This window comes from Acinetobacter sp. WU_MDCI_Abxd143 (genome assembly GCF_025514195.1).
Taxonomy (GTDB): domain Bacteria; phylum Pseudomonadota; class Gammaproteobacteria; order Pseudomonadales; family Moraxellaceae; genus Acinetobacter; species Acinetobacter pittii_H.
Window position 1 is genome coordinate 57672 of sequence record NZ_JAHPTH010000005.1, and the last position, 57671, is coordinate 115342.

Below are 57671 nucleotides of genomic sequence, written 5' to 3' on the forward strand. Positions count from 1 at the left end.
AGGCCAAAGATTATTTCACTCGATTATTGTGCATTATGAAAATGATGTACCTGTTCAGGTCGAAGATCGTCTGGTTGATGCAGCGCTTATTCCAGATTATTTAGAACAAGATTTTAAAACCATTACTCCAAATGCTTACCTCATGGCAAAAGCACCCGTGACGGAAGGTGAACACATTGTTGAGGCCGTTTTAGCATCTCCTCAAGAGTGTAAGTGGTTGAAGATTACTAAAGCTGAGCCATGCTTACTCATTCGTCGCCGTACATGGTCAAATAAACAACTCATTTCAAGTGCGCGTTTGATCTATCCGGGTAGTCGTTATTATCTCGAAGGGAAATTTAACCCATGATTGAATTGATCAGGGCCGATCAATATACAAAAATGCTTTGGAAAAACGGCGCAGGCTTTACCTTAGAAATTGCTCGAAGCCAAGGTGAGGCTGATTTCGATTGGCGTATTTCGATGGCAGATGTGACCACTTCCGGACCATTTTCACTATTTCTCAGTAAGCAGCGCATTATTAGCGTACTTGATGGACAGGGCATGGTATTGCATGTCGATGATCTTCCTGCCAAAAAGCTGAACCAAGGTGATATTTTTGCATTTCATGGTGAAAGTCATGTCCAAAGTGAACTGGTTGACGGTGCAATTCGAGATTTAAATTTAATTTATGATCCTGCAAAGTTCCATGCCCGTTTTCAGTGGTTGAATGATGCGGCGGAGCAGACATTTATTAGCTCGGCAGACCTGATTTTTATTTTTAATCAGGGCGCTGAAACGGAAGTAAATGTTGATGATCATTCCTTTCAGATTGCTGCTACTGAGACTTTAAAAATTGAAAAAAATAGTGGGGTAACATCGGTTCATTTTACGCAAAATCAGCCAAACGGTTGTTACGTTATTGAGCTAATTCAACGTTAAAACTTAAGTGATTTGCTTCTTTGAGAGCACATGTCTAGTGAAAAGATATGTGCTTTTTTTATGCTAGATACAAAAATAAATTAATTTAATTCATTAGCTTATTCAATTTTTTCAAAAAAATATGAGTCACCCTCTTCACGCCAAAAAATATTTGTGTAGTATATGGATGTATATACAAGTTAATACATTACTATACAAATGCAGAAACAAGTGATGTTCTGCTGATGTAAGCTCAAAGGAAGGAGTCCGCCTGTGACAACAATGACAACAAAATTTCGTGATGTAGAAATTCGTGCGCCACGCGGCACTGAATTGACGGCTAAAAGTTGGTTAACTGAAGCTCCATTACGTATGTTGATGAATAACCTTGATCCGGACGTTGCGGAAAACCCGAAAGAGTTAGTTGTATACGGCGGTATTGGCCGTGCAGCACGAAACTGGGAATGTTTCGACAAAATTGTAGATACTTTAAAAAATCTTGAAACTGATGAAACGTTATTAGTTCAATCAGGTAAGCCAGTAGGCGTATTTAAAACTCATAAAGATGCTCCACGCGTTTTAATTGCAAACTCAAACCTTGTACCGCACTGGGCAAACTGGGAACACTTCAACGAGTTAGACGCAAAAGCTTTGGCGATGTATGGTCAAATGACAGCAGGTTCGTGGATCTACATTGGTAGCCAAGGTATTGTACAAGGTACTTACGAAACTTTCGTTGAGGCAGGCCGCCAACATTACAACGGTGATTTAAAAGGCCGTTGGGTTCTTACTGCTGGTTTAGGCGGTATGGGTGGCGCTCAGCCTTTAGCTGCAACACTTGCAGGTGCTTGTTCTTTAAATATTGAATGCCAACAAGCAAGTATCGATTTCCGTTTACGTACCCGTTATGTAGACGAACAAGCAACTGACTTAGACGATGCTTTAGCGCGTATTGACCGCTATACAAAAGAAGGTAAAGCAATTTCAATTGCGCTTCATGGTAACGCTGCTGAAATTTTACCTGAGCTTGTACGTCGTGGTGTACGTCCAGACATGGTGACTGACCAAACAAGTGCGCACGATCCCCTTAATGGCTACTTACCAGTAGGTTGGACTTGGGATGAATACCGTGCACGCGCGAAAACCGAACCAGAAGCTGTTGTAAAAGCTGCAAAACAGTCGATGGCGAAACACGTACAAGCAATGCTTGATTTCCAAAAAATGGGTGTCCCAACATTTGACTATGGCAATAACATCCGTCAAATGGCGAAAGATGAAGGCGTAGCAAACGCTTTTGATTTCCCTGGCTTCGTACCTGCATACATCCGTCCATTGTTCTGCCGTGGTATTGGTCCATTCCGTTGGGCTGCGCTTTCTGGTGACCCAGAAGACATTTATAAAACAGATGCCAAAGTTAAAGAGTTAATTCCTGATGATGAACATTTACATCACTGGTTAGACATGGCACGTGAACGTATTAGCTTCCAAGGTTTACCAGCGCGTATTTGCTGGGTTGGTCTAGGCTTACGTGCAAAACTTGGTTTGGCATTTAACGAAATGGTTCGTAGCGGTGAATTGTCTGCACCAGTTGTGATTGGTCGTGACCATTTAGACTCAGGTTCGGTTGCGAGTCCAAACCGTGAAACCGAAGCAATGCAAGACGGATCAGACGCAGTATCAGATTGGCCTTTATTAAACGCGTTGCTCAATACAGCAGGCGGCGCAACTTGGGTGTCTTTACATCACGGTGGTGGTGTAGGTATGGGCTTCTCTCAACACTCAGGCGTTGTGATTGTGTGTGATGGTACAGATGAAGCTGCTGCACGTATTGCTCGCGTACTGACCAATGACCCTGCAACAGGTGTTATGCGTCATGCCGATGCAGGTTATGAGATTGCGATTAACTGTGCGAAAGAGCAAGGCCTACACTTGCCAATGATCACGCAATAAAAATACACGGAAGAACTGGCGGTGCTTTTTGCAATTGTGAAAAGCACCGTCTCAGCAGAATATAGTGCAAAAAATTAGGAAGCCAACATGGAATTACTGATCCAACCGGGAAAACTAACCTTAGCCGATTTACGTCAAGCTTACCTCAACCCAATTAAAGTTAAATTAGATGAAAGTGCTTCATCTGCGATCAATGCAAGTGTGGCTTGTGTAGAGCAGATTGTAAATGAAGGGCGTACAGCTTACGGCATTAATACTGGTTTTGGTTTACTTGCTTCGACCAAGATTGCTCCTGAAGATTTAGAAAAATTACAGCGTTCATTAGTTCTCTCGCATGCGGCAGGTGTAGGTGAAGCACTTGATGATGCAATGGTTCGTTTAATTATTCTATTGAAAGCAAATAGCTTGGCGCGTGGTTTCTCTGGTATTCGCCGTAAAGTCATTGATGCTTTGTTGGCTTTAATTAATGCTGAGGTTTATCCGCATATTCCTCTTAAAGGTTCAGTAGGTGCATCAGGTGACTTAGCACCACTTGCACATATGTCCCTAATTTTATTGGGTGAGAGTAAAGCACGTTATAAAGGTGAATGGTTACCAGCAGTTGAAGCTTTAAAAATTGCAGGCTTAGAACCAATTTCTTTGGCTGCTAAAGAAGGTTTAGCACTTTTAAATGGTACACAGGTTTCGACTGCTTATGCTTTACGCGGCTTATTTGAAGCGGAAGATTTATTTGCTGCTGCGACAGTTTGTGGTGGTTTAAGTGTTGAAGCGATGCTGGGTTCACGCTCACCGTTCGATGCACGTATTCACGAAGTACGCGGTCAACGTGGTCAAATTGATGTTGCTGCGGCTTATCGCGATTTATTGACTGATTCGAGTGAAATTTCTCGTTCGCATGAAGAATGTGGCAAAGTTCAAGACCCGTATTCATTACGTTGCCAACCACAGGTGATGGGTGCATGTTTAACTCAAATCCGTCAGGCTGCTGAAGTATTAGAAATTGAAGCCAATGCCGTATCTGATAACCCGCTTGTGTTTGCTGAACAAGGTGACGTGATTTCTGGTGGTAACTTCCATGCAGAACCTGTTGCAATGGCGGCCGACAATTTAGCATTGGCAATTGCAGAAATTGGTTCACTGTCTGAACGTCGTATTTCGATGATGATGGACCGTCACATGTCACAACTTCCACCGTTCTTGGTAGCAAATGGTGGTGTTAACTCAGGCTTTATGATTGCTCAAGTTACCGCTGCTGCTCTTGCGAGTGACAACAAAGCGCTTGCACATCCGGCAAGTGTGGATAGCTTGCCAACTTCAGCTAACCAAGAAGACCATGTATCAATGGCTCCGAATGCGGGTAAACGTCTTTGGTATATGGCTGACAACGTCCGTGGCATTTTAGCTGTTGAATGGTTAGGCGCTTGTCAGGGGTTAGACTTCCGTGAAGGCCTAAAAAGCTCGCCTAAACTTGAACAAGCTCGTAAAATCTTGCGCGCTCAAGTGCCTTACTACAGTGAAGACCGTTTCTTTGCTCCTGATATTGAACAAGCAAGTGAATTACTCTCAAGCGGCTGCTTAAACGAGTTACTTATTCCAAAACTACTCCCTAGTTTATCTGAAGTGTGATTAATAAAACGGTCACATGGAGTGGCCGAATCTAACTAAATATCCTCAAGGATTGGAGATTATAATGTCACAAAGCTCCACATTACAGCGGGGGTTGAACACCCGCCACATTCGTTTCTTGGCATTAGGCTCAGCAATTGGAACTGGGCTTTTCTATGGTTCGGCAACTGCCATTAAAATGGCAGGGCCTTCAGTATTACTTGCGTATATCGTTGCAGGGATTGCAATTTATATCGTGATGCGTGCACTGGGTGAAATGGCAGTCCAAAATCCAGTTTCTGGTTCGTTTAGCCACTATGCTTCGCAGTACATTGGTCCTTTAGCGGGTTTCACCACAGGGTGGACTTATGTCTTTGAGATGATCATTGTTGCTTTAGCTGATGTCACTGCTTTTGGTATTTATATGGGGTTCTGGTATCCCGATGTGCCACGGTGGATCTGGATTCTATCGCTGATTATGTTCTTGGGGGCAATTAACCTGATTCACGTTAAAGTCTTTGGTGAACTCGAGTTTTGGCTTTCTATTGTCAAGGTGAGTGCCATTGTTGCCATGATTTTAGGTGGAATAGGCTTAATGTTCTATGGATTCCATGCTGACCATAGCAGTGTGGTACCGGGGATTCAAAATTTATGGATTTATGATGGCTTTATGCCACATGGGATTGCAGGCCTAGTGGCATGTTTATCTGTGGTTGTATTTGCTTTCGGTGGTATCGAAATTATTGGTATTACAGCAGGTGAATCACAAGATCCAAAAACCACGTTACCAAAAGCAATTAATGCAGTTCCAGTACGTATTTTACTTTTCTATGTACTGACCATTTTTGTACTGATGTCGATTTTTCCATGGAACCAGATCGGTAGCCAAGGTAGTCCTTTCGTACAGATTTTTGAGAATTTAGGCATTAAATCGGCGGCAACAATTTTAAATATTGTTGTTATTACAGCAGCAGTTTCAGCGATTAATAGTGATGTCTTTGGTGCAGGGCGTATGCTTTATGGCATGGCAAACCGTGGTCAAGCACCTCGAATTTTCCAAAAATTGTCACGTAATGGTGTGCCATGGATGACTGTTGTGGTTATGGCTGGTGTGCTATTAATTGGTGTAGTGCTGAACTATCTGATTCCTGAAAATGTATTCATGATCATTGCCTCAATTGCAACTTTCGCAACTGTTTGGGTGTGGCTCATGATCTTGCTTTCACAAGTCGCGATGCGCCGTAAGTTATCTACTACTGAAATTAAAGCACTTGATTTTCCTGTAATTGGCTGGCCGTATGCTCCTGCTTTTGCAATTGGTTTTATGGTGTTCATTTTAGTCATGATGGGTTATTTCCCAGACTCGCGTCCTGCAATTTATGTCGGAATCACATGGCTTGTTCTGTTAATGATTGCTTATCGTATTTGGGTAAAACCTCAGCAAAATTTGGGAAAGCAAAATAATTCAGTCCCGCAAAATATTGAGATAGAAAGCTAACAAATGAACTGCCCAATGGTTTAACGATTGGGCAGTTTCGAGGATAGGCTAATGAAAAAACTCTGGCAAAATTGCCACATTGCAACCATGCAAAATGGGCAATATTCCTACATTGAAGATGCTGCAATCGTTACAGATGGGCATCTCATTCAGTGGATTGGAAAACAACAAGAACTTCCTGCCGATACTTATTCAGAAACAGTTGATTTAAAAGGCGCTTGGGTAACTCCAGGGTTTATTGATTGTCATACACATAGTGTATTTGGTGGCAACCGTAGTGTTGAATTTGAAAAGCGTTTACAGGGCGTAAGTTACGCTGAAATTGCTGCAAGCGGTGGCGGTATTGCCAGCACAGTGCGTGCAACGCGTGAAGCAAGCGAAGAACAATTACTGAAATCAGCTCTTAAGCGTATTCGTTGTATGCAACAAGACGGTGTAACGACCATCGAGATTAAGTCTGGTTACGGACTGAATTACGAAAATGAACGCAAGATGCTGCGTGTGATTCGTCAAATTGGTGAAGCTTTACCAATGACGGTAAAAAGTACCTGCCTAGCTGCGCATGCTTTGCCGCCAGAATACAAAGACCAAAGCGATGCTTATATCGAGCATATCTGTACAGAAATGCTGCCTAAACTGCATGCTGAAGGTTTAGTCGATGCAGTTGATGCATTCTGTGAGCATTTAGCATTTTCACCTGCTCAAGTTGAACGTGTTTTTAAAACGGCACAATCATTAGGTCTACCCGTTAAGCTTCATGCTGAGCAGCTCTCATCGCTAGGTGGCTCAAGTTTGGCAGCACGTTATCATGCGTTGTCGGCTGACCATTTAGAGTACATGACTGAAGATGATGTTAAAGCCATGGCAGAGTCGGGCACGGTTGCAGTGTTATTACCGGGTGCCTTTTATTTATTGCGTGAAACACAATATCCACCGATTGAAAGTCTCATTAAACATGGCGTGCGTATCGCGCTGTCGAGTGATTTAAATCCGGGTACATCTCCAGCACTTTCTTTACGTTTAATGCTCAACATGGGCAGCACACTTTTTCGCTTAACGCCTGAGCAAGCATTAGCGGGTGTCACCATTCATGCTGCACAAGCGCTCGGTTTAGAGCAAACACACGGCAGTTTAGAGCAGGGTAAAGTCGCTGACTTTGTGGCTTGGGATATTGAGCATCCATCTGAAATAGTTTACTGGCTGGGCGGAGATTTGCCTAAGCGAGTCGTTCAGCATGGAAAAGAAGTTATTTTTTAGACGGTGGCACATGAATCACACATTTAAATGGCAAGGCCGACATGATGGCGAGGGTGAGGCACACCATCGTATCCACCATATCATGAACAAAAACCAACATGCTGAATTTGCCCTGATTGGCTTTAGTTCTGATGAAGGCGTGAAACGCAACAAAGGCCGAGTCGGCGCTGCCGATGCACCAGATGCAATCCGTACTCAACTTGCTAACTTACCTATTCATCGCCCAGTCAGTATTGTCGATTTGGGTACAGTGACCTGCGAATCTGAGAATTTAGAGCAAGCACAAACCGAGTTAGCTGAACAAGTCGCAAACAGCTTGCAAAATGGTTTAAAGCCGATTGTATTGGGCGGAGGACATGAAGTTGCATTTGGTAGCTTTAGTGGTCTGTTCCAATATATACAAGCCCACGCGCCAGATAAAAAAATAGGCATTATTAATTTCGATGCCCATTTCGATTTGCGTGAAGCAGAGCATGCTACCTCTGGAACACCTTTCTTACAGGCAGCTCGACTTTCAGAACAGCATCAAAAACAATTTAATTATTTATGTATTGGGGTCGCCAACCATGCCAATACTAAAATTTTATTTGATACAGCCGATGCTCTAAATTGTTCATATTTACGCGATCATGAGGTTAATATTTTTAACCTAAACAACGTGCTCGCGGCGGTTGATGCTTTTATTGAAAAAGTAGACTGCTTGTACGTTACGATTGATTTAGATGTCTTCGCTGCTGCGGTTGCACCGGGGGTCAGTGCGCCAGCTGTCAAAGGAATTGATTTGGCGACTTTTGAAGCGATTTTTAAGCATATTCAAGAGACTGGCAAAATCCAATTGTTAGATATTGCTGAGTGCAATCCAAAATTTGATTTAGACAATAGAACAGCAAAACTGGCTGCCTATATTGTTTATCAATATTTGTTTTCTTGAGAAACAATTTTTAATGTAGAAATTCAAAAGTGCACTGAGATTGCTCATGTGCACTTTTTTTTAAGTTCTTGGTCTATTAAAGTCAGATGTGGAATATAGATAGCAACTATAAATAATATAATTAAAAAGAAAATTAATTTATAAAATCATTTAGTTAAAAAAATACTCGATTTTTACACCATTTTATATGCTGCTTGGCACGTAATTTGTTTTGTCTTTATTTTAACCTTTGTTAAATATTTCTGGATAATTAAATGAAAAACAGAACCTTACAATTGGCTTGTATCAGTGTTTTATTTTGGATGTCTCATTCTTCTAATGCTACATCCCCCGAAATAAATACAAATAGCATCGAAAAATCACAATCTAAACCAAATAGTAATGTCTCTGTTCGGGTGAAAGCTTTAAACCAACTTTTACAGGAACAGTGGGAATATACTTTGAAAAATAGTCCTGAAACTGCAACCGTTTTAGGAGATTTACGCTACAACGATCGATGGACAGAGCTTTCAAAAAATCAGATCGAGAAAGATAAAAAAAGTACGCAAAATTTTTTAAAACGTTTTGAAGCGATTGATAGCACAGGATTTTCAGCAACTGATCAATTAAATAAAGATTTAATGATTTATCAGTTGAAAGAGACACTTAAAAATTATGATTTGAAATTGTATGAGATGCCTTTCAATCAAATGTGGGGACTACATTTACAATTTCCGGGATTTATTAGTTCGATTCCATTTGATAATGCTAAGCAATATCAAGACTATATTTCTCGTTTAAAACAAATTCCTCTTATTCTTGATCAAGGTATTCAGTTAGCGAAACAAGGCCAAAAAGATGGTTTGATGCCACCCAAATATTTAATTGAAAAGGTGGCAAAGCAGATTAATAGCATTGCAACTCCCGCAGGAAAGGACAGTGTTTTTGCCTCTCCATTAAAGCAATTTCCAAAAAATATTTCGAAAGCAGAACAAGAGCGTTTAAGCCGTGAAATACTACAGGCCATAGATCAGAATGTTAGGCCTGCTTATCAAAAACTTGGCACGTTTATTCAGAAAGATTACTTATCCCATGGACGACAACACGAGGGTATATGGAGCTTACCAAACGGTGACGAGCTCTATCGCTTTTATGTAGAAAACAATACGACAACCTCTGAAAGCCCTGAAAATATTCATCAGCTTGGGTTAAAAGAAGTTGCTCGTATAGAAGCGGAAATGCTGAAAATTGCTAAAGCACAAGGTTTCAATGACTTAAAAAGTTTCCAACAATCATTAAAAACAAATCCCGCTGTTTTCCCAAAATCTCGTGAAGAAATTTTAGAGATTTATCGGGGATATATTGCCCAAATGCAACCAGAGTTGCCGAAGCTGTTTGGTTTATTACCCAAAAATAAAGTCGAAGTTTTGCCTGTAGAGCAATATCGAGAAAAAGAAGCGGCAGGTGCGGAGTATCACCAAGGAACACCTGATGGTTCACGCCCCGGACAGGTATATGTAAATACTGGCGACTTCTCTGAACGTTCCAAAATATCAATGGAAGCAACCGCTTACCATGAGGCAATTCCCGGCCACCATATGCAGATTGATATTGCCCAAAATCTGCCAAATTTGCCGATGTTCCGAAAGCAGCCCAACCATACCGCTTATATTGAAGGATGGGCACTTTACGCAGAGCAATTGGGTAAAGACGTTGGTTTCTATAAAGACCCGCTTTCAGACTATGGAAGACTATCGAGTGAGTTGTTCCGTGCTTGCCGTCTAGTGGTGGACACTGGCGTACATTATAAAAAATGGACGCGGCAGCAAATGATTGATTTCATGAGAGAACACTCAGCTTTAGATGAACCTGATATTCAGGCAGAGGCAGACCGCTATATTGCTATTCCTGCCCAAGCATTAGCATATAAGATGGGACAACTGAAAATTTTAGAGCTACGAGAGCTCGCCAAACAGGAGCTTGGAGACCGTTTTGATATCAAAGCATTCCATGACATGATTTTAAATGCAGGAACATTGCCTTTAAATATACTCGATGCCCGTATTAAAAATTGGATAAAGGAGCAAAAAGCAGCAGCTTAAAATAAAATTCGAAATTTAGGTCAGGTCCTCGTTGGACCTGATTTAAAAACCGATAGAAAACAGAATATAATAATAAAAAATATATTTTCGAAACTAGAAATGGAAAAAAACCTAAAAGAATATCAGGCTATTATTTTTGATTTAGATGGCACTTTAGCCGACTCCTTTCATTTTTTTCTAAGCGTTTTAAATCAACTTTCCGCAAAGTATAAGTTTAAATCGGTAAGCCTTCACGAAGTCGATTACTACAAACAACTTACGCCTAGAGAAATTATGAAAGAGATGAATGTTTCTCGGTGGAAACTGCCTTGGATTGCGAAAGATTTTATTCGGTTAATGAAAGAAAGAGATGAAGAAATTCATTTGTTTGAGGGTATGCGGAACCACTTAATTGAACTGCATAAGCGGGGTTATACGCTCGCAATTATTACTTCAAACTCTAAAGAAAACTGTCAAAATGTACTGGGTAAAGAACTCTGTGAGCTTTTTAGCCATATTGATGGTGGCTCGTCTATATTTGGCAAAGCGAAGCGGATTAAGCATGTTCTCAACATTTTGGACGTAAGTAAAAACCAAGCAATTTATGTCGGCGACCAAACCACTGATGGCGAAGCTGCACATAAAGCAGGTATTGATTTTGCTGCGGTAGGTTGGGGTTATACATCGGCTGAAAAATTAAAAACTATTCAGCCCAAAGTCGTGCTCAACGACTTGGCAACTATGAAAGAATTTTTCTAAACACATGAAATACAGGATAAAGCATGAATAACAATAACAACCCGATTGGAATGATTGATTCTGGTTTAGGTGGGCTGTCTCTATTTAAGTACATTCGGCAGGCCCTTCCGAATGAAGACATTATCTATTTTGCTGACTCGAAATATGTCCCGTATGGAGACAGAGAAAGTGACTGGATTGTTTCAAGAACCACGCATTTAATCTCAAATCTTATAAATGAAGGGAAGTGCAAAGCGATTGTGGTTGCTTGTAACACCATGACGGCTGTAGCGATTGAAACAATCAGAGCACAAATTAGTGTGCCACTCATTGCCATAGAACCAGCGGTAAAACCAGCTGTGGCAATGACCATGAGCAAGCATATTGCGGTTTTGGCAACTGCCACTACGGTTAGGGGTAAAAACTTAAAAAGTTTAATTGAAACATATGCGCAAGATATTAAAGTCTCTTTAGTGCCGTGTATTGGCTTAGCTGAAAAAATTGAAACGGGCAAAGCGCATACCGCGGAAGTTAAGGATTATTTAAAAAATATTTTAGCGCCGTTGGTCGAGCAAAAAGTCGATACGATTATTTTAGGATGCACACACTATCCATTTGTCTCAGACACGATTCAGGAAATTGTAGGTCGTGATATCCAAATTATTGAGCCTTCGGAAGCTGTAACAGCGCAATTAATACGGCAGCTCAATCAATATCATTTAGGTTCTGAAAGTCCAAATGAGGGGAATCATATTATTTGGACCAGTTCAGATCCATTGGAAGTTGCGAATGTTAGTTTTTCTTTGTTAGGTACGCGATTACCCGTAAAAGCTATAGAAAAGTAAACTCTAGAAAAGATGATAAGAGGTATATGCTTATCATCTTATATTTATATAAACTGTTAAATTAGAATTAATGATTAATCTATTTTATTAACTAAATATATATAACCAAATTTTATATTTTAAATTTAATTAAAATTCGCAAATATAATAAAGATAATAATATTATTTAAACATTAGTTAAATTATTATATTTAAACTTTTTTTATTAAAATAAATTGACGTTCTTTATTATACCAATTATTATTTCGTTGCTGGCCTACATCGCCAGTCGGTTTTGACAGACCGTGTCTAGCGTGTCGGGTTATACTTTCTCAGTATTTCCCGTGTGGAACCTTTGTGCCCCCTTTTTCTCTATGGTAGGGCGGAAGGGGGACGCGTACGCGCGTGCTGATCGCTAGGCTCAGTCTGTCAACCCTCTTTCGTTCTGCCACCCTAATCAATTGACGGTGATTTGGTGGTAGGACTCCATTTTTAAGGAGTTGGCCATGCCATTATTCAAACTTATTTTCTCTCTCATTTAACTATTTTATTTATTTAAAATTTGGATTTTCTATGTCCTGATTTTTTAAATATATAAATTATTTTTATTTTATAATCTTAATTATTTTGTTTTCCTATTCTTGTGGGAGGATTAATTGTTATTTAAAAAATTATTTTAATATTTAAGCGAATAATATTTTTATTTTATTTAAAGATATAAATAATCATGAGAATAATATGAAACTTCATAAATTTATATTAGTTTTAAACCTTGTGGTCGGTGCTTACAGTATTACAAATGATGAAGCCAATGCTCAGCAGGAATTTAAAAGAATTTGTTTATCAGGTGAACACATGCAAGCCAGTTGCGATTGTATTTGCCAACAGCTCGCGCAAGTGTATTCACCTCAAATCATGCAACGTTTAAAACACACCAGTTTGCAAAGTCCTGTTCTCCCACAGGACTTTGCCCCTAACTTGTTTAGCAGCATTCAACGCTGCGACAAAAATGAAATGGGCTAAGTTCGCTTAGCTCTTTTATCTCTGTGTCGCAATGATCTCTCAAACTTTAAATCAGCGCAAAAGTAAAAGTCCATTGTGACTCAGGGGCCTAGGGGAGTTTTCTACTATCAAACTAAATTCTCTTACACGCAAAAGCGTCTGTGTAGCGATATGAACGCAATAAAAAAAGCCCGATAGGCAATTAATGCGTATCGGGCTTTCTAATATGAGTTATCAAAACTATGGCATGTGTGAGAGTAATAAAGTTTCATACTAGACTGAAACTTTAAATTCAAGTTAAACTACATTCACATTATATCAGTGACGTTTGAAAATCACTGTAAGCTTTTATTTTTTCAAGATCTTGAAGTAACTGATTTTTTCTTCTTAGTATTTCAGTTTTTAGTTCTGTAAAGTCTATAAGAGCTTGTTCAGAAGCTTTGATTTTATTTTCGTAAATATTTTGCTTTTCTTTTAATTGATTAGTCTTGAAATTAAGTTTTTTTGAATCACTTTTTACAGTAAAGTTTTTATTTAATAAGGAAAGCTAATATATGTCGGCTAAGAATATATCTAATGAAATTGTTGAGGAAAATGATTCATTGACTACCTTCATAAATAATTATATCTCAGAAAATGGTAAAGAGAATTTTTCTGAAACTATAAATAGTAAGCTTCAAGTTTCTAAAGATAGATATGATTTCATAGTTAAAATATTAACAAGAAATATCAAAGTAGATGAATTTTTAATGAATGATATTTTAAGATGTATTGTGAAAAAATTATGTGAATCACAAGGTATAGATTTTCCTAATACATTTAAACTTCCTGAAAATCATCTTTTCTCTAAAGCTTCCTTATACGAATATGATCCAGCTAAAAATGGTCAGAATATTTTAAAGCATGGCTTAGATTTTGGATCAGTTGTAAGCTATGGGGGGGCTGACTATGGTAGGTTAATTAGTTATACAAATTCAGAAATTGAAGATAGATTTGTAATATTTTCAAAATATTATGTTGATGATAAAAATAATATTTTTTTAAGTGATGATAAAAAGAATGAAGACTTCTTATGTATAGCTACAATTGCAACGAATGCAGATAGTGGGTTTAGATTTATCTCATCAAGAGCTCTTAAAGTTAAAAATGATAAGAAATTTCAGCTAGAGCTAAAAAATATAATTAAAGACCATAATCTAGATGATTCAATAATGATTGGTCTTCGGAATGGTGCATATCAGATATTGAGCGAATATTATAAGCTAAAGTAGATAGTTTCCAATCTACTTTAGCTAAATTAAGGTAAAATTTATTTATCTTACATATAATTCATTAATACCTGGTCTCGATGCATGATTACTTGCCCTTAAAATTAATTGATTAAGTAATTGCTCCCGAATCCTGTATTTGACTTCAAAAATAGAAGTTTTTTGTGAATGTAAGGTTAGTAAATATTTTAAATTAATAACTAGATAGAAAGGTTCCGTTTCTGCATCTGTAAAGAATAAAGGAGAATGCCATTCAAATTCATTCTTGCGTTTCACAAAATCTGTTCTTGATATTTTGTAGCCTAAATAGTACGGGATTAAACCTTCTTTCTGTTGTGCATAATCACATACAGCACCTAATCTAATAAAGATAGGTTCATAACTGGATGATTTTTCGGGTTTTATCCCAAAAACATCTGTTTTAATTTGTTCTATAGTTAACCCAAACAAATCACATGTCATTTCATTACACCAATAGATTGGTCTGAGTACAGCCCCCCAATCTAAAGGTGACATTTTTTCATGCCCAGTAACAGCAAGATGTAGCATTTTATTATATTTACCCACAGCTTTAGGATCTGTGATTTTGGAATCTGGAGTATTGACCTTGGTAATAGCATTTTCCCAGATTCCTTGATTAAAATTTTTATTATTCAATATTTTATCAGTTAGAATTGGTGCGGTTGAAATATTAAACGCTTGTTGGCGGTCTTTATTAACATGGCCATCACCTAGGGTAGAGCTAGTAATACAGCTTAATACTTTGTCTATTTCAGCTGGATAGTCGTTAAAAGTTCTCTTATCATTTGGCACTAAATTTAATAGTTCAATTAGAGTTTGATTTACAGCTTCTAAGACTCTTGATTCCCAATCAAAAAGTGCGGCTATTTGTGGGACAGAAGAAAAAAAGCTTTTAATTTCTTCTTTGAATGTTTCACGATTACTTTCTTTTATTGAGCTATTAGCATCAATATACATAGTTTTGGATAAAGATTTGATAAGTAAAGGTTTGCAATATTTTTTATTCGGATCTAAACGAGTTTCAATATATTCAATTAATTGATCACACTCTTGTGGATTATCCGTCCATAGAATCATTATAAAAGGGCCGTTATCACATGAAATAACTGTCTCTAAAATTCTGGTAATTTCAGCATAATGGGTACTTGATCCTAATGAACTATTACCAGATAAATTTAAATCTATAAATAAACCTCTCACGCCTTTGTAATAGTCTTGATGTAAATGAGAGGCATCTTCTTCATTATATTGGACCCCAATACATGAAGAACCAATAAGTTTAAATGTTTCAACAATAGGCTCTAGGTGTTCTTTTTTATCATCAAGTACAACAAAACGTGGAGGTGTTAACATTATTAATTTAACCCAAAAAATTAATCAAAAACTAAAGCCATAGCTGCACCATCAAACTCTTTTGGTACATCATCCTGATCATCAAGAATAACTAGACGCCCTTTATTTACTTCCATTGCAAGATTTACATAATATAAACCAATTCCCATTCCATTTGGTCTTCTGGTGAAGAATGGTTTTACTAACTGCTCTTGCTCATCTTGGAAACCTGGACCATTATCAGCAACAATAATTGCTGTTTTACCATAAAAGTCTCTACGTACGTCTATATAAATCTTTCTCTGACCTATAGTGTCTTCAGGCCAACGTGCTTGAAGCCAATATATTGAGTTATCAAATATATTATTTAAACAACCGATTAATATTTTAAATATATATTTTTGTTCAATATCAGGAATATTTTCCTCAAGGAATGGACAAACAAATTGAACCTTATGTGTTCTGAATCGAATTGAGGCAATATCTCTTGCACGACGAATCAAGTTTTTTAAACTCGCAGGCTTATTATCACCTTTTCTCAATAAGTCAGAGAAACTATCTAAAATTTTCACAAGTTCATAGGCATGATCTTTAATTAAAGTAATATCTTCACTATGCTCAATGGTTCGATATAAAGATCTAACACCATGTTCAACTTCATGGAAAACAATAGCTAATCCCATATTATTAAAACCTGACGTAAGCATTACTTCACGCATTTCATTATAATTTTTTTCAGTTTTCTCAATTAATGGTTCTAATTCATCAGTTAAATTATGCTTCTTCGCCAGTTTTCTGAGTTCAGTTAAAGGCTTTTCAATTTTTTTCTCTTCTATATTTTTACCTGTTTCGGTTATTTGTCTTATACGTTCTTTATCTTTTTGACGCTCTGTCTCAACAATAGATAATACACTTAATACAATTTGTTGGAATCGTTCGTACGTCTCATTTTCAATGAAACCTTCTCTATTGGTTTTCTCTTGTAAACCAAAGCTATCTTCCACACTAAGATCTAAAGATCCAACAATGATGTTCCGGCTAATATGCCTACCGGGTACATTGACTCTTCGCAAATCTAAACCAAGCCAATCGTCACCAGGCTCACCATAGTTATAAACACGTATATTATCTCGATATACCCGAATACCGCCATTTTCATTTAGAAAGCTTTCGACAAGCTGTTGCTCTCCAAACTTAGATATAACTAGTTTATCGCGATCATAGATAAAAAATTCACCACTTATATCACCAATTCCATGTAAATCTTCAGGCTCCACTACAACTTTGTTTTTTTTCAAATTTGATGGTAATAAAAGCCTCTCATTTTCAAATAATTCTTGGCGAGGTTCTACTTTAATTCCAGGAACACCAATAAAATTATAATTTAAAGATAGTAAACCATTGACGATTGAAAATGAGATATGCCAAGGCGCTCTCTCCTTTAATTTATCAATATCTGAAACACCTTCGGTCCAGTCTGGATGTCCTTTAACTTCAAGTAATGTTTCAAACTTGTCACTTCGTTTTTCATTAAAAGGTGTAGATATCGAAGTAATTTGGCGTAAAAGTTTTCTTACATCACCTCTAGACCAATTTTGTTCTCTCAAGTTACTTATAGTAATTTGAGTGCCTGTATTTTCTCCTATGAAGATAATTGGGCTTCTCGTAACTACTTCTACTCGAGTATCTTCCAAAAAAGGTTTATCAATTAAATCTTGCCAATTAATATGAAGAACACACTCATCAGAATCTTTAGCCCTAGTGACGAGTTGAATTTCATTTCCTAATTTATGTACTGCGAATCTACCTAAACCTTTCTCACCTAAAGGTAAACGACCAGCTTTGGTTCGTCTTTTTTCTTTTTTCTGTTGTTCCTTATGATCGTGAGCAGGGACAAGCCAAATATTCTTAATAATATCAGCTGACATTCCTTCACCATTATCTTCGACAATGATTTTTGCATTCTTTGTATTAATTTTATCTAAAGTGATTAATACAGTATCAGCATCAGCATCATAAGCATTTTTCACAAGCTCAAAAATTGCTAAACGAGAAGAGCCGATCAACTGATCACCGAGCATTTGTAATAGACGTGCTCGTGGGCGAAATGCTAAATCTTCTGAAGTAATGTAATTTTCAGTCATTCCCAATCCTTTAATAATTTTTCTGCAATTTTTTGTGCAAGTAAAACAGGTACTGCATTACCAATTTGTTTGAAGGCACTTGTACGTGCTGGTTTTCCTGAAACATTTTCAAAATAATAATCATCAGGAAAACTTTGAATTCTTGCTGCTTCTCTAGGCGTCAATGAACGATTCTGATCTATATCAGGATGGATATAATGATGTCCATCTTTTGAGATATGCGCAACAACAGTATGGCAGGCAGTTAAATCGCCAGCAACTACTTTAAAACGATCAACAAAAGAATTACGCCCTTTATGACTTTTTAGGTGTTCAGGTAAATCGTCATAATGAAGACGCCTTTTTTCATTATTCCATAAATTAACCGCGTGCTTATAAATTTCTAAATCTTGCTCAGAGTGTGGACGTGCCTCGTGCCAAGTTAAAGGAAGATCATTTGATATCTGAGCATCTTGTAACCATTGTGATGGTTTAGAGATCGGTTCTAATGGGGAAGGTTTACCTCCACCAGCATTTATTTTAGGAAGATCTTTAAGTAGATCCCAGACGGTTGCTTCAGGAGTCCATTTTTCAATTTCAGGGTAAAAAGACTTTTTACCACGATGTCCGCGTTTACCTACCAAAATTATTCGTTTACGGTTCTGAAGAACACCGTATTCATTTGCAGATAAGACTTTATACTCAATTGAATAACCGGTTTCGATAAATAAACTTTTCATTTTATCGAAATAAAGTTCGTCGTTTGGATCTTTAGCGGTCAACAGCCCAAGTACATTTTCGAAAACAAAATATTTAGGTTTATATTTTTTTAGAAATTCTGCATAGTATTTATATAGATGATTACGAGGATCATCATCCATATTCCCTCGAGCTCGACCAATGAGTGAGTAAGCTTGGCAAGGTGGACCACCAATAATTAGATCTAGTTTTGCGTTATTTAATTGGCTATCAACTTTCTTAAAAATTGTTTTAAGAGTATCTGGGCCAATGAATTCATTGATGACTGAATCTATTTCGTTGGGGGGGACAGCACCATAAAGTTCTTGACGTGTTATTTCATTTTTTAAATATTTTGAATAGATATTTATTGCATTATTATTTTTAAGCCAATGAAATGCTTGTCGTGTTTTAAGCGTGAAACAAGCTGAAGCATCTGCTTCGACATGGGCGACTGGTTTGAAGCCAGCTCGAATAAATCCCTCAGATAAGCCTCCAGCGCCAGCAAATAAATCCAGAAATTTTAAAGGGCTAGACATACATCATCAAAAAGCAAATAAATAAATGCCAGGATACCAGGAAATATTAAAATTAGCAAAAATTTAGCTAGAAGAATTTATTAAAATGCTTGCTAAATGTAGCATCCTTCCCTTTATCTCTTACTCTGATATTTCCTGATTCCTAGTATTCATTCGAGGATGGTTCAAGGTACTATTTTATAGCAAATATTTTTAAAAATTCCTTTCGACCATATTAAACACTGAGTGACTACAGGTTCTGGGAATTTAGCTCGATTAGTAGTATTCCACTGATTTCTATCTTTAAGCGATAAAACACGAGTGGAAGTGGTTCCTTATTATCAGAAGTATCAACCTCTAAGATCACAATATTTTGATTATAAAGTTGGAAATTAACTTTGGCCAAACTTCCATGAATGCCATCAGTTTTTTATTTTAGATTTGTTTTATATGAACCCTTTGAATCAGGCAATAAAAAAGCCCGATAGGCAATTAATGCATATCGGGCTTAATCAATCAGTTATTAAAGCAGGTGATGCCTTAATAATGATCTTTTTTGAATTACTCTACAGTTACTGACTTCGCCAAGTTACGTGGTTGGTCAACGTCTGTACCACGTAATACAGCAACGTGATAAGACAACAACTGAACTGGTACGCTATAAACGATTGGAGCTAGCCATTCGTTTACTGCTGGAATATGCACAACGTGTTGACGGTCTTTTTCATTGATTCCGCTATTTTCGTCAGCGAAAACAAATAACTCACCACCACGTGCCTGAACTTCTTCCATATTTGATTTGAGCTTATCAAGCATTTCATCATTTGGAGCAAGAATGACGATCGGCATTTCACTATCAACAAGTGCTAATGGACCGTGTTTTAACTCACCAGCTGCATAGCCTTCTGCATGAATATATGAAATTTCTTTTAGCTTTAATGCGCCTTCCAACGCGATTGGATAATTCGTACCACGGCCTAAGAATAAGCAGTGATTTTTTTCAACGAATAATTCAGACAAACGCAAAATTTCTGGGTCATTTTTGAGGGTATCAAGAATAACTTTCGGGCTGTGCCATAACTCACGTGTAATTTCTTCAAGCAGAGCAGGGCTAATACGTTGTTTCACTTGACCAATTTTCAAGATCAACAACATAAGCGCAGCAAGCTGAGTTGTAAACGCTTTAGTTGAAGCAACACCAATTTCAGGACCAGCAAGCGTCAATAAGTGATGATCAGTTTCACGAACCATTGAAGACGTAGCAACGTTACAGATGGTTAAAGTCTGAATGTCGATATTGTTTGCTTTCGCACGCTTTTGAGTTTCACGTAGTGCAGCTAAAGTATCGGCAGTTTCACCTGACTGTGAAATACAAATATAAAGTGTATTTTCAACAATTACAGGGGTGCGATAGCGGAATTCACTTGCGATTTCAACTTGGCAAGGCACACCAATAAGTTGCTCAAACCAATATTTCGCAATCATTCCTGAGTGGTAACTTGTACCACAAGCAATGATTTGTACGCTTTGAATTTTGTTGAAATCTGCATCAGCATTTTTCAAGAAATCATCGCGTAAGCTGTTGCCATCAAGCGCTTGAGAAATTGTTTGCTTGATTGCTTCTGGTTGCTCATAAATTTCTTTGAGCATGTAGTGCTTGTATTCACCTTTTGATGCACTACTTACAGTTGCATCAAGCTCTCGCACTGGACGCTCAACGCGTTCGCCATTTGCAAATACTTCAATTGAAGTACGGGTAAGACGGGCAATATCACCTTCTTCAAGGTACATAAAACGATTAGTTACAGGCAAAAGTGCAAGTTGGTCTGAACTAATAAAGTTTTCACCAATACCTACACCAATCACGAGTGGTGAACCTTCACGTACAGTAATCAGTTCATCTGGATAATCGCTATGGATAATACCTAACGCGTAAGCACCTTTAAGTTGAGGTACAACAGTTTCAACAGCTTCTAGAAGGCTATCTGTACTTTTTAATGCTTCAGCAACTAAGTGTGCAACAACTTCAGTATCTGTTTGAGAAGTAAAAACGTAACCTAAAGCTTGAAGGTCATCTTTTAGTTCTTGATAGTTTTCAATGATACCGTTATGTACAACAGCAACCTTACCAGACATATGCGGGTGAGCATTGTTTTCAGTTGGTTTACCGTGTGTTGCCCAACGGGTATGTGCAATCCCGATAGCCCCTGTAAGCTGGTGTTCAGCAACTGCATCGGCAAGATTAATAACTTTACCTACTCGACGCTCACGTAAAATTTGTTGGTTATTCAGTAAAGCAACACCCGCAGAATCATAACCGCGGTATTCAAGACGTTTTAAACCTTCAATTAAAATCTCGGTTACACAACGCTGTGCAACGCCTCCGACGATACCACACATACTTCAATCCTCTTATTTTTTAAGCTTTTGGGGACGTTGATAATTTGCTTTTGAAATTTGTTGCGCACGTTCAAAGGAGAGACTTTGTTCGGCTACATCTTTCGTAATCACAGAACCTGCACCAACTGTTGCACCATTCCCAATGGTCACCGGGGCAACCAGCGAGCTATTAGAACCGATAAAAACGGCATCGCCAATAGTGGTTTTGTGTTTATTTGCACCGTCGTAATTACAAGTAATCGTACCTGCCCCAATATTCGATTCAGCACCGATTTCTGCATCACCTAAATAGGTGAAATGGTTGGCTTTACTGCCCAATCCAATCGTTGTGTTTTTAACTTCAACAAAGTTGCCGATATGTACTTCATTTGCCAATTTAGCACCCGGGCGTAAGCGTGCAAATGGTCCAATTTGAGCATTTTCACCGACAATGGCACCATCAAAAACGCTATAAGCCTGAACTTTGGTGCCTGCGGCAATTTTGGTATTCTTTAGAATACATCCAGCGCCGATTTCTACAAAATCACCCAGTTCACAGTCACCTTCAATAATCACATTTACGTCAATACGAACGTCATGTCCAACTCTCACAGAACCACGTAAGTCAAAGCGTGCAGGGTCTGCAAAAGTTACACCTTGTTGCATAAGCTCTTTTGCTTGCTGTTGCTGGAACTCACGTTCAAGTGCAGCAAGTTGTAAGCGGTCATTGACGCCTTCAACTTCAAAAGCGAGTTCTGGTTGAATAGATGCGATTTCTAGACCATCTGCAACAGCCATTGCTACGATGTCAGTTAGATAATATTCGCCTTGCGCATTTTCATTTGAAAGTTTAGGCAACCACTCATGAAGTTTTGCATTGCTAACACAGTAGATGCCTGTATTGATTTCTTGAATCTGACGCTGAGCTTCTGTTGCATCTTTATGTTCAACAATCGCTTGAATCTTACCTTCTTGACGAACGATACGACCATAACCTGTTGGGTTGTCGACATGTAAAGTAATCATGCCAATGCCCGTTTTACTTGAAACTTCAACAAGTTGCTCTAGCGTTGTTTGACGTACTAAAGGTACATCACCATAAAGAATTAATGAAATACCGTCTTTAGGAAGTACGGGTAAGGTCATTTGTACTGCATGGCCTGTACCTAGTTGTTCTGCTTGTTCAACCCACTCAATATTTTCTTGTGCAAAAGTTTGTTTGACGTGGTCACCACCATGTCCATAAATTGTAATAATATTTTCTGCGTGTATTTTTTTTGCTGTTTGAATGACATGTCCTAAAAGTGGGCGACCCGCTAAAGGTTGTAGTACTTTAGGAAGCTGAGAACGCATACGCGTTCCTTTGCCTGCAGCAAGAATAATGACGGTAGTTGACATGAATAACTCTAATGATTTAACTCAAATGGATAATAATTAGTGTACAAAGAGCAGCCCATACACCGGCAATAATATCGTCAAGCATAATACCAAAACCACCATGCACTTGACGATCAATAACGCGTATAGGCCAAGGTTTCCAAACATCGAAAATCCGAAATAATATAAATCCCCCAATCACCCACATCCAATTCATTTGTTGTAAATAAAGCAGGGGAAGGAAGGTAATAGATTGTCCTGCAAATTCATCCCAAACAATTCGACCATCATCGTGTACATCAATAACTTTTGCAGTTTGACCACAAATATAAATTCCTACCAAGGACATGACAAGGATAGCGATCAAGCTTAAGTTAAAGCCAAGCGATAACCAGATTGGAACGAAAAGTAGGGCAAAGGCAGAGCCAAAAGTACCGGGAGCTTTAGGTGCGAGACCAGATCCGAAACCAACTCCACAGAAAACGATGCAGCGGTTGAACCAAGACATGTCCTTAAAATGAATCGGTGGCTTATGCAAAGTGTTGGTATCCATGAATTTGCAATGGGTAATCTGAACCCAAATGCTCAAAAGTTAGTTGTGTTTGCTCAACGATCTCTCCGATCATTGTAATCTTAATGTCTAGTTGTTTTTGCAAAAGTTTTTCATAATTTTGCGGTGTTATTGTAAAACATAATTCGTAATCATCACCACCGGCCAAAGCATATTGCCAGCGCTGTTGTTCTGGTAGTGCTTGTAGCGTTGAATCAATCGGTAACTTTTCTAAAAGTAATCGGGCACCGACGTTTGAAGCTTTTAAGATATGGCCTAAATCTTGGGCTAATCCATCAGAAATATCAATCATACTAGATGCTAATCCCTTCAGCTGTTGTCCAAGCTGACAACGTGGTGTCGGGTAATCTAGTCTTTCTTGTAATGGATGACCTAGGTGCTGTAAACCATACGCGGCATCACCAACTTGACCGCTCACACAAACATAGTCACCGACTTTGGCACCTGAACGTAACACGGCTTGTCCGGTTTCAACCCAGCCCATGGCTGTGACAGTAATGGTGAGATGAGGGCCTTGGGTCGTGTCTCCACCAATGAGAGCAACCCCAAATTGATTACAGCAGTCATAAATTCCCTGACTGAATCCTTCAAGCCATTCATGATCAATTTTAGGTAGGCTGAGCGCCAGTAAAATACTATGCGGTTTTGCCCCCATTGCTGCAATATCTGAAAGATTGACAGCTACGCTTTTCCAGCCAATTGCATGGGCAGAGGTATCAAGAGGAAAATGACGTCCAGCAACGAGTGTATCTGCACAGATCACCAATTGTTGGTTTACGGGAGGGGTAATTAAGGCTGAGTCATCTCCAATACCCAAGGTGACATCTGTGTAAGATTGTCTGTTAAAGTATTGGTCAATAATAGAAAACTCAGCCATATCAACTTCAAACCTATTAGTTTGCTTGTTGTTTTTCAGCACTACGTAGTGTTGAACTTAAACGATCTAGAACGCCATTAATGTATTTATGGCTATCTGCTCCACCAAAGTGTTTAGCGAGTTCAATAGCTTCATCTAGAACTACTCGGTAAGGTACTTCTAAATGATCACGTAATTCGTAAGCACCCAAGCGTAATGTTGCTAGCTCTACACCATCAAGTGCACTAAGTTCACGGTCAAGGACCGGAATAAGTAATGCATCAAGATCTTCGTGCTGTGCAATCACTTGTGTTAGCAGTTCGTGATAGTAGTTTAAGTCTACCTTGTGCATTGCATTTTCAGCACGGGTGCGTGCTTCGATTTCATGTACAGGGTTGTGACTCATTTGCCACTCATAAATACCTTGTACAGCAAAACGACGTGCTTTACGTTTTGCTGCATAAGCGGCTTGCAGTGTTTGAGACATGCTTTAAATTGCCTTTAATAAATTAACCATTTCAATAGCAGTCAATGCAGCTTCGCTACCTTTGTTTCCTGCTTTTGTACCTGAACGTTCGATGGCTTGCTCGATGCTATCAGTAGTTAATACACCATTGATGACAGGCAAGCTGCTTTCTAACGCGACTACACCTAAACCTTTTGCACATTCACCAGCAACGAAGTCAAAGTGTGGTGTGCTACCACGAATCACTGCGCCAAGTGCGATGATTGCATCAAACTGGTTTGATGTAGCTAATTTTTTAGCAACAATCGGGAGTTCCCATGCGCCAGGAGCATGAATAACAGTAATGTTATCTTCATTTACACCATGACGTTTTAATGTGTCGATTGCACCATCCAATAAGTGTTCAACAACAAAGCTGTTGAAACGACCCACTAAAATCGCATAACGACCTTCGCTTGCGAGATGTAATAAACCTTCAATACGGCGAATTGCCATAGCAACCTCGATTATTTCGTTGTGATTTGATCAGCAGTGACATATTCCACTACTTCTAAATTAAAGCCAGATAAGGCATTGAAACGTAATGGTGAGCTAAGAAGCTTCATTTTTTCAACACCTAAATCACGCAAAATTTGAGCACCGACACCAATGGTTTGATATTGATGTGAAAGTGCTGCATTGGATTTCACCGGTTTTGGCTTATTTAAATCATCCAACGCTGGTCCCAAGTCTTGCAAATGATCTTGTCCGATCCAGACTAAAACACCGCGATCACTCGCTGCAATCGTCTGTAGGGCACGGTCTAAGTTCCACGCAGGTTCACCATCAGCTTTATTTAGCTTAAGCAAATCGCGAATTGGACTAAAACCATGCACACGTACTGTTGTAACACCTTCTTTTGGCTCGCCTTTAACTAAAGCCAAATGAATGTCCGGGTTACCAATCTCACGATAACGATAAAGTTCAAATGAACCATATTCTGTTTGAATGGTTTTTTGATCCAGACGTTCAACCGTTTGCTCATTGGTCATGCGGTAGTGAATCAAGTCCGCAATTGTACCAATTTTTAAGCCATGCTTCTCGGCAAAAATTTCTAAATCTGCACGGCGTGCCATTGTGCCATCTTCATTAATGATTTCACAAATGACAGAAGCTGGTTCAAGACCAGCTAAACGTGCTAAATCACAACCTGCTTCAGTATGACCTGCACGATGTAAAACACCGCCTGGTTGTGCCATTAACGGGAAAATATGACCCGGCTGTACGATATCAGTTGGTTTTGCATGCGCTGCGACAGCAGCTTGAATTGTATGTGCACGCTCTGCTGCTGAAATACCCGTGGTAATACCTTCAGCGGCTTCAATTGATAAGGTAAAGTTTGTACTGTGCTGAGCACCGTTTTGGTCAACCATCAACGGAAGGTTTAACTGTTTACAGCGCTCACGGCTTAGCGTTAGGCAAACTAGACCACGTGCATGGGTAATCATGAAGTTAATATCTTCAGGACGAACATGCGTTGCTGCAATGACAAGATCACCTTCATTTTCGCGATCTTCGTCATCCATCAAGATAACCATTTTGCCTGCACGAATATCGGCGACAAGATCTTCAACACGACTCAGCGGCATTCGCTTTCACCTTTTTTTGTCGTAAGACAATTTCTATTTAATAAATTTTGCATAGTTTACGCTGTTTAGAGAATTTTGCCTATGATTCTGATTTATCCAAATTTGTGACATCTAAGAATAGATCGAGATTTATTTATACAAATAAATCATAAGAAAATGGAGTGGTTTTAAATAAAAGCCATGAATTTAAATAAAAAAAACCTAGCCAAAAGGCTAGGTTCTGATGCGCGTAGTTACTTTTTATGAAGCTGCACTACTTGGACTATCATTTTGTGGGATTGATTTTTTCCCCATTAAAATTTCAGTCCGGATATTTTGAGCAAGTTCAGCACATTCTGCATTCATACCATTGATCATAAATGCGTGACGTGTCATCACATTGCTTGGGTTTGGCATTGCAACAAGTTGGTAGCTGTCTTGAATTGCTTTAAGCTGTTCATTTTCGAGATATAAAGCTGACTCTTTAGCGTGAAGATGCTGTGCTAAACGTTGAGCAGCTTCTTTTGCATCGATTTGCATAGCTTCCACAGCATTACACGTTGCACTACGAGTTTGCAGCGCAAAACGTTTATCTTCACGGTAACGTTTATATAAAACATCTGAAAGTAATTGGAATACGGTTCCAATCATAAGCAGACATTCTACGGCATGCGTATGAGAGGTTGAAATCGCAAGTGTCGCGCCTTCGGCATTAAACTCATCTACTACTTCAATATCTGTGAGCTTCAATTGGTAATGCTTAACGCATAACTCAATACTCTTGTTTAAAAAGAGCTGGCAGAGCTTGAAATAAGGAACAGATACCGATTGGTTAACACTGCTTAATAACTGTTTAGGATCATAAAACTGAATATTGAGTGCCAACGTATGTTGGTCAGCTGAATCTGAAGTTTTCTCGGTTTGTTGGCGAACTGCTGGTTTCGCTTTAGCTTGTTGCTGAGCTTGTGCAACCAACGTGACTGTATTTTGTTTTTCTAGAGCCAATGCTTGAGTTAACTGCTGAATTTCATGCTTCAAGCGGTTTTCTTCATTAATGCGTGCCAAATATTCGCTTCGTGTTGGACGAGCAATCGCGCGATAGGCAAGCCACAATAAAACATGCAAAAACAGAGAAGCTAAAATTGCAAGCCATTGAGTACGAAGAATTTCTCCAATACTTGGCTGAATCAACGTAACTTCGATAGATCCCACTTTCTTTTCATTTTGAAGGGCATCACGAGCAAAAATTTCGCCTTGGCGGGTTTTTGAAATTCCGCTTGTTGCTAGAACCTGTTTGTTCGCATCAAGAATGCGAATAGACGCAACACTTGGATTGGTCGCATAGCGATTGGCAATCAGAGCTAAAGACACCGTATTAGCAGGTTCAAGCTCAGATAAGCTGTCTGCAACGAGCTGACTGGTCATGAGCTGACCTTGACTCGCACGGTTTTCATTAAGCTGGTGTGTCGTTGCAATGACCAATAAAAAGGTATGCAATGCAAAACTAACGATCAGTAGGCTAGCAAATAGCCCTTGTCTAGGCGCAATCAAGTTAAACTTCCAAGGCAATTATATTGAAATTCGATTATGATTCTTACAATAGTTGTCACTCAGACTAGAGTCAATTCATGCGAGAAATCATTCTTATATCCTTTTTAGGACCGGACCAACCAAACCAGTTTACCCGATTAATGCAAGTACTATCCGTACATTCATTGCAAATACTGGATGTAGGTCAGGCTGTTATTCATAATCAACTTACATTAGGCATTGTGGTCGCTTCTGATAATGAAACTGCGACCGCATTGGCAATGAAAGAGATTTTGATTTTAGCACATGATATTGGCTTAACAGTGCGCTTTAAACCAATCACGGGCGCAGAATACGATCAATGGGTAAGTGAAGGTGGTCGGACTCGTTATATCGTCACGGCTTTAGCCCCAGAACTCACTGCGGCACACTTACAAGCAGTTACAAAAATTGTGTCTAGCCAAGGCTTTAACATCGAAACAGTAACGCGTTTATCAGGTCGTGTAGACTTCGAAAGAGATAACAAATTCCCACGTCGTGCCTGTGTACAGTTTGGTCTAAGTAGCGGCCCAACTTTAGATGCACAAGCCATGCGTGCTGCTTGTTTACTTCTTTCAAGCGAATTAAATATTGATGTTGCTGTTCAAGAAGACAATGCTTATCGTCGTAACCGCCGTTTAGTGTGCTTCGATATGGACTCAACATTAATTGAACAAGAAGTGATTGATGAGTTGGCGATTGAAGCAGGGGTAGGTGCACAAGTTGCTGAAATTACTGAAAGAGCAATGCAAGGTGAGCTTGATTTCCAGCAAAGCTTCCGTGCGCGTGTTGCATTATTGAAAGGGCTTGATGCTGCTGTTTTGCCTAAAATTGCAGAGCGTTTAACCATTACTGAAGGTGCGGAGCGTCTTATCTCGACCTTAAAGGCACTTGGTTATAAAACGGCAATTTTATCTGGTGGATTCCAGTATTTTGCTGAATATTTACAAGGCAAACTCGGTATTGATGAAGTTCACGCCAATATTTTAGATGTGCAAGACGGCTTCGTAACAGGTGAAGTGAAAGGTGCAATTGTAGATGGCGCCCGTAAAGCTGAGCTATTACGCGAGCTTGCAAATAAGATGGGGATTTCTCTAGAGCAAGCGATGGCAGTAGGCGATGGTGCAAACGATTTACCAATGCTTGCGATTGCAGGCTTAGGCGTTGCCTATCGTGCAAAACCATTGGTACGCCAAAATGCAAATCAAGCGATTTCAAGTGTTGGTTTAGATGGTGTACTGTATTTACTCGGTATGCATGATAAAGATTTAAATCGTGCTTAACCTATATGGATAAGCTTTAAGCGCTACTTCAGAGTAGCGCTTTTTTTATGCAGAATAGTCATAAAAACAAGCAAGTTATGACAAAATTTTGCACAGAAAAAAGGCAATAAAAAAATCTGAAAAAAACTTATTTTGGGCCTTAAAAACAGCATATTTTTTTGTAATGACACGCCAGAATTGATGCCATATAGGGAATCGAAGTTTTTGAATTTTACAAAAATGTAATGACAAAAGAATGTTGCGACAAAGTATGTCGCATTAAGAAAAAACGGGTCTTTTTTTCTAAAAAAAAACATCCATAATGCATCGTAAGCTTCAACACAAATCATGAATTAAAGTTGTTTTTGGAATGAGGTCGGGTATTTAAGACCGAATGTTTTTAGACGTTTTCATTAAGACGGAGGTTTCTATGGTAACAGCGAATTTTGCCGCTATCGCCGGATTCAGCTTAATTGCTGTCGCGCTTGTTGCTGTTTTCTTTTCTCCTTACCGTCGTTGGCTTGGTTTTATGCTTGCAGGGATGTTCTTTTGGGGGCTATTGGAAGTGGTCCGTTTTGGAGTTCAAGTCACTTTTGAAATGCCAGTCACATATAGTTATTTAACTGCACTAAGTCTAGCGATGGTAATGGTTACATTTATTCTGTTACGTGAGGATAAACAAGCACAAAAGGCATTGGCAAATCGCCAATATATAGAACACACGCCAGTATATGAAGATGATCAGCAGCAATGTTCTAGCCGATAATTAAATTGTTATCTAACGGTAAAAAGGTATGCACAGCATGCCTTTTTCATTTACGAAACGTGATTTTTATTATACAAAGCATTTATTAAAAAATAGCCAGTTATGCTACGATAGATGCGTCTGTTGACGTTTCATCTAGATTGCGTTGCCAGCTAAAAAATTATCAATTGATGCATAAAACACAGGCAATGGTATGTCGTTGCTAAGTTTTGCTCTAAAGTTTTCATAAAAATACAATAGGCGTGAATGTTCATGAAACTTTCTTCCATACCTGTAGTCAAGTTACCTCTCGTTGATGTCAGTACAGACCCGTTAGATTTATTGGTAGCAGGTTTAGTGCTGCGTATGAAGCAGTTGGCGCGTACAAGCCCTAAGTTTATTGAACTGATTCATGACCGCGCGTTCCGTATTCAGATTGGTACAGACCTAGGCGTTGCACGTCAGATCATTATTAATAATGGGCAAATTGACACGGTTGCAGGTGCACCTGAGAAAGCTGATTTTATTTTGCAATTCGCAGACAGTGAGCAAGGTGTAAAAACTTTGATTAAAGGTGACCCAACAGCATTTATGACGGGTATGCAAGACGGCAGCATTAAAATGGAAGGTGATTTCAGCCTATTGGTATGGTTTAACCAAGTCGCTAAGCTCATTCCACCTAAGTTACCAAAACCAGTAAAAGAAAAAGTACGTCAGGCGCGTGCTTTCATTAAAGAGAAAACTGGACGTTAATTGCTAGACATAAAAAAAACTCCCATTTGGGAGTTTTTTTATGTCTATGCTTCGACTTCCAAATTGAAAGTTACTGGCCCATCATTAATGAGGTGTACTTTCATATCCGCAGCAAAAATTCCGGTTTGAACGTTTTCAAATTGAGAATGTGTATATTCAACCAATTGTTCGTATAACGCTTTTGCATCGCTAGGTGGCATTGCCGGGCCAAAGTCTGGACGCAAACCTTTTTGTGTTTGTGCCATTAGGGTAAATTGCGACACAAGCAAGATTCCACCATTTGCTTGAGATACATTCCAGCCCATTTTGCCTTGCTCATCATCGAAGATTCGATATTTCAAAATTTTATCAATAAGCTTTTGGCCAATAGCCAAATTATCATCTCGGCCAATGCCTAAAAAGACTAATAGGCCTTGTTGGATTTCGCCTGTAGTTTCACCGTCTACCACCACTTTGGCTTCAAGAACTCGTTGTATTAAAGCGCGCATAGTTAAAGCAAATTTCTTTAATTAATTGAATTAACGTAGTTTAGCAGAATTTAAATTAAATGATTTTTAAAAGGAAATTTCATGGAACTGCAACAATGGTATAAAACCTCGCAATTCATCCATAAAAATATGCTTTAATGCTAAGAAGCAAGCGAATAATCATTGACTATGTCTCCAATTATCCATTCTTTACTAGATACAGACTTGTACAAATTTACGATGTTACAAGTGGTTTTGCATAAATTCCCGCAAACCCATAGTGTCTATCATTTCCGCTGTAGAAATTTAGAAGATACTGTCTATCCACTAGTAGATATTTTGGATGATTTAAATCAGCAACTCGACTATTTGTGTAGCCTTAAATATAAAGAAGATGAGCTTCAATATTTACGTAAATTACGCTTTATCAAAAGTGACTTTGTTGATTATTTAGAACTATTTCAACTGAAACGACGTTTTATTCAGGCTAGCATTGATGCAGAAGGTCGTTTGGATATTCGTATTGAAGGTCCAATGGTCCAGGCCATGATGTTCGAGATTTTTGTTCTGGCAATTGTAAACGAGTTATATTTTAGCCGTATCAAAACAGACCAAGTTTGGGCTGAAGGCGAACGCCGTTTACAAGCAAAACTTGATTTGATTCAGCAATATGAAAAATCTCAACAGCCGAATGATCCACCGTTTTTAGTTTCTGATTTTGGTACACGCCGTCGTTATAGCTTTGCATGGCAAAAGCATGTCGTAGCGGCATTTCATAAAACTGTACCAAATGTGTTCCGTGGTACAAGTAATGTGTTGCTGGCTAAAGAGCTTAACATTACACCAATTGGGACCATGGCACATGAGTTCCTGCAAGCTTTTCAGGCACTTGATGTACGTTTGCGTGATTTCCAAAAAGCTGCTCTGGAAACGTGGGTACAAGAGTACCGTGGAGATTTAGGAATTGCCCTAACCGATGTGGTAGGGATGGATGCTTTCTTACGCGACTTTGACCTGTATTTTGCCAAACTCTTTGATGGTTTACGTCATGACAGTGGCGACCCGTATGAGTGGGGCGATAAGGCGTATGCACATTACCGTAAATTAAAAATTGATACCAAAACCAAAATGCTGACCTTTAGCGATGGTCTTAATTTGCCAAAGGCATGGGAATTGCATCAGTACTTTAAAGATCGTTTTCAGGTGAGTTTTGGCATTGGAACTAATTTGACCAATGACATGGGGCAAAAGCCGCTGAATATTGTGTTGAAACTGGTTGAATGTAATGGTCAGTCAGTTGCGAAAATCTCAGATAGTCCGGGTAAAACCATGACTGACAACGATACTTTCTTGGCCTATTTACGTCAGGTTTTTGAAATCGAAGAACTTGAAGAAGCGGTTTAAGTAAAAAGTAGTCTCGCTATTTTTTATTTTTAAAAGTGAGAATGCTGATATCTGATTTTCTGCTAAAGCGTAGCAGAAAATCAGAGTTTGTTAGATATATGCTTATGCTAAGATTGAAAATAAGCTGGTATAAAAAGAAACCATGACGATGACACTCCCTGATTTTAAACTCGATTTATTAATAGAAGCAGAAGAATTAGTGCCTTATTTAGGCAATGAATATATTCGCATTATAGATTTGAGCCGTGCATCGGTTTATGAACAACTCCATATTCCACATGCCATTCATTTACAGCCTAAATGGTTAGTGGCTCAGCATGAAGAAGCAACTGGTGTTTTGCCGGATGAAGCGGGTTTACAAGCACTTATTGAAAAATTGAATATTTCACCTAATCATCATGTTGTAGTGTATGACGATGAAGGTGGGGCATGGGCTGGACGTTTAATCTGGAATTTGCATTGCCTAGGATTTACCCGTACCAGTTTAATTAACGGCGGTATCCATGCATGGTTAGGTGCAGGCTTACCCACTACAGCAGAAGTCGAAAAAGTTTCTCCTGTTACAGACTTAATTCAAATTGATTTATCACATGCCGCTCAGTTCCGTGTGAACTATGAAGAGTTACGCAAACAAGTTGAACAAGAAAGTGTGCAACTATGGGATTGCCGTACGAGTGATGAATATAGTGGTGTCCGTTTAGCAGCGCGACGCGGCGGTCACATTCCAAATGCCCTCCATTTTGAATGGAGTACTGCACTTAATCGTCAAAATCATCTAAAATTGCATCCGCTTGAACGCACGCGGCAGCGCCTTGAACAACTTGGGTTCGATTTACAACAACCTGTAGTCGTGTACTGCCAGTCACATCATCGTTCCGGTTTGGCCTATATTCTGGCTAGACTCTTGGGCTGGGAAGCAAAAGCCTATGATGGTGCGTGGAGTGAATGGGGCAATCGCCTCGATAGTCCTATTATTACTGGAGAATCACCCTCGTGAGTTTCACATCTCGATTAAAAAAAGAATTATTTATTAAGGCACAAAATCTTGTACCACAGCATCAATTGAGCCGTGTGGTAGGTAAAGTTGCTGCGAGTGAAAATCCAGTTGTGAAAAACGCTGTTATTCATGCATTTAAAGCTAAGTATGGGATTGATTTGTCGATTGCTGAACAAGGCAATGCACTGAAATATAAATCTTTTAATGACTTTTTTACCCGTGCATTAAAAGAAGGTGTACGTCTGATTGATGAAAATGCAGATAGCATTGTGTCACCAGCGGACGGCGCAATTTCCCAAATTGGTAAAATTACTGCGGGTGAAGTCTTTCAAGCCAAAGGTCAAAGTTTCTCTGTAGAGAAATTAATTGGCGATCCACAACTTGCTCAACCATTCCAAGAGGGTGAGTTCGCGACAGTTTATTTATCACCACGCGATTACCACCGTGTTCATATGCCGTTTGCAGGTACTTTAACAGAAACGTTATATGTGCCAGGCGAGCTATTTTCGGTAAATCAGGTCACTGCTGAAAATGTACCGGGATTATTTGCTCGTAATGAACGTATGGTGTGTTTGTTTGATACTGAACTTGGCCGTATGGCTGTTGTTCTAGTGGGGGCGATGATTGTTGCTGGTATTGAAACTGTGGCAACAGGCAAGGTAAAACCTTCAGGTCGTATCGAATTACAGCATCATCAGTTAAAGCTAGAGAAAGGTGCTGAGCTTGGACGTTTTTATTTAGGTTCTACAGCCGTTATTTTATTTGAAAAAGATAAGATCGAATGGGAACAACGTTTTAAAGCTGAGTCTGTGGTTGTAATGGGTGAGCGCATGGGACATACAGTTTAGTAAAAGATATAACCACTATAAAATAAGTAAACCCTGACTTTAATTATTCAGGGTTTATTTTTTTTGATTTAAGTTATATAAAATTAAAATATATAACTATGTTTGGATTTATATTATATAGAAAAATAATTATTATTAAGTGATCTAAATGAGTACGTTATATGAGCTAGTCTATAAATATGTATCTGAAGAGAGCAAAAATATTAATATGATTAAAAATTAATAAATAAAAATAGAATGAAATATTTAAGTTAGACTTAAGTCGAGGTTTTAATTTTATTTGAAGATAAGTTATTAAATCTAAAAAAATTATTTATTTTTTATAACCATGAAGCGCTTTTTTCATATTACACCACTTTAGCCTTGGCACAATGCTTGCTACTTGTTTAGGACTTTACTGTAACTTTCATATTTTTTAGGTTCTGAAATCATGTTAAAAGTTAAACGCCTGACAGCTTCGGTTTTATCTGTACTTTGTATTTCACTCACCCATGCCAATGATTTTAAAGTTTTAAATCAAATTTCAAAACAACCTACTCAACTTCAAACTGGGGAATATAAAGGTAATTATTATGTTCCCTCTACTTTAAATACCATTACATGGGGTTATTTGCCGAATCGTGATGCTAAACCTGTGCTTACTGTTCCGTCGGGTAGTGTCGTGACATTCGATACGGTTTCTCATGAAGGTTTGCTTGAAGACCAAGGGCGTAATGCTGAAAAGTTCTTTAAATCGAAGGGTGTAAATTCTAATCAAATATTGGAAGATGCAAAAACAATTACACAGTCAAATTTAAAGCATGATTTTCATAAAGATGGGCCGCATATTGTGACAGGTCCTGTTGCCATTGAAGGCGCACAGCCCGGTGATATTTTGAAAGTTGAAGTACTTAAAGTTGAGCCGCGAGTTCCTTATGGTGTGATTTCAAATCGACATGGTAAGGGGGCTTTAGTCGGGGAGTTTCCTAAAAAAGCAAAGCAAGAAAATGCATCGGCTGAGCATCCTGAACGCTATGGAAATGTATCGATTTTCACCCCAATTGAAAAAAATGCACAAGGTGAATATGAAGGGGTATTAAAAACAGAATCTGGTAAATCAATACGTTTTCCGCTGTATCCTTTTATGGGAATTATGGGGGTAGCAGCTAATACATCTGAGCCTGTTCACTCTGTACCACCTGCAATGTATGGCGGAAATATTGATATTAATGAACTAGGGGCAGGTTCAACCGCGTATTATCCTATTCAGGTTAAAGGTGCATTATTCTATACGGGTGATAGTCATTTTGCGCAAGGGGACGGAGAGGTGGCATTAACGGCACTAGAAGCTTCAGCCCGCGCCACGCTGAAATTTACCTTACTCAAAGCAGGTAAGGACAAAATACCGGGCAAAGATTTAAAACAACCTTTAGCTGAAAATGCTGAGTTTTGGATTACGCCGGGACTTGATGAAGATCTTGATGAAGCGATGAAGAAATCTACACGTGAAGCCATTCGTTTCTTAAACCAAGAATACGGTATTGACGAAGCAACAGCGTACGCCTATTTAAGTGCTGCGACTGATTTTGAAGTTTCACAAGTAGTAGATAAAACCAAAGGTATTCATGCAAAAATCAGAAAAGCTGATTTTAAAGAGTTTGAGCGTAAATAATTGAGATGATCTGAGCTTGGTATTTAAAATATTAAATACCAAGTTAATATTATTTTAACTATTTATAATATTATATAATTTATAATTAAGTATAATAAATATCACACATATTTATTAGTATAAAATCTAATGCAATCACTTCCAAACGTTCTATTATATCTTGCTGCTTTATTAACATTCTGTGCCGCATTACTTCATTTTGTTTGTGTGTTCTGGGGAGCAAATGGTTTTCGGTTTTTAGGGGCTGGGAAAAGTATTGTCCAGATGGTTGAAAGAGGGCACTGGTATCCTAATTTTACAGCTATAACTGTGGGGTTAATTCTAACTGTATGTGCTATTTATGCCTTCTTTGCAGCAAAGGGAATACAGGTATTACCATTTACTAAACTTATTTTGTCACTTGTTTCAGCGGTTTTTCTTATCCGTGGTTTTGCTTTTTCATGGTTAAAGTCAAAATTTGTGGGAAATAGTGATTTATTTTGGTATGTCAGCTCAGCCTTTTGTTTAGTACTCGGAGCTTTATATGCCGCAGGCGTATATTTAATTTGAAACGAATATATTCTAAGTGAACTAGAGTGAATAATTTTAAAAATTAAAAGGAGTAATCCCTTGATTAAAAAAAGTAATTCTTTTTTAAAAATTTTATTTAGCAGCGCTTGTTTGGTTTCTGGTTCTGCTATGGCTGCTCCCATTACAGATTTGGGTAAGCAAATTGTGAGCGACAAACCGGGTTCAATACTGTCTCTAGAACAGCAAGATGTGACGGATTTATTTCCTCATGCAGATCAGCGCTTGTTGGTTAATTATCGTAGTCGAGGTATTCAGGGCGAACCTATTGTTGCATCGGCTTTTATTTTATTACCAAAAGGAACACCACCAAAAAATGGCTGGCCGATACTTGCTTGGGCGCATGGCACGACTGGAGTAGCCGATACTTGTGCATCTTCGGGTGATTATGTTGGTGGGCCAGTCCATTCATATCAAGAAGTTGCTTCTAAAGCTTTAGATGGTTGGCTTGCACGTGGCTATGCAGTTGTTGCACCTGATTATCAGGGCTTAGGGACACCAGGTGGGCATCCCTATATGAATGCAAAGAGCCAATTACATACGGTTGTCGATGCAGTGCGTGCATTGCATTTGCTTAAGCCCAAGAGCTTTAATAAACAGTGGTTGGTGATGGGGCACAGTCAAGGTGGGGCTGCGGCAATTGCAGTGTCTGCCTATGGTCAAAAAGATGCACCTGAATTAGATTTAAAAGGTGCAATTGCTCTTGCGCCAGGCGGCTATCAATATGAAGGCATTGCAGAATATGTGAAAACTAATCCGAACCCAGAACCTAGTGTGGCAGCATTTTTCCCGATTGTGTTATTGGGAGCACAAGCAGCAGAACCAAGTATTGTTCCTGAAAACTTAGTCAGTGCAGAAATGAATGCGGTGCTAACTCAAGCGCGCAGTCGCTGTTTATCTGAACTTCAATCTGATTTGAAGAAGTCTCCTTCTAGCATATTTCTGCCTAATGCAGACTTAAAACCTCTTCTGGGTTATCTAAAACAGCAATCTATTGAAAATATGGTGCCGACCGTGCCACTAATGATTGTTCAAGGCTCTAAAGATCATTTAGTCGATCCTAGAGGGACATCTGCTTATTATCAGCAGCTATGTAAATTAAAAAAACCAACTATTTATCAAACGATTGATGGCGGAGATCATCGCGATGCACTGCGTCAAAGTAATACTTTTGCCACTCACTTTTTAAATGTAATAGAGAAAAATCAGACAAAATCGTATTGCTCGAATCTTAAGTAAATTGGTTTAAATAATACAAAAAAGCCGACTTTTCATGAGTCGGCTTTTTAAATGTGAGAGGGGCAAATTTAGGTCATGTTATATAGTCTTTCTTTTGGAAAAACTGCGGTAAATGTTGATCCCTCGTTTTCTTTAGACTGCACATCTAAATACGCACCGTGTTGCATAAGCACGTGTTTTACAATTGCTAAGCCTAAACCTGTACCACCTGTTTGACGACTACGGTCACTGTCCACACGATAGAAGCGTTCAGTCAGGCGTGGTAAATGTTTAGGATTAATTCCGATGCCCGTGTCTTGTACACTAAAGTAAGCATGTTCGCCATCATCATGCCAGCCAATGGTAATGGTTCCACCTTTTGGCGTGTACTTGATGGCATTCGTAATTAAGTTACTAAATGCACTAGCAATTTCCATGTCAGAACCAATCAGGTCGCAGTGGCTATCAATATGTAAATTGAGTGTATGTCCATAATCGGCATTATAGGCCTGAGCATCATCAAACAGTTGATTCATTAAACTCGGCATTTCAATAATCTGATTTTTCGCAATTTTCTTGTTATTTTCTAAATTCGATAACAGCAGTAAATCATTGACCAACGCATTCATACGTTTGGTTTGTGATTGCATCTGATCAAAGGCTCGTTTCCAGCGTGGACTAATATCTTCCTGATCGGTAAAGGTTTCGATATAACCACTGAGCACGGTTAATGGCGTACGAAGCTCATGCGAAATATTATCGACAAAGTCTTTGCGCATTTGCTCAAGGTTATGCATACGAGTCACGTCGTAAGCCACCAATAAACGGCTTTCTCCACCAAATCGTGTGAGTTTAACCTGTACATAGCGGTCATCATCAAAATTTGAGTGAAGCTTAATCCCATCGGGTGCCTGATCAATATTGTTAAAATATTCAATAAAGGTCGGCTGACGTAAAATCGTTAATAAGTTACGACCACGATCGAGAGGGCTGATCCCTAACAAACGTTCGGCAGCAGGGTTCCACCATTCGATTTGATGTTGGTCATCAATTAGAACTACGGCCTCAGCAAGGGCAACTAAGGAAGATTGCGCTCGGTCAATTAAACCGACCATTTCGGCCTGAACAATTCGTTCCTGACGCTGAGCACGGTAAACATTAAATAATAATGCACCCCAAATCCCGTTAAGATTTGGAGGCACATCATAAGGTTTATTGGCAATCCAGTCATTGACCAGATATAAAGAACGCAACTGGAGTGTAAAAAACACCACGAAGGCGATAAAAATACAACTCCAGAAATACCCGACACCTAAACCGACTAAACCGGCAATAATTAGAAAAAATAATAAAAGCCGTAAATCTTGTTTGGCAAACGTCCATAAACTACTGTAACGAGAAAGTTTTTGTTCACGTACCTGTTCAGGGACGGGGTAGGGTTCATACATAAATCTTGGTTAACCTGCGGCTAAATCTGCACGTGTTGAGAAACGGTAGCCAGTTCCACGTACAGTCTGAACAAATCGGTCAACACCAAAAGGTTCTAAGACTTTACGCAAACGACGGATATGCACATCGATAGTGCGGTCTTCAATATATACATTACCGCCCCATACCTGATCGAGCAACTGAGCACGTGTATATGCACGCTCTGGATGGGTCATAAAAAACGCAAGTAAGCGATATTCAGTTGGGCCCATATCTAAAATGCTGTTGCCAAAGCTAACACGCTGGCTTACAGGATCAAGAATTAAACCATTGGCATCAATTGTTTTTTCACCACTTAATGCATTTGCACGGCGAAGAACTGCCTTAATACGTGAAACCAGTTCACGTGTTGAAAAAGGCTTAGTCATGTAGTCATCTGCACCTGCGTCAAGACCCTGTACTTTGTGGTCTTCTTCTCCGCGAGCAGTCAACATAATGACTGGAATTTCTGCTAGGTTTTCATCTCGTTTTAAGCGGCGACATAAATCGACACCACTTACGCCTCCAGGTAACATCCAATCAAGCAAGATAAGCGCCGGACGTTGGTCGACGATAATTTGATGAGCCTGTTTGGCATCTTCAGCCTGTAAACACTGAAAGCCTGCCATGTCCAAAGAAGTATGGATCATTTCACGAATAGGGAGCTCATCATCGACAATTAAAATATAGTCATCTTTCACAGCGCAATATCCTATAGATTTAACGGTGAACCGTTTTGTAGTTATGACAGGCTTATTACAAAGATTAATTATGACAATTTCATTGCAGAAAAGTCTATAAAATTGAATTTAGCAATAATTTGTGACAAAACCAAGGCAAAGGTATGACCAAATGATGACATATAAACTTTAAACTTCTTAAATTCATTCAATGGCTTATTATCATAATTGCTTAACCGGTTTTTCAGATTATTAGCTGTCAAAAAACTTTAATATTATTTTGAAACTTGGGCTAATAGGGATAAGAAAACAATACGGCATGCGGTTAAAACCTGCTCAAGAGACTGCTCAAATCCTCCCATGACCCATCGAATCGCAATTTGAGTGACATATCCATTCAAGCCAGTTGCAATTAAAGAGAGCTCATTTTCATGGTGTTGAATTTGCGGCATGGTTAGCATAACAAAGGCCTGAATCATGCGATCAAATTGCGCAAGCGTTTCTTGAATGGTGGCCTGATTATGTAACTCTTGTACCAAAACTGCATCTACATAGATAATACGAGCTAATCTTGGATCATCTTTTAAGGTGGTCAGCAGTGCTCTTAAACCCGCATCGACCATTTTTTCTGGATCGGGTGCAGCTTTAATCACGGCTTGCATCAGATTTTGCTGTAATTCTTCAATCATTTTTAAAAAGATGGTTTGGAATAAATCTTCACTTTTCTTAAATGATTCATAAAAATAACGTTCTGTGAGTTTTGCCTCTTGGCAAACATCTTTTACCGTCACTGAAAAAAAACCGAGCGTTCCGTAGGTCGCAATACCTGCTTCAATCAGTTTTTCACGGCGTGCCTCTTTACGTTCAGATAGAGATAACCCTTTGAACTGACGTTCTTTACTCACACTTTTTGTTTTCTTTTTACTGGTTGAGTCGTTAGTCGCCATAAATAAGTCGTTTCCTAAAGAATGGTGTCCTAATTTATAGGTTTTGGCCAAATATGCTCACTATGATAAAGCCCTCAGAAGAATTGTGCCATTCTATCTGAAATTACAGTGTACTATATTGACAATGGATATTGTCAAAATTATATTGAAGATGTCTGAACTGCACATGCAATGAACCGACTGTGCAAATATCGAAAAACAAAGGATGGACAATGAAAAATTTTAAAAACAAAGTCGCTGCAATTACGGGCGCGGGTTCTGGCATTGGGCAACAGTTAGCAATTCTTTTGGCAAAACAAGGCTGCCATCTTTCGTTGAGTGATATTAATGAAAAAGGATTACAACAAACTGTCGAGCTTTTAAAGCCATACAGTAATATTACTGTTACCACCAAAAAGCTTGATGTATCTGATCGTGAAGCAGTAAAGCAGTGGGCACAAGAAACTGTGCAAGATCACGGTTCTGTTAACCTGATTTTTAACAATGCTGGCGTTGCATTAGGTTCAACTGTCGAAGGTGCGACCTACGAAGATTTAGAATGGATTGTTGGAATTAACTTCTGGGGTGTTGTGTACGGTACGAAAGAATTTTTACCGTTCATTAAGCAAACTCAAGATGGACACATTATTAACATCTCGAGCTTATTTGGTCTGACTGCCCAACCTACACAGTCTGGCTATAATGCAACCAAATTTGCTGTACGTGGTTTTACCGAGTCATTGCGCCAAGAGTTGGATATTGAAAAAAGTGGCGTGAGTTCTTTGTGCGTACATCCAGGGGGAATTCGTACCAATATTGCTAAAGCTGCAAAAATGAGTGACAGTTTGACTAGTTTAGGTATGGACCCGACTAAATCGATTCAAAACTTTGACAAGCTACTTCGTACTCCTCCAGAAGAAGCTGCCCGTCAAATCTTGGATGCTGTTTTGAAAAATAAACGCCGTTTATTGATTGGTAGTGATGCAAAAATTCTTGATGCATTCCAGCGTTTATTCCCGACCGGATACCAACGTGCTTCAACCATTGTGACTAAGTTAATGAAATAATTTTCAATGCAAAAAAGCCATCAATTGATGGCTTTTTTTATAATATTTAAATAGTCCTAAATAAGAACTTTGATCGTCTTTTTCTTCCAGATAAATTGATAATACAAGCCTTGAATAATACATAGACTGACAAATGCCAAGGCATAGGCAACCCAAATGCCTTTAAGTCCCCACATTGAGCTAAACCAGTAAGCACATGGAATTTCAATAAATAAAATGGCAGAGATGTTAATCAGCATTGGAACAGTCACGGTACCGCTGGCACGCATGATAGATGCAAAAATGGCACCTGCGCCAAAGAATAAAATTGCCCAAAGTACAATAAATAAAAGCTGCTGTCCTAACACCACCACAGTTGGGTCTGTGATAAATAAAGCCATCAAATATTTTGAAAATAGATAACCAAGTGCAATTAAGGCACCTGTAAATAAAAAGTTCATTCCCAGCGCCGTGCGGGTTACTCGCGCTAATAGATCTGATTTACCCGCACCAATCGCTTGCGCTGCAAAAATTGAGGCTGCGATGGAGATCGAAATCGCTGGAAACTGAATGTAGTTGAGCACCTGATTCACTGCACCATACGCTGCTGTAGCATGTGAACCATAATGGTTAACCAACCCAACAATAACTAAACCCGCCATTGAGGTCGTAATCATTTGAATACCAGTTGGGACGCCTAAGCGTAAAATGATTTTGCTTAGTTCTGGATTATGACGGATATGTTGCAGAAGCTGACGATTCGGCCGAAGTGAATGATTTTTCTTGTTAAGATAAATCGCGAGAAAAATTAATATTGCGATATAACTAATAATTGATGCTATAGCAGGAGCAATAATCCCTAGGGCAGGAAAGCCAAAATAACCTTTGAGAAGAATTGGTGTAATAATTACACCGATGACACTGGTTAAAGCGAGGGCCAGTAAAGGGGTTGTACTGTCTCCCACACCACGTAAAATTGAGGTATAGATAATATAAACGAACAGAAGAGGGCTACCCGCCAACATCCATTGAACATAGGGCAAAGCAAGATGCATTACCTTGGGATCAGTACCCAATAACTCTAAAATATCTTTAGCAAAGAATACACCAAGAATCGCGGTAACGATTCCACCAATGATGGTCATAAATAGGGTAGAACCGACCACACTTTGGACTTTCTCTATATTTTGCGCCCCCCATGCTTGTCCTACTAAAACAGTCGTACCTGTTGAAATCCCGATAATAAAAGCGAGGAGCAAAAATAAGATAGGGAAATATACAGAAACTGCCGCAATTGCATCTACTCCCATCATTTGACCAACAAAGATGGTGTTAATAGTTCCTGACAAGTTCTGCAAAATATTGGTTGCAATCAAGGGTAGCAAGAAAACAAAAAATGTTTTCCATAGATTTTGCTGTTGAATTAAGGACTGTCTTGGTGGCATGTGTTCTCCATCGCCCATCTCTTTGATGAGCGGGGCGGATATTCAACTTAGCATAGTTGGAGCGAATGACTTGTAGTATTTTTACAGGGCTAAGTGGCTAAATTTATTAACATTGATTCAGAATTTCTCCTGCTTTTTGCAGAGTGTCATCATTTTTAGCAAAGCAGAATCGAATCAAGCGTAAAGACTCAGGCGCTTGCTGGTAGAAAACCGAAACTGGAATTGCCACAATCTTGTGTTGCTCGGCAAGAAACTGGCACATTTCTACATCGTTTAAGTCGGGACGAATTTGACTGTAATCGAGGTTTTGGAAATAAGTACCTTGAGAAGGTTTAAGTAAAAAACGACTATTATGAATTGCCTGATTAAATCGATCTCTTTTCGTTTGGTAAAATTGTGAAAGCTCTTGAATATGTTCTGGATGTTGTTCCATATATTGCGCTAGTGCAATCTGACAAGGAGTCGTACCACAGAAATTCGCATATTGATAAATCTGGCGGAATAAACGCATCAGTTCAGGTGAAGCGATGCAGTAACCCGTTTTCCATCCCGTCACATGAAAGGTTTTTCCAAAAGAACCAATTACAAAACTACGCTCTCTGAGCTCTGGAAAATGCAATGCACTAAAGTGTTGTTGACCATCAAAAACTAAGTGTTCATAGACCTCATCGGATAAAACCAGAATATTTTTATCTTGAATCAGTTCAATGAGTTCTAACCAGTCTCGTTTATCCCAGATCGTACCTGTTGGATTATGGGGAGTATTCACCACAATCATACGGGTTTTGTCATTAATCAAATCTTTAACCTGTTGCCAGTTCACTTTAAAGTCAGGTGCTTGCAGGGCAATATGAATCGCTTTGCCGCCTGCTAACTCGACAGAAGGGCCATAGCTATCATAACTTGGGTCAAAAATAATGACTTCATCACCTGCATTGATGCAGGCTTGTATGGCACAAAAAATTGCAATGGTTGCGCCGGGAGTAATCGTGATTTGAGTAACAGGATCAAGTTGAAGTCGATCACGCTGCTGAAATTGTAAAGCGAGTTGCTCCCGTAAACCGAGAATACCATCGCCAGGTGGGTACTGATTATGTCCAGCTAAAGTCGCTTGAGATAAGGCTTCAAGTAAGGCTTGTGGCGCCGGAAAATCTGGAAAGCCTTGTGACAGGTTGAGTGCACCTAGACGATGTGCCAGTGCCGTCATGGTACTAAAAATAGTCACGCCTTGAGTGGCCAATTTTGACTGTAGCTGAAGCATATTGTTCTCTTATTAAAAATATTTAAAGTTATAAAATTGATTCAATCACTGCCCGAATTACACCGAGGGTTAAACCAATAAATGCACCCACTACCACACCATTTACACGGATCATGTGTAAGTCGCCACCGACTTCATTTTCAATTTTCCCGATCATTTCACGTGAATCCCATTCATGAATTCGTTCACTCACATAGCGTATGATTTTATGGCTATATTGATCCGTAAAATTCATGGCAAGTCCTGTCATTTCTTTGTTGAGAACTTCACGTACTTTTACATTTTGAACAAGGTTTTCACCGAGCTGCTGAATCGCAGCCCGCAGGTTCATTGCAATGCCAGAGTCTTCTTTCATTAAATCTTCTTTAATGGCATCACACAAAATGGTGACAGCACCACTAATAAAATTTAGAACTTGAGGACTATCAAGGAGCGCATCTTTACCACTGTTAAGACGTTGACTGGCAACACTATCGGGTTTCGCTAGTTCCAGCATGAGTGAATGTGCAATTGTTTCAATTTCTTGCCGCCATGGGTGTTCATGGTCTGCCAGCATCGATTCTACTTTTTCAACCAATGAGTCGATGGTACGTTGTTGAACATCAATTCCAATCCAGCTTGCACCTCTTGCAAGTGACCAGACGCCTAGTGCTTTAAACATTTTTCGGGTTAATTCACGAGTTTTATCTGGATTTTGTACGACCCATTCATGAGCGATATCGAGACCACGCTGTAAAACGTCTTGGTGGAAATCATTTTCCAATACCGCGCGTAGCATCTCACTGGCGAGTTTGTTGACTTGGGTATTACGTACCCATTGCACACTGTTGTTTTGCACGAAATTAGCAATTTGCTCTTGGCTCACAAATTCAAAAATTTTCGGTACAGTTTGCTGAATGAGCTGCACTACTTGAGTATTGTTTTGTGGACTTGCCAACCATTGACCAATTGCGAGGCTCAAGTCCGTTTTTTCTAAGCTTTTTTCGACCACTTGAGGCGAAAGAAAATTTTCCTGTACAAAACGGCCCATTGACTCTGCAATGCGTGCCTTATTGCGCGGAATAATCTCGGTATGGTCGCGTAAAAACTTAGGAATCGGTAACTTACCAAAAGGGTTCCGAAACAGAACTGTAATCGCGTACCAATCGGCTAGACCACCAACTACACCTGCTTCGGCCCCTAGCATTAAAATATGAATAAAACCTGTGTACTCTGGCAGAAAACGGTCGGCTACCATCAGTGCAATCCACAGCACAACGACGATGATCAGCGCTAGGGTAGCAAAATATTTACTACGTTTAAGACTGGGCACGTGGTGAACTTCTTCTGCCATGCTCATAAATTTATCCTATTCATTTTTGTTTTACTGGAGGCTCGGGCGGTGGCAACAGCTCTCCTGTCGGACTCAATCCATATTTTTGTCCGAGTGATTTCAAGATCAAGCTTGCATCAAAAGCGTCTTGAGGAGCCTGCTTTTGATCCCGATAACATTCAATAGTATACGATACTTGAACAGGGTCGATATTGACCACTTGTGGGAAATCATAGAACGGATCATGCCAGAAACCCGGATAGCGACGACCATAGCCATAAGGATAAAAGCTCGGCGCAGATGGATAAACCACAGCCTGACGTGGTGGTTTCTGACTTTGGTTACTTGGGTCATTCAGTACTTTAAAAAAGCGGAAACCTTTTTGGACGGTCGTTTGTGCTGATTTTACCAAAGTGATTTCTTCAGCTGCACCGTAACTCATATTCGGATCGGCTTGGAAACTAATACGAAACGTTTGCGCATTTAAAGGGTATGCGGAAAACTGGCCAAGTTGATCAAAGGTTTTTGGTTTACTTGGAGTCGTCGCACAAGCAGTTAAAGTTAAGGCAGCGCCTAATGCTAAACAAAGAGAGAGATATTTCATGGTGAACTCCCAGCTGAGCATTAAAACAAAGATGACTCAGCATTAAAAAATTAAGAAGCTTTAAAAACTACTGTTCGGTTCTAATAAAAATTCGGTTTCCTCTGGAGTAGAAACACGTCCAAGAATGGTATTGCGATGAGGATAGCGTCCAAAGCGATCAATAATGACTTTATGCTTTTTTTCAAAGCTTAAGTTAATTTCATTGCCAAGACGTTGAAATAGTTTCAAGGCAAATTCATGGATCAATTTTGATTCACTATGCATAAACGGCATATATAAAAAAGAGCGTTGCTCTGGATTAAGCTGTGCATCGAGTTGCAAACTAATTGCTTCTTGTGCCAAAGCTAATGCCAAGCTGTCATAGGCAAAAGATTGGGGCTGATCACGATAGATGTTGCGAGAAAACTGGTCTAGTACAATAATCTCTGCCAAACGACCTTCTGCTGTTTTTCGCCAAGACCAGAGTTCTGCTTGAGTTGCCTGTCGATGAACATCAGAAAAATTTTCACGGATTTTTTTGTCAAAATCATCACTTTTTGCAAACCAAAGTGAACGGTGTTCAGGAGAAAACCAGAAGTTTAAAATGTCTTGTTCGTTCATGATATTGACAACTCTTTAGCAATTATTCTTCAATAAAATCACAATTCTTTCGTGTCTTAAATAACAAGATTGTGATAAAAATTGCCAAACTGGAATGATGTGATTATATAAGTAACCGTATCATCTCACGATTTTGTATATAGTGATCTTTAATAAGCGAGCAAATGCATGAGTCAACCCACTACACCATCTCAATCAGTTATTCCTGCTTGGGTGGATTCGTCGCTACTACAAGGCATGTTACGTGGAATAGAGCGTGAAAGCCTACGTATGCAAAGTAATGGGTTCTTATCACAAGAGTTACATCCGAAAGCATTAGGTTCAGCTTTAACACATCCAAAAATTACGACTGATTATTCAGAAGCGTTGATGGAGTTTATTACTTCACCTAAGCCAACGATTGAAGAAGCTCTGCATGAGCTCACCGATATTCATGCGGTTGTGCATCGTCATTTAGAAAATGGTGAAAAACTCTGGCCGCTGTCTATGCCATGTATGTTAGACGACAATGAAGAACGCATTCGTCTAGCGCAGTACGGCATCTCTAATATTGGTCGTTTTAAAACACTATATCGCCGTGGGTTAGGAATTCGATATGGTCGCCGTATGCAGACCATTTCAGGCGTGCACTACAATTTATCTTTTCCAGATACACTTTTTGCTGAGCTACAAGCTCATGAAACTGACGAACAATTAAAATCATTAAGTTTGCAGGATTACCGTAGCCATCGTTATTTTGGTCTTATTCGTAATTTTATTCGTTTAACACCATTGGTCATGTTCTTGGTGGGCGCGAGTCCAACAGTATGTCGTTGTTTCTTGACCGGACACAAACATCATTTGTTGCCTTTAATCAAAGGTTCATACTATTTACCGTATGCTACAGCACTCCGTATGGGGCGATTAGGTTATCAAAACTCAGCACAAAAAAGCTTAGGTATTCATTACAACAATTTGTCTGGCTATCTGGATGGTTTACAAAAAGCCGTTCATTCTCCTTACCCACCATTTAGCCGTTTAGGGTTAAATGATGCATCTGGTGAGCCGTTGCAAATTAATGATCATGTTTTGCAGATTGAGAATGAATATTACAGTCTAGTACGTCCAAAACAGGTGCCTCAAGCAGGTGAAACACCGTCTCAAGCTTTAAAAAATCGAGGCGTGGGCTATGTTGAGTTACGTGCTGTAGATGTAAATCCATACTCGGCAATTGGCGTTGATGAAACGACAGCAGGCTTTCTTGAAGTCTTAGCACTTTATTGTTTGTTAAGTGATAGCCCAGACTTGTTATGTTCTGAGCAAGACTTGGTTGAGAAAAACCAGACAGAGGTGGTCAACCGAGGTCGAGCGCCAAACGCAACCATTACAGATTTAACTGGGTCATATCACATCGAAGATTGGGCACGTTTACATATTGCAAAAATGCAAGATTGTGCACAGCTACTCGATCAGACCTATGCAACGGACTTGTATGGTTCAGCTTTGGCGGTCATGCAAGCACGAATTGATGAAGTTGATGAAACTTTATCTGCCCATGTCATTGACGATACGTTAAAGCATGGTGGAACTTGGAGTTTTGGTAGCCACATGGCTCAGTTACATGCTGAAAGTTATGAACAGCATGAGCTTAGTGTGGAAACTTTGAAACATTTTGAACAGTTGGCTGCGCAATCTTTACAGCAGCAAGAAAAACTTGAGCAAGATACCAAGATCAGTTTTGATCAATATCTTGAACAATATCGATAATAAAACGAGGTTTTACATGCGATTAAGTTACCGTTTGGTGAGTGGACTACTTGTTTTAGCAAGTATAGTCGGCATGTCTTTTGCGTTGTATCTGGAACATGTAAAAGGTTTAGAGCCATGTCCGCTCTGTATTTTTCAACGTGTTGGCTTAATGGCGATGGGCCTTGTAGCACTCATAGCCTTTTTGCATAACCCAGTTTCCAATGCGGTTAAACGTTTTTATGCATTTTTAGCAGGCATTGGAATTTTATGGTCAGTGGGTGTGGCAGGACGTCATGTCTGGTTGCAACATTTACCACCAGATCAAGTACCAAGCTGTGGCCCAGGTTTAAATTATTTAATTGATGCCTTACCAATGAAAACGGTTTTACAAGAAGTATTGTCGGGTTCAGGTGAATGTGCAGCAATTGATTGGACTTTTTTAGGTCAATCTTTACCAGTTTGGTCATTGGTCTATTTCCTCTTACTATTACTGGTCTGTTTATGGCAGTTATTCCGTTTTTATCCAGTATTTAAGACAACCAAAAAAAGAGCTTAAAGCTCTATAAAAAAGCCCAACACTATGTTGGGCTTTTTATTGCTTAGGAATAGGTCAAAATATAAGAAAACAAATTAAAAAAAAGAATAATGATGTAGACAGATAGGTCTGTTTTTTATAAAGTGCAGCCGTTTTATATCCTTATGATTATAAAAAATGCTTTTTAATATCTTTAATGTTTTGGAAAAAATAGGGTTAAGTGCGCAGAAACGTGCCGTCCATGTGCAATTTTCTAATGAACTACTCAATAGCCAAGTTTTTTTACAACGTATAGAAGGCCAACATCAGCTAAATGGGGGATTGAAAGCTGAGTTGATCTGCCTTTCAACGAGTGCCCAAATTGCATTGAAGCAGTTTATAGGTGTGCAAGTTGCCGTTGATCAGGTTACTGATTCTGGACAATTATTTCGAACTACTGGAATTGTGACAGAAGCGAGTTATGGGCAGAGTGACGGTGCTTTAACACTTTATAAACTCACCTTAAAAGACGCGACAAACTTATGGCACAAGCGCCGTAATAGTCGTGTTTTTATGAATAAAAGCATTATTGAAGTCACTGAAGTTTTATTTAAAGAATGGCAAGAAAGAAGTCCACTTTTTGCGACAAGTTTAAGTCTCGACCTCAGTGGTTTAAGTCAGAGTTATGATATTCGCCCATTTATCATGCAACACAATGAATCTGATTATGACTTTCTTACACGCTTGTGGCGAAGTGAAGGCGTTAGTTGGCTCATTGATGAAGCAGAGCTTTTTGTTCTTCACTTTACTGCATCTATACAACCTCAAAAACTTAGATTGGTTGATGATAATAGCCAGTATCAAGCTTTAGCACGTCGTAGTATTCGCTATCACAGAAGTAGTGCAACAGAATATCAAGATAGCATTACAGGTTTTGTTGCGGTGCGGACTTTGCAGCCGACTGCTGTACATGTGCAACGTTGGCAACCTGATGCTCTAGCACATGAAGAAGGTGTAGGTTCAGTTATCACTACACACCTCCATTCAGAGCAATTTGATTCAGCGAGTTTGAGTCTTGAACAAGCATGGCATGTTAGTCCTGCTTGGATGCAAGATTTGAAAGGGGAAGATCAGGCCACTGCTTCAAGTAGTAATCAGCTAGAGAAATTAAATCAGCACTTCACTGACATGTATGCGAGTCAGGCCAAATACTTTAAGGCCTATAGTAGTGTCCGTGATAGCCAAGTTGGTTATTGGTTTAACCTACAGGAGCATCCTGAAATTGATCAGCATGAAGGGGCTGATCAAGAGTTCCTGATTATTGCTAAAAATTTCTATAACCAAAATAACTTACCAAAAGATTTACATCAGCAAGTGAGCCAGTTGTTAACCCAAAGTCGTTGGGATAAACATGGTTATGATGATATTGAGCGCCAAGGTAATGAGCTGACCCTAATACGCCGTCAGATCAAGACGGCACCTGAATATAATCCAGAACAGCATCGCCCAATTGCTTACCCGCAAAGAGCCAAAGTCGTGGGGCCAGAGGGAGAGACTATTCATGTTGATGAATGGGGGCGCATTAAGGTGCGTTTTCTATTTACCCGTAGTGATGATCATGGCCATGACGGTGGCGCGGGTAGCAATGACAATGATACCGACTCGGCATGGGTGGATGTACTAACTCCTTGGGCAGGAGAAGGCTATGGTGCACGTTTCTTGCCACGTATTGGAGAAGTGGTTGTCATTGACTTCTTTGATGGCAATATTGACCGTCCATTTGTGACTGGCCGCATCCATGAAGCGCAGCGCTCACCAACCAAGTTCGATGTGAAAGGGCAGCTTCCTGATACTAAAAAACTGAGCGGAATTCGCAGTCAGGAAATCAATGGAAGTGGCTTCAACCAATTACGCTTTGATGACACAACTGGGCAAATCAGTACCCAACTCCAAAGTAGTCATGCAGCAACACAGCTGAATTTGGGTAATTTAAGCCACCCGAAAGAACAAGCGACGAGCCAAGGCCGTGGTGAAGGTTTTGAGCTGCGAACAGATGCTTGGGGAGCTGTGCGTGCGGGTAAAGGCATGCTCATTAGTACCTATGCACAAGAGCAAGCTATTGCAGACCATTTAGAGGCGGCACAAGCACAATCCTTACTTTCACAAGGTTATGAAAGCATGAAAATGCTCAGTGAAGTTGCAGCCAAGCAACAAACTGATGCCTTAAACGTGATTAATCGCTTACCCAAATTCATCCAGTCACTTGAGCTAAAAACTACAGGACAGGCATTAGATAGTACGGTGAACCTATTTAAAGAAGGGATTAATAACGATCCTATTCACGCTTTAAAAGACTGTGGTGGCTTTATTCAAGACATTGGTGCGTTAGGGGGAAATGCAAAAGGCGTTGTAGACGAATTTAATGCTTTCTTTACTGATGCCAAAGATGCGGTAGAAAATTTAAAAGCATTTATTGAAAATGTTGAAGAGCATGGTGCCGACATCGTTAAAGGAAAACTTGCCAGTATTAAAGACCGCATTCATAAAAATCCATTTGAAAGTATTCAAGAGGTTGGAAAAGTCTTGGCAAATGTCGAGACTAAAGACTTTGACATGATGAGTGTATGTGGAACATTTAGTAAAGGCAGTAAATTGGAAGTATCACCTTCTAAAGCATTAAGTTCTTTGCAAGGCTTTATGGAGGGCTATACCCCAGGTTTAGAAAGTAGTTCCGATACTAAACAGCAAGAACAAGGCAAAATTTTTAGACAAGCGCTTATGTTATTAGCATCGCCAAATGGCATTGCTTTGACGACACCTGAAAATATTATTCTGCAAGCTTCGCAAGATATTGCAGAAAGTGCTAGTGGCTCCATTAATTTAAGTGCACAGAAAAATATCATTGGGCATGCGCAAGATAAAATAAGCTTGTTTGCCGCGCAAAAGGGTTTCCGTGCTTATGCAGCAAAAGGAAAGCTCGAACTACAAGCACAAGACGATGCTATTGAAGCAATTGCTAAAAAGGTCATCAAGCTCATTTCTACTGAAGAAAAAATCGAGCTTACCAGTCCAAAAGAAATTGTTTTAACAGCAGGTGGATCTCAGCTCAAAATTAATGCGGATGGCGTATTTTCAACAACAGGTGGCAAGTTTGAAAGTAAAGCTGGGCAGCATTTGTTTACGAGTGGGGCCAAGGTTTCTTATGAGGTTCCTGAGTTGCCGAATACCCCAATTTTTAGTAACCGTTTAGATATTTATGATCTATTTTGGGAAAGTGATTTTAGCAAACTTAGCTATAAAGCGTTCATGCCACAGACAAATTCATTTACTTCAGGAGTTATAGATGAGCATGGACGAACAGGAAAAATCGGTACTCCTGATCCAACAAATGTTCAAGTTTTAATTGGCTCTGATGATGAATGGGGACTTTTAATTGATAGTTTTGATGAAGATGACTCTTTGGAGAATCAGAACGTTAACGGTAATAACGTAGGTTTTGATAATAATGTTGAAGATAGGGGCTGAAAATGAATAAAAAATCATTAGTTACAATACAAATCTTAGATTTATTTGGTAGCCCAATTTCAAAAGCACAATATGAAGTAAAAAATCAGAGAACTGGGCAAGTTATCGCTGCTGGAACAACAAACTCATCTGGATGTATTGTTGAAATCAGCCGAGATAAAGGAACTGCTTTAGATGTATATATTAAAAGTATGTTTAAAGGTTCAATGGTTAAAGTACAAAGTTTTGTAATGTCTAAAGACCGAATGGTCGTAAAAATTACAAGTCCTAAAGTCCTTTTAGATTTAAAAACATTAACAAATCAAGGTAATAATGGGCAATATAAAAGAAAAACACATATTGTTAAAAAGGGTGATACGCTTTTTGAAATAGCACAAAAAAATCATACGACCGTTCGAGCACTAGAACGTTTAAATAAAATAGACGATCCAAATAAGATTAGTATTGGACAAGTTATTAAATTACCAGTTCATATTCCTGCTTCTGGAAATCATTCACACCAAGACAAACCTAAGCACAAGCACTCAGCTCAATCTACAAATAAACCTACTGCGAGCATTACAAAAACTACCCCAGCTCCAGCAGCAAAAAGGCCAGCTAATCCTGCTTCTCAAACAAAACAAGAAAATCGGCTTCCAGAAAAAGCACATCAACTTTATGAAGATACTAAAAAAGCATTGAATGAAGCTGCAAGTTCAGTTTCTAAAATTTTGACTATTGATGATCGTAGTCAAGATGGAGGTACTCCTAAAGCAAATACTACAAATATTTGTAAAACCAATCCTCAATGTATTTCCAGTGGTAAAAGTGAGTTAATCAGAGAAGTTAATATTCGCTTAGCAGGTTTTGGTGGAGCATTACCAACAGATGAATTTACAGAACTGACTGCAACATGTATTAAACAATTCCAACGGGATTATATGGGGGTTCCAGATACTGGGAAGATTTGTGGTTCTGTTTTAGCTGCTTTAGATCAATTTTATGATGAATACCCCATTTCTAGTTTCATGGGAAAAGCTGCATGTAATTGTGGTAAGTGTTCTGGTTTTGGAAATGGAAAGATGGGAGTGCGATCAGGTATAAATACTGCTAATGAATATCCGGGTATTCATAGGTCTTTAATTTGGATACTAAAAACCTTAAATTTTTATTTAAAAAATGAGTTTAAAGATAAGAAAATTAATGTGGCATATATAGAATCTGGTTATAGATGCATTGAAAATAATAAGAAACATGAGAGAACATCTGTAAACCATATGGGGCTAGCTCTGGATATACATTTTCATAAAAATGGAGTTAGGACACGAGAATTAAGTGATATAGAATTTATTCGAAAAAATGTTATGGCAAAAAAAATGGGAGCATCTGAACAAAGAATCAGAGATAAAATTTATTTAGAACCTAAAGTCTTTAGAAGTGGAGAGGCTGGTGCAAAAACATGGGTACATTTTGATGTTACAGCGTTTTCAAACAAATACCTTAACAATAATTTGTTCAAACAAAAAGTAGAGTCTCTTAATGGTGTTAAGCTCTTAACTTTAATAAAAGAAAATTCTTTAAATTCTATATTAAATTGCTCAGGTCAAATTCCTACGAATAATAAACCTTCTGTAGAGACCACAGGAACTGTTTTGGAATTAACAAAGCAGGATTTAGATGACTTATTAAAAGCTGCAGCTACAGAAGTACATATATTCAAAAATAATGAAGATATGACGTACCAGCAAATGGGCGGAGTTGTTGAAACTATGTTAAATAGAAGAATGACTGGTAGAAATAAATGGTCTACTATCAGAAAAGTTTTAAATGAACAATGGGCTTTCTCTGATATTAACTCCACTCGTCCTACAGCTTATGGTAGTGTACAAAATGTACCTTGGTCTAGAGTAACGGATGCTCATAGAAAAGCTTTTAATAAATATATTAATGACAGAGTTAATGGCAAACCTTCTATTATTGGTAGTGAATTAAATTACGCAAATCCTACCCAATTACAAGAAGCTAGCCAAAGTACTAAAAAATGGGTTGCAGATGTAGTAAATCAAGCAAAAAAAACAGGTTATATCTTTGGTAGAGGTGATTTCATACATTATCATGGTACAACATCAGATATGAAGCCGCATAAACCTGCTTCATTTAAAATTAAGATTGTAAACTAAGAGTCAAAAGAGATGAAAAAACAAAGTTTAATAATTACTTCTGTTATTACTATGATTTGCGGATGTAGTGTAATAGCCAAACCCGTATCTACGTGTAAAACAGACTTTGATAATCTAAGTTGTATTAGAAGTGCATCAAGTTCAACTAATTCTGAAATGAAAAGAATACTAGAAAATTTATATAAGTCAGTAGATAATGTTAATGAATTAAAAGCTTCACAAATAAAATGGGCACAATATAAAAATACATATTGCAAAGAATTTATGGGAAAAGAAGCAGCTAATGCTCAAGGCGATGGAGCAGAGACAGTTATAGAATCTTGTTTACTAAACAGTGATAAAAGTAGATTGTTAGAATTGAAATCTTTAAATAAAATGTATTCAAATTGATGTATTCTTATAAAAGTTTGAAACTATAATCCAAGTTTAGATGAGTACATAATAAAATATACTAATAATATCTTATTGAAGTTATTTTAATTAGTAGATTTTTTGTGTACTATCATTAATTATAAATTATAGCTAAAATATATGACTAAAGATAATTGTTTTTAAAGATAAAGTAAAAAAGTATTTTTGAAATCTAGCAATTAAGTAGTAGATCTTCTTTTAATTTATAAAAATTAATATAAAGGTATTTGATATTTTTAAAGCTAATATGATTAAAACTAAATTAAGAGTATGGGAGATAGTGTGGAGTATTTATGAATACTGATATTGATTTTCTAAAATTACTAGACCAAAGATTCTGAATTAATATATTAGCTTTGAAAATATATGTCACATGTAAGAAAAAATTAAAAATTTTGTTAATGGTTATTTTATAGAGTGGATTAATGGAAAAATCAATTATTGGAGAGAATTTAAAATATACAAATAAATATTATTCAGATGAAAAGAATAGAAAAGCTTGGGTAGATAAATTTCATAACGAGGCAGTGAAAAATGGTATGATACTTGATACAGGTAAAGCTATACATGCCACGAAATGGTTTGAGAGTTAAGAGATAAAATGCCCAAACCGTTTAAAATTGTTCTACCTAATGGTTTTAAAGGAATTTAATATGTTCAAAAAGTATGTGTTTTATACAGGTTGGTTATTAGCAACCTTGAGTTTAAGTGTATCAGCATGTGCAGACAATTCAAAAGTTAAGAAAAGTGATAAAAATATTCATGGTTTAGAATTAACATATTTACCATATAACTCCAATGATCATCTCAAATGCATCATGACAAATGAAGCAAATAGTTGTTCTAAAGTTAACTTAGTAAAATCATCTAATTTAACTAAATACTATTCGTTTATTTCACCAGCATATGGAGATAGCGTTGTATTACCTGAAACAGATGATAGTAAACAAATAATTGTTTCTCCTTTTGAAGACAATGAATATGAAGGCCCCCAGTTAGAAATTTCTATTATTAATGCTTTTGGTGTGGTGGAACGAAAAACTATATCTGCAAACAAAAATGTAGTAATCGATAAAAACTATAATTTAATTTATAAAGATGGTAATAAAGAAAAAATATTAAGATTAAAGTAAAAATCAATATAAAATATAAATTTCACAAACAAGTGATTGATAAAAACAGTAACTTTTTACTGTTTTTATTATTTTATATTTTTTTTGAATTTGAAAAATTTGGTGTTTAGCCTTCTCCTAAAATAAAATTAATCATAAAGATGGTTTAATGAACTTTTAAAATTAAAATAATTTAAAAGATAAATTATAGAATTTTATCTATTTAATGTTGAGAGGCTAACTATTTTGACTCTTAAATTTTGTAGATTTATTATTAGTTTGACTGTCTTTGTAAAGCAATTTAAATGTTGAATTGAAATATAAAAGGTGTCAATAGATTAAAAATTATTAAAAAGAATGGTGGGTTTCTTTCAGATGGAACAAAATATTTTTATAAAAGTAAGGCCAATCATGAAAATATGGGTTATATAAAAATGGTTAAAGAAATTTTGAAATACCATTAGCAATATCAAAAGTTAGATGGACAGTGAAAAGACTAATATACGTATTATTATCTGCAATAGGCCTTACAGTAGGTTGTAATGCTAAATCAGTAGAGCCAAAAAACCTAAAGACTATTAAAGTTGAGCCTTGTGATTTGATTATGATGTAGATAAATATTATTGTAAAAAAGATAAACTAAAAATTTTTGAAAATAATATTGGTATGCAGCCAGATTTTAACAAAGATTATTTTGTAATAAAGATTGAGGATGGTAAATATTATAGATTGGCTGTATTAAACCAAAAAAATATGTGGTTTATCCTCTAAATTATCAAATAAGTAAAAATAAATCTAACTTTAATTATTCTGTTGAAAAAATGAATTGTGTATAGCTGGAGATTTATACTCTTATAGAGATACATATTTAAATTCAAAAGCATGTTTTAAAATTATTGATGATGCTTTTGTGAAGGTTAGTGTTGTAGAAAATATAAATCAAAAAATTAATAATAAGTCACTAGTTTATTTAAAAACTCAAATTTCTTCAGATTTTTTCTCCAAATGTAACGAGAAAAAATCAGCTAAGAAATGCACGCAACTTGAGAATTCTAATAATCGGGCTTATTCTTTATCTGAATTAAGAAAAATATCTCCTGATTTTATAAATATATTTAATGACACAAAAATAAAATCATTGAACGTAAATACATTTAGGTTCCTTCCTCAACTAACAGATAGTTTTTATTCTATTGCTGAGAAATATATAGATACAGATGAAAGTTCTAGTTCCGAATTTTATTTAATCAAAATAAAGCCTGATTTAAAAGTCGAGAAAATAGGAGATTATTACTCAATTGATAGTTCAGGAGTGATAACTTATAAAGATGAAAATTTTGAGAATATTAGTAATATTTTTTTGTTACACAAATGTCAAA

Annotated in this window: 49 protein-coding genes and 3 pseudogenes (1 of these 52 only partly in view); 30 read left to right on the plus strand and 22 right to left on the minus strand. The window is 38.2% G+C overall.

Translation table 11 applies throughout. The annotated features are described in order from the left end of the window. The 11 genes and pseudogenes from hutC to KTI79_RS11530 all read left to right on the plus strand — a co-directional run. Positions 1 to 349, plus strand: the 3' portion of a protein-coding gene (gene hutC / locus KTI79_RS11480; RefSeq protein WP_086376018.1) for a histidine utilization repressor. It extends 404 nt beyond the left edge of the window; the window shows 349 of its 753 coding nt (coding positions 405–753); the start codon falls outside the window, past its left edge; it ends in the stop codon at positions 347 to 349. Next, positions 346 to 921 carry a HutD family protein gene (locus tag KTI79_RS11485; protein WP_199964048.1) on the plus strand — a complete coding sequence of 192 codons (576 nt, stop codon included), beginning with the start codon at positions 346 to 348 and terminating at the stop codon, positions 919 to 921. Before hutC ends, KTI79_RS11485 begins: the two co-directional genes overlap by 4 nt. Positions 922 to 1182: 261 nt before the next feature. Next, positions 1183 to 2850, plus strand: a complete 1668-nt coding sequence (gene hutU / locus KTI79_RS11490; protein ID WP_080947673.1) for a urocanate hydratase — start codon at positions 1183 to 1185, stop codon at positions 2848 to 2850. 87 nt (positions 2851 to 2937) lie between these two features. Further along, positions 2938 to 4476 carry a histidine ammonia-lyase gene (gene hutH, locus KTI79_RS11495; protein ID WP_046812104.1) on the plus strand — a complete coding sequence of 513 codons (1539 nt, stop codon included), beginning with the start codon at positions 2938 to 2940 and terminating at the stop codon, positions 4474 to 4476. Positions 4477 to 4540: 64 nt separating this feature from the next. Beyond that, a complete protein-coding gene (locus KTI79_RS11500) occupies positions 4541 to 5953 on the plus strand; it encodes an amino acid permease (protein WP_086376019.1) in 1413 nt (470 codons plus the stop codon). 51 nt (positions 5954 to 6004) lie between these two features. Further along, entirely contained in the window at positions 6005 to 7210 is a 1206-nt protein-coding gene (gene hutI / locus KTI79_RS11505) for an imidazolonepropionase (RefSeq protein ID WP_086376020.1), read from the plus strand. A 10-nt stretch (positions 7211 to 7220) separates the two neighbouring features. Further along, positions 7221 to 8141, plus strand: a complete 921-nt coding sequence (hutG, locus tag KTI79_RS11510; RefSeq protein ID WP_086376021.1) for a formimidoylglutamase — start codon at positions 7221 to 7223, stop codon at positions 8139 to 8141. 254 nt (positions 8142 to 8395) lie between these two features. Continuing rightward, entirely contained in the window at positions 8396 to 10222 is a 1827-nt protein-coding gene (locus tag KTI79_RS11515) for a DUF885 domain-containing protein (protein ID WP_086376022.1), read from the plus strand. A 99-nt stretch (positions 10223 to 10321) separates the two neighbouring features. Next, positions 10322 to 10960 (plus strand): HAD family hydrolase, encoded by a 639-nt coding sequence (locus tag KTI79_RS11520; protein ID WP_086376023.1) that lies wholly within the window; start codon positions 10322 to 10324, stop codon positions 10958 to 10960. Positions 10961 to 10983: 23 nt separating this feature from the next. Then, the gene (gene murI / locus KTI79_RS11525; RefSeq protein WP_086376024.1) at positions 10984 to 11784 is read left to right on the plus strand and encodes a glutamate racemase; all 801 of its coding nucleotides are present in this window, start codon (positions 10984 to 10986) and stop codon (positions 11782 to 11784) included. Between the two features lie 717 nt (positions 11785 to 12501). After that, positions 12502 to 12796 (plus strand): annotated as a pseudogene (locus KTI79_RS11530) (hypothetical protein). A gap of 282 nt (positions 12797 to 13078) precedes the next feature. Here the strand turns inward: KTI79_RS11530 and KTI79_RS19145 are convergent. Next, positions 13079 to 13285 (minus strand): annotated as a pseudogene (locus KTI79_RS19145) (hypothetical protein); the annotation flags it as partial. Between the two features lie 34 nt (positions 13286 to 13319). Between KTI79_RS19145 and KTI79_RS11535 the strand changes: the two are divergent. Beyond that, complete coding sequence (locus KTI79_RS11535; RefSeq protein WP_086376025.1) at positions 13320 to 14036, plus strand: hypothetical protein; 717 nt, start codon at positions 13320 to 13322, stop codon at positions 14034 to 14036. Positions 14037 to 14078: 42 nt separating this feature from the next. On the opposite strand, the gene KTI79_RS11540 is transcribed toward KTI79_RS11535, so the two are convergent. From KTI79_RS11540 to KTI79_RS11590, 11 genes are all read right to left on the minus strand, one after another. Beyond that, on the minus strand, positions 14079 to 15407 hold the full coding sequence (locus KTI79_RS11540) for a hypothetical protein (RefSeq protein WP_086376026.1): 1329 nt from the start codon (positions 15405 to 15407) through the stop codon (positions 14079 to 14081). A 20-nt stretch (positions 15408 to 15427) separates the two neighbouring features. Next, positions 15428 to 17530 carry an ATP-binding protein gene (locus KTI79_RS11545; protein ID WP_086376027.1) on the minus strand — a complete coding sequence of 701 codons (2103 nt, stop codon included), beginning with the start codon at positions 17528 to 17530 and terminating at the stop codon, positions 15428 to 15430. Next, entirely contained in the window at positions 17527 to 18786 is a 1260-nt protein-coding gene (locus KTI79_RS11550; RefSeq protein ID WP_086376028.1) for a DNA cytosine methyltransferase, read from the minus strand. Before KTI79_RS11550 ends, KTI79_RS11545 begins: the two co-directional genes overlap by 4 nt. A 540-nt stretch (positions 18787 to 19326) precedes the next feature. Then, positions 19327 to 21165, minus strand: coding sequence for a glutamine--fructose-6-phosphate transaminase (isomerizing) (gene glmS / locus KTI79_RS11555; protein WP_086265709.1), 1839 nt, complete (start codon positions 21163 to 21165; stop codon positions 19327 to 19329). Between the two features lie 12 nt (positions 21166 to 21177). Next, positions 21178 to 22542: a bifunctional UDP-N-acetylglucosamine diphosphorylase/glucosamine-1-phosphate N-acetyltransferase GlmU gene (gene glmU, locus KTI79_RS11560; protein WP_086376029.1), complete on the minus strand. Its 1365-nt coding sequence runs from the start codon at positions 22540 to 22542 to the stop codon at positions 21178 to 21180. A 16-nt stretch (positions 22543 to 22558) separates the two neighbouring features. Next, complete coding sequence (locus KTI79_RS11565; RefSeq protein WP_086376030.1) at positions 22559 to 23074, minus strand: phosphatidylglycerophosphatase A; 516 nt, start codon at positions 23072 to 23074, stop codon at positions 22559 to 22561. After that, the gene (thiL, locus tag KTI79_RS11570; protein WP_086376031.1) at positions 23052 to 23969 is read right to left on the minus strand and encodes a thiamine-phosphate kinase; all 918 of its coding nucleotides are present in this window, start codon (positions 23967 to 23969) and stop codon (positions 23052 to 23054) included. The genes KTI79_RS11565 and thiL overlap by 23 nt, the downstream gene beginning before the upstream one ends. Before the next feature lie 16 nt (positions 23970 to 23985). Further along, positions 23986 to 24435, minus strand: coding sequence for a transcription antitermination factor NusB (nusB, locus tag KTI79_RS11575; RefSeq protein ID WP_002119137.1), 450 nt, complete (start codon positions 24433 to 24435; stop codon positions 23986 to 23988). 3 nt (positions 24436 to 24438) lie between these two features. Beyond that, positions 24439 to 24909 (minus strand): 6,7-dimethyl-8-ribityllumazine synthase, encoded by a 471-nt coding sequence (gene ribE, locus KTI79_RS11580; protein WP_002119264.1) that lies wholly within the window; start codon positions 24907 to 24909, stop codon positions 24439 to 24441. 11 nt (positions 24910 to 24920) lie between these two features. Then, positions 24921 to 26042: a bifunctional 3,4-dihydroxy-2-butanone-4-phosphate synthase/GTP cyclohydrolase II gene (gene ribBA / locus KTI79_RS11585; protein WP_002119278.1), complete on the minus strand. Its 1122-nt coding sequence runs from the start codon at positions 26040 to 26042 to the stop codon at positions 24921 to 24923. A gap of 240 nt (positions 26043 to 26282) precedes the next feature. Further along, a complete protein-coding gene (locus KTI79_RS11590) occupies positions 26283 to 27590 on the minus strand; it encodes a hypothetical protein (protein ID WP_086376032.1) in 1308 nt (435 codons plus the stop codon). A gap of 59 nt (positions 27591 to 27649) precedes the next feature. Between KTI79_RS11590 and serB the strand changes: the two genes are divergently transcribed. Continuing rightward, entirely contained in the window at positions 27650 to 28873 is a 1224-nt protein-coding gene (gene serB, locus KTI79_RS11595) for a phosphoserine phosphatase SerB (RefSeq protein WP_046812091.1), read from the plus strand. 23 nt (positions 28874 to 28896) lie between these two features. Here the strand turns inward: serB and KTI79_RS19150 are convergent, their stop codons facing one another. Continuing rightward, positions 28897 to 29169 carry a hypothetical protein gene (locus KTI79_RS19150; protein ID WP_086376076.1) on the minus strand — a complete coding sequence of 91 codons (273 nt, stop codon included), beginning with the start codon at positions 29167 to 29169 and terminating at the stop codon, positions 28897 to 28899. A gap of 113 nt (positions 29170 to 29282) precedes the next feature. Here KTI79_RS19150 and aciT point away from each other — a divergent pair, with 113 nt between their 5' ends. Together aciT and KTI79_RS11605 are read left to right on the plus strand one after the other, a co-directional pair. After that, positions 29283 to 29618, plus strand: a complete 336-nt coding sequence (gene aciT / locus KTI79_RS11600; RefSeq protein ID WP_002119105.1) for a ciprofloxacin tolerance protein AciT — start codon at positions 29283 to 29285, stop codon at positions 29616 to 29618. A 252-nt stretch (positions 29619 to 29870) separates the two neighbouring features. Beyond that, a complete protein-coding gene (locus KTI79_RS11605; protein ID WP_033849133.1) occupies positions 29871 to 30350 on the plus strand; it encodes an SCP-2 sterol transfer family protein in 480 nt (159 codons plus the stop codon). A 44-nt stretch (positions 30351 to 30394) separates the two neighbouring features. On the opposite strand, the gene dtd is transcribed toward KTI79_RS11605, so the two are convergent. After that, positions 30395 to 30838 carry a D-aminoacyl-tRNA deacylase gene (dtd, locus tag KTI79_RS11610; protein WP_046812090.1) on the minus strand — a complete coding sequence of 148 codons (444 nt, stop codon included), beginning with the start codon at positions 30836 to 30838 and terminating at the stop codon, positions 30395 to 30397. Between the two features lie 168 nt (positions 30839 to 31006). On the opposite strand from dtd, the gene pncB reads away from it, so the two are divergent. From pncB to KTI79_RS11640, 6 genes are all read left to right on the plus strand, one after another. Continuing rightward, positions 31007 to 32221 carry a nicotinate phosphoribosyltransferase gene (pncB, locus tag KTI79_RS11615; RefSeq protein ID WP_046812089.1) on the plus strand — a complete coding sequence of 405 codons (1215 nt, stop codon included), beginning with the start codon at positions 31007 to 31009 and terminating at the stop codon, positions 32219 to 32221. Between the two features lie 148 nt (positions 32222 to 32369). Then, positions 32370 to 33218, plus strand: a complete 849-nt coding sequence (locus tag KTI79_RS11620) for a sulfurtransferase (RefSeq protein WP_086265702.1) — start codon at positions 32370 to 32372, stop codon at positions 33216 to 33218. Then, complete coding sequence (asd, locus tag KTI79_RS11625; RefSeq protein WP_086376033.1) at positions 33215 to 34066, plus strand: archaetidylserine decarboxylase; 852 nt, start codon at positions 33215 to 33217, stop codon at positions 34064 to 34066. The genes KTI79_RS11620 and asd overlap by 4 nt, the downstream gene beginning before the upstream one ends. A 430-nt stretch (positions 34067 to 34496) precedes the next feature. After that, positions 34497 to 35717 (plus strand): acetamidase/formamidase family protein, encoded by a 1221-nt coding sequence (locus KTI79_RS11630; RefSeq protein ID WP_086376034.1) that lies wholly within the window; start codon positions 34497 to 34499, stop codon positions 35715 to 35717. A gap of 129 nt (positions 35718 to 35846) precedes the next feature. Next, a complete protein-coding gene (locus KTI79_RS11635; RefSeq protein ID WP_143225025.1) occupies positions 35847 to 36266 on the plus strand; it encodes a hypothetical protein in 420 nt (139 codons plus the stop codon). A gap of 60 nt (positions 36267 to 36326) precedes the next feature. After that, on the plus strand, positions 36327 to 37523 hold the full coding sequence (locus KTI79_RS11640; RefSeq protein WP_199964050.1) for an alpha/beta fold hydrolase: 1197 nt from the start codon (positions 36327 to 36329) through the stop codon (positions 37521 to 37523). A gap of 68 nt (positions 37524 to 37591) precedes the next feature. Here the strand turns inward: KTI79_RS11640 and phoR are convergent, their stop codons facing one another. From phoR to KTI79_RS11655, 3 genes are all read right to left on the minus strand, one after another. Beyond that, positions 37592 to 38950 carry a phosphate regulon sensor histidine kinase PhoR gene (phoR, locus tag KTI79_RS11645; RefSeq protein ID WP_068564604.1) on the minus strand — a complete coding sequence of 453 codons (1359 nt, stop codon included), beginning with the start codon at positions 38948 to 38950 and terminating at the stop codon, positions 37592 to 37594. Between the two features lie 9 nt (positions 38951 to 38959). Next, positions 38960 to 39670: a phosphate regulon transcriptional regulator PhoB gene (gene phoB / locus KTI79_RS11650; protein WP_000650776.1), complete on the minus strand. Its 711-nt coding sequence runs from the start codon at positions 39668 to 39670 to the stop codon at positions 38960 to 38962. 254 nt (positions 39671 to 39924) lie between these two features. Further along, on the minus strand, positions 39925 to 40596 hold the full coding sequence (locus KTI79_RS11655; protein ID WP_031949648.1) for a TetR/AcrR family transcriptional regulator: 672 nt from the start codon (positions 40594 to 40596) through the stop codon (positions 39925 to 39927). Positions 40597 to 40808: 212 nt separating this feature from the next. Between KTI79_RS11655 and KTI79_RS11660 the strand changes: the two genes are divergently transcribed. Beyond that, positions 40809 to 41642 (plus strand): SDR family NAD(P)-dependent oxidoreductase, encoded by an 834-nt coding sequence (locus KTI79_RS11660; protein WP_039766441.1) that lies wholly within the window; start codon positions 40809 to 40811, stop codon positions 41640 to 41642. Between the two features lie 56 nt (positions 41643 to 41698). On the opposite strand, the gene KTI79_RS11665 is transcribed toward KTI79_RS11660, so the two are convergent. The 5 genes from KTI79_RS11665 to KTI79_RS11685 form a co-directional block, all read right to left on the minus strand. Then, positions 41699 to 43066, minus strand: coding sequence for an MATE family efflux transporter (locus tag KTI79_RS11665; protein ID WP_057085598.1), 1368 nt, complete (start codon positions 43064 to 43066; stop codon positions 41699 to 41701). A 106-nt stretch (positions 43067 to 43172) separates the two neighbouring features. Further along, on the minus strand, positions 43173 to 44327 hold the full coding sequence (locus KTI79_RS11670; RefSeq protein ID WP_086376036.1) for a pyridoxal phosphate-dependent aminotransferase: 1155 nt from the start codon (positions 44325 to 44327) through the stop codon (positions 43173 to 43175). A gap of 28 nt (positions 44328 to 44355) precedes the next feature. Next, positions 44356 to 45666 carry a DUF445 domain-containing protein gene (locus tag KTI79_RS11675; RefSeq protein WP_017387594.1) on the minus strand — a complete coding sequence of 437 codons (1311 nt, stop codon included), beginning with the start codon at positions 45664 to 45666 and terminating at the stop codon, positions 44356 to 44358. Between the two features lie 13 nt (positions 45667 to 45679). Next, a complete protein-coding gene (locus KTI79_RS11680) occupies positions 45680 to 46243 on the minus strand; it encodes a CC0125/CC1285 family lipoprotein (protein WP_086376037.1) in 564 nt (187 codons plus the stop codon). A 60-nt stretch (positions 46244 to 46303) separates the two neighbouring features. Continuing rightward, the gene (locus tag KTI79_RS11685) at positions 46304 to 46843 is read right to left on the minus strand and encodes a DUF924 family protein (protein WP_002121850.1); all 540 of its coding nucleotides are present in this window, start codon (positions 46841 to 46843) and stop codon (positions 46304 to 46306) included. A 168-nt stretch (positions 46844 to 47011) separates the two neighbouring features. On the opposite strand from KTI79_RS11685, the gene gshA reads away from it, so the two are divergent. The 8 genes and pseudogenes from gshA to KTI79_RS19190 all read left to right on the plus strand — a co-directional run. Then, positions 47012 to 48589: a glutamate--cysteine ligase gene (gshA, locus tag KTI79_RS11690; protein WP_086376038.1), complete on the plus strand. Its 1578-nt coding sequence runs from the start codon at positions 47012 to 47014 to the stop codon at positions 48587 to 48589. Positions 48590 to 48605: 16 nt separating this feature from the next. After that, on the plus strand, positions 48606 to 49127 hold the full coding sequence (locus KTI79_RS11695; protein ID WP_086265695.1) for a disulfide bond formation protein B: 522 nt from the start codon (positions 48606 to 48608) through the stop codon (positions 49125 to 49127). A 156-nt stretch (positions 49128 to 49283) separates the two neighbouring features. Further along, entirely contained in the window at positions 49284 to 52610 is a 3327-nt protein-coding gene (locus KTI79_RS11700; RefSeq protein ID WP_086376039.1) for a type VI secretion system Vgr family protein, read from the plus strand. Between the two features lie 2 nt (positions 52611 to 52612). Beyond that, positions 52613 to 54769, plus strand: a complete 2157-nt coding sequence (locus KTI79_RS11705; protein WP_086376040.1) for a LysM peptidoglycan-binding domain-containing protein — start codon at positions 52613 to 52615, stop codon at positions 54767 to 54769. 12 nt (positions 54770 to 54781) lie between these two features. Then, positions 54782 to 55159, plus strand: a complete 378-nt coding sequence (locus KTI79_RS11710; protein ID WP_086376041.1) for a lysozyme inhibitor LprI family protein — start codon at positions 54782 to 54784, stop codon at positions 55157 to 55159. A 446-nt stretch (positions 55160 to 55605) separates the two neighbouring features. Further along, the gene (locus tag KTI79_RS11715; RefSeq protein ID WP_171304910.1) at positions 55606 to 55773 is read left to right on the plus strand and encodes a hypothetical protein; all 168 of its coding nucleotides are present in this window, start codon (positions 55606 to 55608) and stop codon (positions 55771 to 55773) included. 60 nt (positions 55774 to 55833) lie between these two features. Next, positions 55834 to 56313 (plus strand): hypothetical protein, encoded by a 480-nt coding sequence (locus KTI79_RS11720; RefSeq protein WP_086376042.1) that lies wholly within the window; start codon positions 55834 to 55836, stop codon positions 56311 to 56313. 955 nt (positions 56314 to 57268) lie between these two features. Next, a pseudogene (locus tag KTI79_RS19190) lies at positions 57269 to 57628 on the plus strand (hypothetical protein); the annotation flags it as partial. Positions 57629 to 57671 lie beyond the last annotated feature (43 nt).

Bases quoted from the DNA above. Each gene is read 5' to 3' on its own strand.
- KTI79_RS11485 (WP_199964048.1), top strand. From the start codon at position 346: ATGATTGAATTGATCAGGGCCGATCAATATACAAAAATGCTTTGGAAA.
- hutU (WP_080947673.1), top strand. From the start codon at position 1,183: ATGACAACAAAATTTCGTGATGTAGAAATTCGTGCGCCACGCGGCACT.
- hutH (WP_046812104.1), top strand. From the start codon at position 2,938: ATGGAATTACTGATCCAACCGGGAAAACTAACCTTAGCCGATTTACGT.
- KTI79_RS11500 (WP_086376019.1), top strand. From the start codon at position 4,541: ATGTCACAAAGCTCCACATTACAGCGGGGGTTGAACACCCGCCACATT.
- hutI (WP_086376020.1), top strand. From the start codon at position 6,005: ATGAAAAAACTCTGGCAAAATTGCCACATTGCAACCATGCAAAATGGG.
- hutG (WP_086376021.1), top strand. From the start codon at position 7,221: ATGAATCACACATTTAAATGGCAAGGCCGACATGATGGCGAGGGTGAG.
- KTI79_RS11515 (WP_086376022.1), top strand. From the start codon at position 8,396: ATGAAAAACAGAACCTTACAATTGGCTTGTATCAGTGTTTTATTTTGG.
- KTI79_RS11520 (WP_086376023.1), top strand. From the start codon at position 10,322: ATGGAAAAAAACCTAAAAGAATATCAGGCTATTATTTTTGATTTAGAT.
- murI (WP_086376024.1), top strand. From the start codon at position 10,984: ATGAATAACAATAACAACCCGATTGGAATGATTGATTCTGGTTTAGGT.
- KTI79_RS11535 (WP_086376025.1), top strand. From the start codon at position 13,320: ATGTCGGCTAAGAATATATCTAATGAAATTGTTGAGGAAAATGATTCA.
- KTI79_RS11540 (WP_086376026.1), bottom strand. From the start codon at position 15,407: ATGTTAACACCTCCACGTTTTGTTGTACTTGATGATAAAAAAGAACAC.
- KTI79_RS11545 (WP_086376027.1), bottom strand. From the start codon at position 17,530: ATGACTGAAAATTACATTACTTCAGAAGATTTAGCATTTCGCCCACGA.
- KTI79_RS11550 (WP_086376028.1), bottom strand. From the start codon at position 18,786: ATGTCTAGCCCTTTAAAATTTCTGGATTTATTTGCTGGCGCTGGAGGC.
- glmS (WP_086265709.1), bottom strand. From the start codon at position 21,165: ATGTGTGGTATCGTCGGAGGCGTTGCACAGCGTTGTGTAACCGAGATT.
- glmU (WP_086376029.1), bottom strand. From the start codon at position 22,542: ATGTCAACTACCGTCATTATTCTTGCTGCAGGCAAAGGAACGCGTATG.
- KTI79_RS11565 (WP_086376030.1), bottom strand. From the start codon at position 23,074: ATGGATACCAACACTTTGCATAAGCCACCGATTCATTTTAAGGACATG.
- thiL (WP_086376031.1), bottom strand. From the start codon at position 23,969: ATGGCTGAGTTTTCTATTATTGACCAATACTTTAACAGACAATCTTAC.
- nusB (WP_002119137.1), bottom strand. From the start codon at position 24,435: ATGTCTCAAACACTGCAAGCCGCTTATGCAGCAAAACGTAAAGCACGT.
- ribE (WP_002119264.1), bottom strand. From the start codon at position 24,909: ATGGCAATTCGCCGTATTGAAGGTTTATTACATCTCGCAAGCGAAGGT.
- ribBA (WP_002119278.1), bottom strand. From the start codon at position 26,042: ATGCCGCTGAGTCGTGTTGAAGATCTTGTCGCCGATATTCGTGCAGGC.
- serB (WP_046812091.1), top strand. From the start codon at position 27,650: ATGCGAGAAATCATTCTTATATCCTTTTTAGGACCGGACCAACCAAAC.
- KTI79_RS19150 (WP_086376076.1), bottom strand. From the start codon at position 29,169: ATGTTTTTTTTTAGAAAAAAAGACCCGTTTTTTCTTAATGCGACATAC.
- aciT (WP_002119105.1), top strand. From the start codon at position 29,283: ATGGTAACAGCGAATTTTGCCGCTATCGCCGGATTCAGCTTAATTGCT.
- KTI79_RS11605 (WP_033849133.1), top strand. From the start codon at position 29,871: ATGAAACTTTCTTCCATACCTGTAGTCAAGTTACCTCTCGTTGATGTC.
- dtd (WP_046812090.1), bottom strand. From the start codon at position 30,838: ATGCGCGCTTTAATACAACGAGTTCTTGAAGCCAAAGTGGTGGTAGAC.
- pncB (WP_046812089.1), top strand. From the start codon at position 31,007: ATGTCTCCAATTATCCATTCTTTACTAGATACAGACTTGTACAAATTT.
- KTI79_RS11620 (WP_086265702.1), top strand. From the start codon at position 32,370: ATGACACTCCCTGATTTTAAACTCGATTTATTAATAGAAGCAGAAGAA.
- KTI79_RS11630 (WP_086376034.1), top strand. From the start codon at position 34,497: ATGTTAAAAGTTAAACGCCTGACAGCTTCGGTTTTATCTGTACTTTGT.
- KTI79_RS11635 (WP_143225025.1), top strand. From the start codon at position 35,847: ATGCAATCACTTCCAAACGTTCTATTATATCTTGCTGCTTTATTAACA.
- phoR (WP_068564604.1), bottom strand. From the start codon at position 38,950: ATGTATGAACCCTACCCCGTCCCTGAACAGGTACGTGAACAAAAACTT.
- KTI79_RS11655 (WP_031949648.1), bottom strand. From the start codon at position 40,596: ATGGCGACTAACGACTCAACCAGTAAAAAGAAAACAAAAAGTGTGAGT.
- KTI79_RS11660 (WP_039766441.1), top strand. From the start codon at position 40,809: ATGAAAAATTTTAAAAACAAAGTCGCTGCAATTACGGGCGCGGGTTCT.
- KTI79_RS11665 (WP_057085598.1), bottom strand. From the start codon at position 43,066: ATGCCACCAAGACAGTCCTTAATTCAACAGCAAAATCTATGGAAAACA.
- KTI79_RS11670 (WP_086376036.1), bottom strand. From the start codon at position 44,327: ATGCTTCAGCTACAGTCAAAATTGGCCACTCAAGGCGTGACTATTTTT.
- KTI79_RS11675 (WP_017387594.1), bottom strand. From the start codon at position 45,666: ATGAGCATGGCAGAAGAAGTTCACCACGTGCCCAGTCTTAAACGTAGT.
- KTI79_RS11680 (WP_086376037.1), bottom strand. From the start codon at position 46,243: ATGAAATATCTCTCTCTTTGTTTAGCATTAGGCGCTGCCTTAACTTTA.
- KTI79_RS11685 (WP_002121850.1), bottom strand. From the start codon at position 46,843: ATGAACGAACAAGACATTTTAAACTTCTGGTTTTCTCCTGAACACCGT.
- gshA (WP_086376038.1), top strand. From the start codon at position 47,012: ATGAGTCAACCCACTACACCATCTCAATCAGTTATTCCTGCTTGGGTG.
- KTI79_RS11695 (WP_086265695.1), top strand. From the start codon at position 48,606: ATGCGATTAAGTTACCGTTTGGTGAGTGGACTACTTGTTTTAGCAAGT.
- KTI79_RS11700 (WP_086376039.1), top strand. From the start codon at position 49,284: ATGCTTTTTAATATCTTTAATGTTTTGGAAAAAATAGGGTTAAGTGCG.
- KTI79_RS11705 (WP_086376040.1), top strand. From the start codon at position 52,613: ATGAATAAAAAATCATTAGTTACAATACAAATCTTAGATTTATTTGGT.
- KTI79_RS11710 (WP_086376041.1), top strand. From the start codon at position 54,782: ATGAAAAAACAAAGTTTAATAATTACTTCTGTTATTACTATGATTTGC.
- KTI79_RS11715 (WP_171304910.1), top strand. From the start codon at position 55,606: ATGGAAAAATCAATTATTGGAGAGAATTTAAAATATACAAATAAATAT.
- KTI79_RS11720 (WP_086376042.1), top strand. From the start codon at position 55,834: ATGTTCAAAAAGTATGTGTTTTATACAGGTTGGTTATTAGCAACCTTG.